Source organism: Microbacterium sp. KHB019 (assembly GCF_037285405.1).
Classification (GTDB): domain Bacteria; phylum Actinomycetota; class Actinomycetes; order Actinomycetales; family Microbacteriaceae; genus Microbacterium.
Genome location: NZ_JBBDHF010000002.1, coordinates 903,858 through 960,146, shown reverse-complemented (window position 1 = coordinate 960,146; position 56,289 = coordinate 903,858). Strand labels below are relative to the sequence as shown.

The window sequence follows — 56,289 nt, the reverse complement described above, 5'->3', positions numbered from 1 at the left end:
CGGACGCATCGACGCCGAGAAGCTCGGCGCGATCCTGGACGGGCTGATTCCTCCCGAAAGCGTGACCGAATGGTTCCTGTGCGGGCCGTTCGACCTCGTCGCCCTGTGCCGCGACACGCTCGAACGTCGGGGCGTTCCGGCCGGCAGCGTCCGCTTCGAACTCTTCACGAGCGACGCCGACGGACCGCGCGTCGATCGCGGCCGCCCCGTCGTGATCGACAAGGGCGACGAGGTGCGGACGATCGAGTTCACGCTCGACGGCCTGTCGTCGACGGCCCTGTCACCGGTCCCGGCGAACGAGGCGATCCTGGATGCCGCGCTCCGCGTCCGCGGCGACGTGCCGTTCGCGTGCGCCGGAGGCGTGTGCGGAACCTGTCGCGCGCGCCTGACTTCCGGCGAGGTTCGCATGACCCAGAACTTCGCGCTCGAGCCGGACGAGATCGAGAACGGCTATGTGCTGACCTGCCAGTCCCACCCGACCACTGAGAGAGTCGTCGTCGACTACGACGCCTGAGGAGTCACCGTGATCGACCTGACCATCACCGGCGACGTCGCGCACGTCGTGTTGAACGCACCCGAGAAGCGCAACGCGCTGGATGCCCGAGCACTCGACGATCTCGGAACGGCGTACGACGACGCCGAGACGGCCGGCGTGCGCGCCCTGGTTCTGCGCGGCGAAGGGCCAGGGTTCTGCGCCGGCCGCGATATCGCGGGCGTCGACCCCGCGACCGACGATGTGGTCGGATTCCTCGGCGACCGCGTCACCCCGCTGCTGCAGAAGATGTCGGCGTTCCCCGCTCCGACCTTCGCCGCCGCGCACGGCGCATGCCTCGGCATCGGGCTCGGTCTGCTGATCGCCACGGACGTCGTCTACGTCGCCGACACCGCGAAGATCGGCTCGCCGTTCGCCGCGCTCGGCGCGACGCTCGACTCCGGCGGCCATGCGCTGTTCTTCGAGCGCCTCGGTGCCCACAAGACCCTCGACCTCATCTACGCGGGCCGGCTCATGAGCGGTTCCGAGGCCGTGCAATCAGGACTGTTCTCGCAGGTGCTGCCGGCTTCTGAAGTTCAGCAAGCGACGGAGGATGCGGCATCCCGAGCCGCCGTCGGCGCGACGCAATCGTTCCTCGCGAGCAAGAGGCTCGTCGCCCGACTGCGCGACGAGCGCCTCGCACTGTGGGATGCCGTCGCCGTCGAGAACAAGAACCAGGCGGCCCTGCGCGACACCGCCGATTACCGCGAGGGGTTCGCGGCCTTCCAGCAGAAGCGGAAGCCGGAGTTCACCGGGCGGTAGGGGCCATCCGCGAGACATCATCATCCGCTCGAGAAACCACTGCAGGAGTGATGTCTCGCGCAGGAAGTGATGTCTCGCGCGCAGGGCGCCGTGACTACGCGGTCCGCGACTGCACGACGCCGGCGACGGCCGCCGCGAGCGTGGCGAGCCAGCCGACGAACGCGACCACGACCGCGGACGCGAACACGACAGACGACGCCTCGCTGCTCATCCAGCCCCACGTAGAGACCACGGACCCGAAGGGTGGTGCGTCCCCGCCGTCTTCGAGCGTGAACATCATCACCAGCAGCGCCGCCCAGGTGACCCAGCTCGCGATGTCGTAGAACAGCCGCGTGCTGCGACCTGCCCTCGCGTCGCGGTCGAAGACGACGATGATCGGCGGAACGTACATCGCGATGACGACCAGTGGGCCGATGAAGATGCCGATCGCCGTCATCCACCCCAGCGGGGCGCCGAAGAATCCTCGGCCGAAGACGATGAGGAAGACCGACAGCACCGGCGCGATCCAGTGGAACACGCGAACGAACCGCCAGCCGGAGAGTCTCATGGCCCCGAGCGTACCTGGACGCCCGCGGCCGGACGACTACAGCGCCCGCAGGATGTCGTCCACCCGCTCCTTCGCGTCGCCGAACAGCATCTGCGCATTCTCGCGGAAGAACAGCGGGTTCTGCACTCCGGCGTACCCCGAGGCCATCGAGCGCTTGAAGACGACGACGTTCTCGGCCTCCCAGACGCGCAGTACCGGCATCCCCGCGATGGGACTCGACGGGTCCTCCGCGGCGGCCGGGTTGACGGTGTCGTTCGCGCCGATCACGAGGACGACGGCGGTGGATGCCAGGTCATCGTTGATCTCGTCCATCTCGAGCACGATGTCGTACGGCACCTTCGCCTCGGCGAGCAGCACGTTCATGTGTCCGGGCAGGCGACCGGCGACAGGATGGATGCCGAACTTCACGTCCACGCCGCGATCCCGCAGCTTCTGCGTCAGCTCGGCGACCGGATACTGCGCCTGCGCGACCGCCATGCCGTAGCCCGGGGTGATGACGACCGAAGAGGCGTTCGCGAGCATGTCGGCGACGGTCTCGGCATCCACCTCGCGGTGCTCGCCGTGGTCGACGTCGTCCGATGTCGGAGCGGCGATCCCGAATCCGCCGGCGATCACCGAGATGAACGACCGGTTCATCGCCTTGCACATGATGTACGACAGATACGCACCGGAAGATCCGACCAGCGCACCGGTCACGATCAGCAGGTCGTTGTTCAGCAGGAATCCGGCAGCGGCCGCCGCCCAACCCGAGTAACTGTTGAGCATCGAGACGACCACGGGCATGTCGCCACCGCCGATGGATGCCACGAGGTGCCAACCCAGCGCGAGCGCGAGCAGCGTGACGACGATCAGCAGCACGAGCGACGGCATCACCACGTACCAGACGGTGAGTGCGATGAACACGACGATCGCGCCGAGGTTCAGCACGTTCTTGCCCGGCAGCATCAGCGGCTTCGACGAGATCCGGCCGGACAGCTTGAGGAACGCGACGATCGACCCGGTGAAGGTCACGCCACCGATGAAGATGCCGATGAAGACCTCGGCGTGGTGGATATCGGCGAGAGCGCCGGTGAGACCGGGAGCGTGCAGATGCCCGTTCCAGCCGACGAGGACGGCGGCGAGACCGACGAAGCTGTGCAGCAGGGCGATGAGCTCCGGCATCCCGGTCATCTCGACGCTGCGAGCGCGCCACAGCCCGATCACGGCGCCGACGAGCATCGCGACGAGCAGCAGCACGAGACCGACGATCGCCTGTGGCTGACCCCAGGCTCCCTGCAGGGTGACCCAGATGGTCGCGACGAGAGCGATGGCCATGCCGACCATGCCGTAGGTGACGCCGGCGCGCGAGGACTCGTGACGGCTGAGTCCGGCCAGGCTCATGATGAACAGCAGCGCGGCGACGATGTAGGCGGCGCCGGCGACGGACGCGGAGATCTCCAGGGCGCTCAACGCTCTGCTCCCTTCGAGAACATCTTCAGCATTCGGCGGGTGACCGCGAACCCTCCGAAGATGTTGATGGATGCCACGAGCACGGCGACTGCGGAGAGGATCTGCACCAGCAGGTTGGGCGTCGTTATCTGGACGATCGCGCCGACGATGATGATGCCCGAGATGGCGTTGGTGACGCTCATGAGCGGCGTGTGCAGCGCGTGGGAGACCTTGCCGATGACGTAGAAGCCGACCACGACCGACAGCATCAGCACCGTGAAGTGCTGCGGCAGCGGCGCCGGGGCGAACGCGTTCACCAGGAAGAGGGCGACGATGCCGGCCGCGATCAGGCCGACCTTCGCCCCGGCGGAGAGGGGCTTCTTCTTCGCCTCCACGGGCTCGGCGGTCGAAGAGGCAGCCTTCGCGACCGGCGCGGCCGACACCTGCACCGGTGGTGGTGGCCAGGTCTCCTCGCCGTCGCGAACGACCGTCACGGACCGCTGGACGACGTCATCGAAATCGAGGACGAGTCGTCCGTCCTTGCCCGGTGTCAGCAGCTTCAGCAGGTTGACGAGGTTGGTGCCGTACAGCTGCGACGCCTGCGTGGGCAGGCGGCCAGCGAGGTCGGTGTAGCCGAGGATGATCACGCCGTTCGCCGTGACGACCCGCTGCCCCGCCACCGAACCCTCGACGTTGCCGCCCTGGGCCGCGGCCATGTCGACGATGACGCTTCCCGGTTTCATGCTCGCGACATCCGCCGCCGTGATGAGGCGGGGAGCGGCGCGGCCCGGGATCAGCGCGGTGGTGATGATGATGTCGACGTCGGCCGCCTGCTCGGAGTACAGCTCGGCGGCGCGGCGGTCGTAGGCCTCGCTGGTCGCCTTGGCGTAGCCGTCGCTCGAGACCTCTTTCTGCTCTTCTGGCACGATGACGTCGAGGTAGGTGCCGCCGATGGACTTCACCTGGTCGGCGACCTCGGGCCGAGGGTCGGTCGCCCGCACGATCGCGCCGAGGCTCGATGCCGCGCCGATCGCCGCGAGACCGGCGACGCCGGCACCCGCGACGAGCACCTTGGCCGGCGGAACTTTGCCCGCCGCCGTGACCTGGCCGGTGAAGAATCGGCCGAACTCGTTGGCCGCCTCGACGACCGCGCGGTAGCCGGAGATGTTCGACATCGAGCTGAGCACGTCCATCGACTGCGCGCGCGAGATGCGCGGCACCGCATCGAGCGCGAGCGCCGTGATGCCGCGCGTTGCGAGCGCCTGCCGCAGTTCAGGGCGCAGGTTCGGGCTCAGCTGCGCGATGAGCGTGGCGCCATCAGCGATCCTGGTGATCTCGGCATCCGTGGGGGCGTTCACCTTCAGCAGGATCGGCGACGCCCAGGCATCCTCAGCTGCGACGATCTGCGCGCCGGCCTCGGCGTACGCGGCATCCGGATAAGCGGATGCGACGCCCGCCCCCGCTTCGACCACGATGTCGTAGCCGATCTTGCGCAGCGCGCCCACGGTCTGCGGCGTCGCGGCGACCCGCGTCTCACCGTCCTGCTCACGCACGATGCCGATCTGCGTCATCACAGCTCCCTGTCTCTCATCGGCGACAGAACGGTCCGTCGCCGACACACATGAGACGAGACTCTATCGACGGGCGCGTCGGCGCAAGGCCGTGTTTCACGGACTCAGGCGCGAAAGAACGGCTGTTCTTTACAGAACCCGAAGGCGCGACGATCAGTCGACCAGATGCACCCGACACTTGTCAGCACGGATCACACTTGTCAGACCCGAACCGCAACTGCGCGCATGCATCCGTGATCCGCACTGACATATGTGCAGGATGCCGGCGTCAGCCGGCGGTCAGCACCAGCCCCGTGCCGTCGGCCGCGACATCGACGCGCACGGTGTCGCCGTCGCGCACTCCGCCCGAGAGCAGCGCCGTCGCGAGCTTGTTCTGCACCTCGTTGGTGATGAGCCGGCGCAGCGGGCGGGCACCGTACACGGGGTCGTAGCCGCGCTGGGCGAGCCACGAGCGGGCATCGGGCGTGACGGCGAGGGTGAGCCGGCGATCGTGCAGCCGCTGTTGCAACTGGTCGACGGAGAGCTCGACGATCTGCGCCAGGTCGTCCTCCGACAGGGCCTGGAACATCACGACATCGTCGAGCCTGTTCAGGAACTCCGGCCGGAACGCCTGCCGCACGAGCGCCATGACCGCGTCGCGCTTGTCGTCGTCGGACATCACCGGGTCGATGAGGATCGGCGAGCCGATGTTCGAGGTGAGGATGAGGATGACGTTCGAGAAGTCGACCGTTCGGCCCTGTCCGTCGGTGAGACGGCCATCGTCGAGCACTTGCAGCAGCACGTCGAACACCTCGGCGTGCGCCTTCTCGACCTCGTCGAGCAGCACGACGCTGTACGGCCTGCGCCGCACGGCCTCCGTGAGCTGACCGCCCTGCTCGTATCCGACGTACCCGGGAGGGGCGCCGACGAGCCGCGAGACGGTGTGCTTCTCGCCGTACTCCGACATGTCGATGCGCACCATGGCGTGCTCGTCGTCGAAGAGGAACTCGGCGAGCGCCTTGGCGAGCTCGGTCTTGCCGACGCCGGTCGGGCCGAGGAACAGGAACGAACCCGTCGGGCGACCGGGGTCGCTGATGCCCGCGCGCGATCGGCGCACGGCATCCGACACGGCCTTCACGGCATCCTTCTGCCCGATCAGGCGCCGACCCAGCTCGCTCTCGAGGTGCAGCAGCTTCTCGCTCTCGCCCTGCAGGAGGCGCCCGACGGGGATGCCGGTCCACGCGGCGATGACGGCAGCGATGTCCTCGTCGGTCACCTGCTCGTTGACCATGCGACCCTCGCCCGACTCGGCGCGGGCGACCTCGGCCTGCTCCGCTTCGGCGATGTCGCGCTCGAGCCGCTTGATCGTCTCGTACTCGAGCTTGGATGCCTTGGTGTAGTCGCCCTCGCGGATGGCGAGGTCGCGCTGCGTGGCTGCGTCATCGAGCTGCTTCTTCAACTCGCCCACGCGGTTCAGGCCCGACCGCTCGCGCGCCCAGCGCTCCTCGAGACCGGCGAGTTCGCGCTCCAGCTCACTGAGTTGCTCGCGCAGCGCGACCAGGCGCTCCTTGGACGCGGCATCCTTCTCGCGCTTCAGGGCGAGCTCTTCGAGCTTCATCCGGTCGACCTGGCGCTTGAGCTGGTCGATCTCGACCGGCGACGAGTCGATCTCCATCTTCAGACGCGACATGGCCTCGTCGATCAGGTCGATGGCCTTGTCGGGCAACTGTCGCGCCGGCAGATAGCGATTGGACAGCGCGGCGGCAGCGACGAGCGCGCTGTCGGAGATGATCACGCCGTGGTGCGCTTCGTAGCGTCCCTTCAGCCCGCGGAGGATCGCGATGGTGTCCTCGACGGACGGCTCGCCGACGTACACCTGCTGGAAGCGCCGCTCGAGTGCGGCATCCTTCTCGATGTACTCGCGGTACTCGTTGAGCGTCGTCGCGCCGATCAGATGCAGCTCGCCGCGGGCGAGCATGGGCTTGAGCATGTTGGATGCCGCGACCGAACCCTCACCACCGCCGGCGCCCATGAGCGTGTGCAGCTCGTCGATGAAGGTGATGACCTTGCCGTCGGACTCGGTGATCTCCTTCAGCACGCTCTTCAGACGCTCCTCGAACTGCCCGCGGTACATCGCGCCGGCGACCAGGGCGGAGATGTCGAGCGAGACGAGCTCCTTGTCCTTGAGGGACTCGGCGACGTCGCCCGCGACGATGCGCTGTGCGAGGCCTTCGACGACGGCGGTCTTGCCGACGCCCGGTTCACCGATCAGTACGGGATTGTTCTTCGTGCGGCGGGTGAGCACCTGGCTGACGCGGCGGATCTCGCTGTCGCGTCCGATCACCGGGTCGAGCTTTCCCTGACGGGCGCGGTCGGTCAGGTTGATGCCGAACTGCTCGAGGGCGGACTGCTGGTCGTCTTGTGCGGGCGTGGTCATCTGCTTCCTCCTGGAGGACTCCTTACAAAGTTGAGCGTTATTGACTCAAGTTTACCACTGCGTCCCAGATCGCGCGAGCGACTTCCGGCTTCGAGCCGGCGGCGGACGCGACGACCACGCCGCGATCGCCGATCACCTCGACCGCGTTGTCCGCGTTCTCGAACCCGTGCTCGGCGTCGGCACGGTTCACCGCGAGCAGGTCGACGCCCTTGCGCTCCCTCTTGCGCGCGGCTCGCTCGCGGCGGGCCGCCGGGTCGGTCAGCGTCTCGGCCGCGAAGGCGACGATCACCTGCCCGTCGGGCCGAGATGCTGCGAGCCCGGCGACGATGTCGTCGTTCTCGACGAGATCGATGCGATCGAGGACGCCCTCCTCCTTAGTGAGCTTCTGATCCGATGCGCGCGCTGGCCGGTAGTCGGCGACCGCGGCGGCCATGACGACGACGGCGGCGGATGCCGCCGCATCCCTCATCGCATCGCCGAGCTCGGCGGCCGTGCCGACGAGGCGGACGTCGATCTGCGGATGCTTCGCCGCGGCGAGCACATCGCCCGAGATGTTCGCGGCGACCAAAATGACGCGAGCGCCGCGGGCTGCGGCTTCTGCAGCGAGTGCGACCCCCTGCCGCCCGCTCGAACGGTTGCCGAGGAAGCGCACCGGGTCGATGGGCTCGCGCGTGCCGCCGGCGGACACGGCGACAGTGCGGCCGGCGAGGTCCTGCGGCGCGAGCAGGGCGAGTGCTTCGTCGAAGAGCTCCTCGGGTTCCAGCATCCGCCCTGGTCCCGAATCGCCGCCGGTCAGCTCGCCATCACCGGGGCCGAGGATGTGCACGCCGCGTTCTCGGAGGATTTCGATGTTCGCCTGCGTGGACGGATGCCGCCACATCTCGGTATGCATCGCCGGGGCGATCGCCACAGGGGCGGTCGTTGCGAGCAGCGTGGTGCCGAGCAGGTCGTCGGCGAGACCGGCGGTCATCCTCGCGATCGTGTTCGCGGTGGCCGGGGCGACGATGACGAGATCGGCAGCCTGGCCCAGGGCGACGTGCCGAACGCGGGCGACGTCGTCGTGCACGCTGGTCGTGACGGTGTTGCGGCTGATGGCCTCCCAGGTCGGGAGCCCGACGAAGCGGAGCGCATCCTCCGTGGGGATGACCGTCACCTCGTGGCCGGCCTTGATCAGCAGCCGCACCAGCTGCACCGTCTTGTACGCGGCGATGCCGCCTGTGACTCCGACGACGATGTTCATGGTTCGATTCTGCCCCAGCGCCGTACGGACCGGGCTGGCGGGACCCCGATCCGCCGAACAGTTCACGATCAGCGGAGGAATGCGGCCGATCAGCCCGCGTATCGGGCAGGGATCCGCAGATCGTACGCCGACATAGACTCGAAGCGTGTGCACGGTCGTGATCGATGTCGCAGAGCAGGCGACCAATGGAACCATCGGCTCCCGGCTGCTCGCCGTGCGGGACGAAGACCCCGAACGCGCGTGGGATTCGCTCGGCCCATGGTGGCCAGAGCAGTACCCGGGCGTGATCGGCATCCGTGATCGCCGAGCCGGAGGCGCATGGCTCGCCGTCGACCGGACGACGCACCGCCTCGCTGTGCTGCTGAACCGCGCCGACGTGCTCGGTCTGCCGGAGGACCAGGTGCGCAGTCGCGGCAGCCTCGCCCTGGAATCGGTCGCCGGTCGCTCCCCCGCAGGCCCGCTGCCGATGCACGGCTTCAACCTGCTCGAGGTCAGCCCGGATGCCGCGCGCGTGCTGTCCTGGGACGGGCAGGAGCTCACCGAGACGCCGGTGCCGCACGGGGTGCACATGATCGCGCATGACGGGTTGGATGACCCGGCGACCGCTCGCATCGCCCGCTGGCTGCCGGAGTTTCGAGCACGCGCTGCGCGGGCGGACGACTGGGAGCAGCGGTGGATCGACCTGCTCGCGGCATCCGCAGAGCTGGATCCGACCGATGACGCCGCGATCATCCGCGACAACCGACCGCACGGGTATCCGACGCAGTCGCTGCTGTACTGCGTCGCCGACATCGGAGACCACGGCGTCGAGATCACCGAGTCCAACCTCACCGCGCCCGGCCACTGGGGCTGAGCACACTGGGCTGAGCGCACTGGGCTGAGCGCACTGGGCTGAGCGCACTGGGCTGGGACCGCGCGGTCAGGCCACCGCGCCCGCCGTCACGCACGAGAACGTCGCACGGTACGCCGTCGGTGTCGTGCCGAGCACGCGCGCGAAGTTCTGCCGCAGCACCGCCGCTGAGCCGAACCCGCACTCGACCGCGATCTCGTCCAGCGCGAGGTCGGTGCGCTCGAGCATCCGCTGCGCCTGGATGATCCGTTGGCGAGCGAGCCAGGCGGCCGGAGTCGCACCGTGCTCGGCCTTGAATCTGCGCGCGAACGTGCGCGGCGACATCAGCGCGCGCGATGCGAGGTGTTCGACGGTCAGGTCGTCGCGCAGGTTCTCCAGCGCCCAGGTGGTGACATCGGCGAGCGCATCGCCGTGGTCGATCGGGAGAGGACGGTCGATGAACTGCGCCTGACCGCCGTCGCGCTGCGGCGGGACGACCATGCGCCGTGCGATCCGGTTGGTGAGCTCGGCGCCGAGCTCCTGCCGCAGCAGATGCAGGCAGGCGTCGAGGCCCGCGGCGGTGCCGGCGCTCGTGATGATGCGCCCGTCCTGCACGTACAGCACGTCGGGGTCGATGGCGACCTGCGGGAACATCGCCGCCATGGCATCCGCGTACATCCAGTGCGTCGTCGCACGGCGTCCGTCGAGCACCCCGGCCTCGCCGAGGACGAAGGATCCGCTGCAGACGCTCAGCAACCACGCATCCCGGTCGGCGGCATCCCGCACGGCATCGAGCACGCGCGGATCGGTACTGCCCCACCACTCCCGCGGAATCGGGCACACGACGACGAGGTCGGCTTCGTACGCGAACGAGAGGTCGTGCTCGACATTGACGGAGAAGCCGCCGATCTTCGAGACGACGGGTCCGATCTCGGCCGCGACGACCCGGAAGTCGAAGTTCGGGACCCCGTCATCCGACCGGTCGAGACCGAACGCCTCGCAGGCGACGCCGAACTCGAACGGCGCGAATCCGTTCTGGATGATGCAGGCGACGGTCTTCATGGATGCTCCCTCGCAGTGCGGGAAATCGGATTGGCAGTTTTCCGCTCGTCATTGTCCATCCTGCCACTCGTGGCATGAATCAGACAAGCGTAGCTTTTCTGCCATGATCCTCATCATCCTTCTCGCAGCACTCGCCCTCATCGGACTCATCGCCACGTTCATCGAGGTTCACCGCGACGGCTTCCGTCCGGTCGCGACGGACTGGACCCGGGTCGCCGAGCACGACGTCGTAGGCGTCTCCGCCCAGCCGGGCTCTTACCGCTGAGCCCGCCTCTAGTGCGCTCAGCGCTGCCAGATCCAGCGGCGCCGTCGGCGCGGACGCACGAGCACCGGCTCCGGCTCCGGCGGCGGAGGAACAGCCGTCCGATCGCCGCTGACCCAGCGCAACCACAGCGCATCGGGGTTGCCCTCGAGGATCAGGGCTCGGGCCAGCAGGGTCAGCGGGATCGACAGGATCGCCCCGAGCGGCCCGATCACGAAGGTCCAGAAGATCACCGAGAAGAAGCTCAGCGTGAGGCTGAGATCCACGGCATCGCTCACGAACTTCGGCTGCACGAGCACCTGCAGCACGACGTTGACGACGCAGTAGACCGCGATCACGCCGAGCAGCAGCGGCCAGCCGCCGACGGCGTAGGCGAGGATCGCCGGCGGCACCAACCCCAGGATGAAGCCGATGTTCGGGATGAAATTCGTCACGAACGCGAGAATCGCCCAGACGATCGGCGCCGGAACACCCATCCACCACAGGGCGAGTCCGTCGATGATCGCCACGATCGCGCCGAAGGCTGCGTTGACGACGTAGTACCGGCGGATGCCGCGGTTGAGGAACGCGATGCGGCCGATGACGTGGCTGCGGGTCGCACCGAACACAGCGGGCGCGTGGCGGTAGCGGGCAGCATCCACCGTCATGAAGATGATGTATGCGAAGACGAAGAACAGTGCCGTGGCGACGGCGACGACCGTGCCGCCGACGTTCTGCACGAGCCGCATCAGGTTGGCGGGGGCGAGCAGGGCCGTGACGGCATCCGTCGCCTCCTGGCCGAACCCGACATCGTTCAGCCACGCGACGAACAGGTCGAGCTGGCGGGTCACCTGGCCGTCCGAGGTGAGACCGACGACGAGATGCGCGAACTGATTGCCGGCGAACCACAGCAGGGCGCCCATCGCCAGCAGGATCACGTAGGCCAGCGCGATCACGATCGTCGAGCCCAGCCACGACGGCAGCCCGCGGCGCATCAGCGGCATCCGCACCGGCTCGCAGATGATGACGATCACCATCGCCAGGGCGATGGGTCCGACCACTTCGCGGGCGAACGAGAGACCGGCGATCACGACCACGGTCGCTGCGAGCGCCAGCAGCACGCGCAGGCTCGGGGAGAGCATCCGGTCGGTGGAGGGCGCAGGGCTGCTCATCGGCCCAGCGTATCCTCCGAGCCTCAGCCGGCCGCGAGAACGCGCTCGTATATCTCGACCATCGCTGCGGTACGAGACGACTGGCGGAAGGCCTCGGCGACCTCGGGGTCGGGCGTCGGCGCTTCTCCGTTTCGGATCTCGGATGCCGCCGCCCTCAGCGTCGCGGCGAGCGCGCTGACGGAACCGTCCGGGACGGCCCACAGTCCACTTCGAAGCTCGGCGGCGATGTCGGGGTCGCTGACGATGGTCGGCGTGCCGAGGGCGGCCGCCTCGAATGGCGTCATGCCCTGCGTCTCGAATCCGATCGAGGTCTGCACGACGGCATCCGCTGCCGCGATCCGCGTAAGCGTCTCGGCATAGGGAAGGCGTCCGACGAATCGGATGCCGGCGTGCCCCTTGGCGATCCTCTCCGCCGCGCGCAGCTGCCCTCCACCGCCGATGACCTCGATGTCGGCATCCACCTGCGACATGACGACCGCCTCGAGGAACGTCAGGAGTCGCTTCTCGGGGCTCATGCGCCCGAGCCAGATGAATCGGGGGCGGCGCGCCGGCGAGACATCGCTTCCTGCACGAGACCCCATGTCTGGCGTGGTGTCTCGCTTCGATGATGGTTTCTCGGCGAGCACCGAAGCGAGGAGTTCGTCGTCGATGCCGTTCCAGACGACGTCGACGTTCGGGAACACGTCGTGCTGCTCGAGCCGACGAGCGAAGTGCCCTGACGGCGCCGTGACGGCGCTGGAGCCCTGAGCGATGCCGCGCAGGAACGCCCAGCCGTCGCTGCCCGAGACGGGTCGGCCGATGCCGCGCATCGACTGCCGCCGCCACAGATTGAGCACGGCGAGCACCTGCCGGTGCAGCGGTGTGACAGCGGCCATGCCGACGTCGACCCGGTTGTGCATCGTGTGGACGACGGGGATGCCGTGGCGGTGGGCGAACCGGTGGCCGATGAACGCCCCCCAGAAATCGGCCTGCACGTGCACGAGATCGACCGGCGGATGCAGCGCGAACGTCCGGTCGAGGAACCGGTCGGTGCGACGACCCGGCCACGACATCGAGTACTCGCGGTCGAGGGTTATCGGGATGGAGGGGAGGTCGAAGGGGTTCGGCCATCCGAAGACGCTGCCGTTGTGCATCTTCGGCGCGACCACCGTCACCGTGTGCCCTGCGCGCTCGAGGTACTGCTTCTGCAGCCGCATCGACACCTGCGCCCCGCCCAGGGACGCGAGGTGCTGATCGCCGAAGAAGACGATGTGCATCGGACCGCTCCGCTACTTCGGCAGCGGCTGGTCGCGGTACAGCGCCTCGAACGTGTCGAGCGTGCGGTTGATGTCGTGCACGATGACGCCGTCCAGGGATGCCTGCTGCATCCGCTCGTACTCCGTTGGCTCAGCCGTGAAGACGTCGGTCAGGCGCGCGGCGAGCTCGTTCGCGTTGCCCGGCTCGAAGAGGTACCCGTTCTCGCCGTCGTGCACGAGGTGCGGAAGGGCGACGGCATCGGCGGCGACGACCGGCAGGGCGGATGCCATCGCCTCCATCGTCGCGATGGACTGCAGTTCGGCGATCGAGGCGATGACGAACAGGCTCGCGCGCGACAGCACGGCGCGAAGCTCCTCATCGGTCGTTCGGCCGTGGAACGTGACGCGATCGGACAGGCCGAGCTCGCCGGTGAGTCGTTCGAGGCTCTTGCGCTGATCTCCGCCGCCCACGATGTCGAAGCTGACATCGAGCGCGGGGTCGAGCTTCGTCATGGCCTCGAGGATGACCTCGACCTGCTTCTCAGCGGTCAGGCGGCCGACGAAGACCATCCGGTTCTTCTCGCGCTGCCCCATCGTCGGGGTGTACTGCGTGCGGTCGATGCCGCAGCTCACCGGAATCACGCCGCTGACCTCGACCGTGCGCTCGAGGAAGTCGGCTGCGCGGCGGGTCGGGGTGGTGATCGCGCGGGTGAGGTCGAACGTGCGCTTGGCATCCGCCCACGCGAACTTCAGCACGATGTCGTCGACGAACTTCGGCATCGTGGTGTGGTCGAGGATGTTCTCGGCCATTACGTGGTTGGTCGCGATCACAGGGATTCCGCGTTGATGCGCGATGCGCGAGAGACCACGGCCGATCACGATGTGCGACTGGATGTGCACGACATCCGGCTTGACCCGGTCGAGCACCTTGCGCGCATAGTGCTTGGATCGCCACGGCCACACGAAGCGCAGCCAGTCGTGCGGCGCCCAGCGGACGGACGGCAGACGGTGCAGCGTCATCGGCTCGCCCTCGATGACCTCGGTGGCCGGGGCCGCTCTGCGGTACTTCCGGTTCGGGGCGACGACGTGCACGTCGTGCCCGCGCTGCACGAGCCCTGCGGCCAGGCGCTCAGCGAACCGTGCGGCCCCGTTGATGTCAGGGGCGAAGGTGTCGCAGCCGATGAGGATCTTCAGCGGAGCGTCAGGGGAGGTCACGAATATGCAGCCTTCGGGGTACGGAGGGACCGGGATCGGGCGCTGGCCACTCTACCTGAGCGACCTCCACGCGCCGGGCTCCCTCGCCGTGGCAGCACCCGGCGCTGAGCCGCCTCCGAGGAGCATCCTCTACCGTGTGATCATGCGCATCACCAGCTCCGCAGACCCGCAGCTCTGGATCCCTGTCACCGACTCGTTCGGCTGGAAGGGACGCCGGCATCGCAAAGCGGCGATCAGGATGCTGATGGGCCAGGCTCTGCAGCGAGGGCAGAACCCGCTCCCCCGAGCGGCGGGCGCCGGCGCGTGGATCGTCAGCCAGTTCGCCCCGGCGATGATGAAGCGTGCGGACGGCCGCGTGCTGGTGTGGACGTGGAAGGCCGACCCCGAGCTCGTCGTCGCGATGGCGAACACACAGGAACTGACCAACGACGTGCGCCGCGCTCGCGCGATGATGCCGATCGAGTACGACGACACCGAGACGTTCACCACGGTGCTCGGCGCCGGCGAGAAGCTCGTGATGTCCTTCCCCTCGCAGCCCGCTCAGCCGCCGTTCGCGACGTACACGTGGGACACCGGCTCACACCTGATCACGCTCACGGCGGTCGGGGGCGACCGAGAGCGGTTCGGCACCCTGATTCCCGCGCTCGACGACCTGGCCCGAAGCATCCGCATCGCCGACGACCTCACCGGCGGCGAATCGCCGGACGTGCTCCGCCTGCCGCCCGCCTGATCGGTCTGAAATCGATGCTGCAGCGCTACGGTCCATCGACCCACGTGCGCCGCACTCCGCACCCGACCGATCGCCGCGCGGTGCTCGTCGAGCTCACGGACTCCGCTCGCGAGACCATGGCGACAATGCAGCGCGAGCACGTCGAGCTCAACGAGACCCTGCTCTCGGCGATCACGCCGGACGACCGCCGGTGGCGCCGTTCGCACGCGCTCAGGCCCACTCCGTAGACTCGCCGGATGACGTTCCCGCGCGTCGGAGAGGAGCCCACGAGACGGTGAGGTCACGGATCACGTTCGGCGTGCTTCGCCTGGCCACGGCCGCCATCTGTCTGATCGCGCTCGTTCATCGCCTGTTCTGGGGGCTCAGCTCGCAGACGATCGCCGGGAACAACTTCTTCGCGTACCTCACGGTGGAGTCGAACATCGGGCTCGTCGTCGTGCTCGTGTTCGGTGGCATCCTGGCGCTCCGCCGAGCGACCGATCCTCGGTGGTTCAGCGTCGCCCTCGCACTCGTCCTCACCTGGACCATCACCGCCGGGCTCGCGTTCGCTCTGATCGTCTGGCAAGCGGGGCTCCGCGGCATCCGCGTCGATGTGCCGTGGTCGGATCAGGTCCTGCACTTCTGGTTGCCGGCTTTCACGGCGATCGCGTGGACCCTCACCCCCGGTCACCGTTCGGTGCCATGGTGGATCGTGCCCGGCTGCCTGGCGTTCCCTCTCGCATGGGGTGGCGTGACCATGTGGCGCGGCCCGCTGATCGGCTGGTACCCGTACTACTTCCTCGACCCGCGCCAAGTGACCGGATTCGGGGAGTTCGCACTCACGAGCGGCGTCGCACTGGCGATCTTCGCGCTCGTCGCGGCTGTTCTCGCGCTGATCAGCCGGATCAGTCCGGCGAAGGCGGATCGACCGAAGGTCCGCCGCGACCGGAAGAAGGTCAGTCGGTCTCCGGAGGCAGGAACGGCGCCAGCGACGTGAGAGCGGCGACGAGCGCCGCCTGCTCGTCGAGCTCCGCGAACTCCTCGGCCGCCGCACCGCCGACGACGCCGACCAGGATGCCGGCGCCGGTGCTGGGCTGGAGATTGATCCAGGTCCGCACCAGCTGGTCGGCTTCGCCGCCGATGGAGTGCCAGATCGTGGCATCCGTGTCCCAGAACGGCTCGTCGTAGCGCAGCCAGATCATCTCGATGTGGCCCATGCCGAGCGCGTTGATGGCGCCACGATGCGTGAAGGGCAGCGGTGGGGAGAAGTCGATCCGCTCGCTCTGGAGAACACCGAGCGGGACGGTGATGACGACGCGATCGAACGACGTGGACTCGCCGGTGCCGAGCCGCAGACTGACTCCGGCGTCGTCGTAGGCGACTCGGGTCACCGGCGTCGATAGCGTGAGCTGTGCGTTCGACAGCAGCTCTCTGATGTGCGCGTCGAAGTCGCCGACCACCGCCCTGAGCGCGGCTGAGGGCAGCGCAGGCGGGAACCAGGACGACAGGGACTCCGCATCGGCGCCGGCCGTGGTGGTGAGGTAGGCGAGCAGCCCGGCGAGGCTCGGATCTTCGAGGTCGGCGCCCGCGTCGGTGAGAGCCTCGGCGAGGGAGACATCGGTGGGGAGCTTGCCCGCAGCCGTGATCGCCGTGGCGAGCGGGGTCGTGGCGACCGCTTCGATGTCGCCGTCCGGCGCACGCCAGAGAGCGGATGCCAGCTCCACCGTCTCCGGCAGACCGAGCTCCTCGCGGCCGGCCTCCTCGCCTTCGGCGAGCGCAGGAAGCAGCCAGCCTCCGAGCTGGATCGGCGTCGCCCATTCGTCGTCGACGCGCGACGGCGTGCGTCCGCCGACGGTCTCCCTCGCTTCGAGCACGGTGACCTGGAGGTCGGCGTCCCTGAGGCTCGCGGCGACGGCGGCACCGGCCAGGCCGGCACCGATCACGGCGATCCGCTCGCCGGCCAGGGCCGACGCCCGCAGGCGCATCGCGGCGCTCTCGCCGGAGTGGATCGCCCCGCGGATCGTGCCGGGGTTGTCGGCATCCGTCGCCTCGCCCGCGAAGAACACCCGTCCTTCGACGGGCTCCGCAAGCCGCTCGCGCGCATCGCCCTGCACGCCGACCCGCGTGAAGCTCACTGCCCCGCGCGAGTAAGGGTCGCTTCCCCAGGTGCTGCGAACGCTGGATGCTGGGGCCGGAACGGCCGTCGTCGGCAGCGGTGAAGGGGTACCCGTGTTCGTCGCAGTAGGGGTGGGCTTCGGCTCCGGGGTGCACGAAACCAGCAGAACGCCGAGCGCGCCGGCTCCGGCGCCGATCAGCAGCTGGCGACGCGTCATCCTCACCCGCGCCAGACTACCCGCTCTCGCCGAACGCGCGTCCTATGCAGCATCCGCCGCGAGACGAGGCCTGCTGCCGGGGTAGCCCGCGAATGGGCGAGAAACCATTTCCGGCGCGAGAAACCACGTACCTGATGGTTTCTCGCGCCGGAAGTGATGTTTCAGTGCGTCAGACGTTCACGTCGCCGATCAGATTGACCTTGATGCCCATGCCGTCGAACATCGCGGCCTTGGCGATCAGGGCCTTGTCTGCGGTCTCGGCATCCGGAGCGTAGACGAGCTGCGCGTGGTTCGCCTTGTGGCGGGCCATGAACTGGTCGCGCGAGACGCCGTGCAGCACGACGTGCGCGATCGGCCACTCCGGGTTGGTCGCCTCGTGCCGACGAGCGGTCTCCGCCTCCGGCAGCTCGACGACCGACGCGCGGAAGATGTCGGCCTGCAGGATGCCGTCGGCGATGAACACCCGCGACAGCACGATCTCACCGGGCTTGGAGACGCCGTTGATCGTCGCGCCGCCGGCGGGGAAGAACACGTGCCCCTGGCGCCAGCCCTCTGCCTTGTCCCAGCCACCGAGGTGCGAGGCGGGCACGGAGCCCGAGATCTCGTACGCCCAGACGAACTGACCGTCGTAGTCCTCGCCCCAGCGCACGTCGTGCAGCGTGTTGTCCGGCACCAGACCCATGGCGCGCCAGACGCGGTCGGTGACGAGCGCATCAACGGCGACCCCCTCGTCCGCCTCGTTGAAGTGCGGGAACGCGCGACCCTCGTGCAGCACGCGCGAGCCGTCGCGCGAGGTCACCGGAGGACGCTCGGTCGAGTTCAGGATGCCTTCGGCGAGGTCGGATGCCGGGACGAGATCCTTCAGCCCCTGCTGGTACTGGATGCCCACGGCATCCAGACCGAAGTCATCGGCGATGCGGAGCGCCGCGATGTACATCTTCATCTGCCACTGCACCTGCTCGCGGGTGAGCTCGGTGGTGCCGTCCTCGCCGTACTTGAACGTCATGCCGTGATCGATCAGCCAGTCGTAGGCGGCGTCGGCCTCGTCCTCGGTGACGTTCAGCATCTCGGCGTACAGCGCCGACTGCGACAGGCGCTCCTTGTAGATGCCGGTGTGGTTGAGCAGCTCGTCGTCGAAGATCGCGTTGTACATGCCCATGCAGCCCTCGTCGAAGACGCCGATGATGGCCTTCTCGTCGCGCAGCTGGGCGGCAAGAGCCTCGCCGAGCTCCTTCTCGGGGCTGTCCGGCAGGGCGGGGAGTGCGCGGACGTGCGAGTAGTCGTGCGTGATGGTGCCGGTCTCCGTCCACTCCTTCAGCCCCTCGGTGAACCAGTCGTCCGTGAAGTCGACCGACCAGGTCGTCGAGTACGGCTTGTCCATCTTCGTGAGCCCGGCGTTCAAGCCGAGAAGGCCGACGAGGCCCGGCCAGTCGCCGGCGAAGTTCGCGACGGTGAGGATCGGGCCTTCGTGCGTGCGGAGACCCGCGAGCACGTGGTGCGAGTACTGCCAGTTCGCGATCGCGACGATGAGCGGAGCGTCCGCCGGAATGCTCTTGAAGACCTCGAGCCCCATGCGCTGGCTCGAGATGAAGCCGTGTCCGGTCTCGGGGTCGACGTCGAACGCTCGGACGACCGTCCAGCCGAGCCCTTCGAAGACCCTGGTGACACCGGCTTCGAGCGCCTGCTGGGTGGGCCAGCCGCCGATGTTCGCCGACTCGCGGAGGTCACCGGAGGTGATCAGATACGCGGTCTTCGGTGCGGATGCCGGGCGCGACGCCAGGGTGGGAAGGGTGTAGCTCATGATTCCTCCGGTGTTGAGTGGTTGTCTGTGAGCCGCGCGGCGTGTGATTCGCCGGCGCGGAGTCGGATGCCGCGAGCGATGACCGCTCCGCGGAAGTGCAGTTCGTCCAGTTCGAGCTCGCCGCCATCGAGGTGGAGCGTGAGCGTCTCGTCGTCGATCTCGACGCGCCCCCACCCTGCCCCGGCGGTGAACAGCGAACGGAGCCCTTCGACAGGCTCAGGGACCGCAGTGCTCGCCGGCGTGAACGCGAGAGTGCGCGACGGGGCATCCCACTGGGCGCCGCTCGCCGCAATCAGCAGTGCCCACGATGCGAGCGAGCGGGCGTAGTGGTTTCCGCACTCGATCTCGTTCCACGGGTTCCGGTGCGTGCCGTCATAGCGGGCACGCAGGGTGCGCTCGATGAGCAGGGCGTCGTCTGTACGGCCGGCGAAAAGCAGCGATGCGGCGACCTGGTGCTCGATGCCCGTCCACACCTCGTCGGAATACACGAACGGGATCGCCGGGCGCCCCCCACGCGGCCAGGATGCCAGCAGCAATCCGCCCTCGTCGTTCAACGCGTACACACGCTGGGTGCTCTCGTGGCGCGACAGGTCGGTGCGATGATTGTGCTCGACGATCGCCCCCAGCGCGGACTCTACGCGCTCGCGCGGCAGCAGCTCACCGAGCCCGCCGAGGAAGGCGTGGAACTGTCCGAGCAGTTGGTCCGAGAGCACGCCGTTGCCGTACTGGTAGCGGTGCTGGTCGGCGTCGTCGATCACCTGCCGGTAGTACTCGCCGTTCCAGAGGACGGCATCCATCGCCGCGGCCGCACGGGCGGCGTGCGCCGACCACTCACGCGCCCTGTCGGCCTCGCCGAGGTGCTCGGCCATCCTGGCGCCGGCGCGGAGCGCGGCGAGGAAGATGCCGTTCGCGAGCGGCTCCGTTCCGTGGAACTCGATGTCATAGGTGTTGTGCAGCTCGCCGTCGAGCAGCCCGTCGCCATCGCGGTCCCACTCCCGGATCGCATAGTCAAGAGAGCGGGATGCCGCCGGCCACAGTTCGGCGAGGAAAGCGTCGTCGCCACTGAATCGCCACTCGCGGTGCAGCCGGATCAGGGTGCCGAGTTGACCGTCGATGGCGGGGCCCATGAACCAGCTCGGTCCGCCGAAGATGCGGTTGCCGCGGAACTTCTGCGCGCCGTCGGCATCCGTCTCGAGCAGGAACTCGGCTCGACGGGCGCTGCGTTCGAGCGACGGGAAGAGCCATGCCGCCGTCTGGGCGTACGACCAGACGTGCGTGCAGGTGCCCTCGCAGGATCCGCCGTGATCGAACGATCCCTCCCACGCCGCGAAAACGGGTCCGTCGCCGAGCTCGGGATTCGGCGACTCGAGGACGAAGCATGTCGTCGAGCGGAGGGCTGCGACGTTCGCACCGGCGGCGTCGCTGATGACCGGGTCGAGGCTGCCCCCGTAGAGCGCGTCGACGAAAGCGTTCGTCGACGACTCGAGCTCCGGCAGATTGGCGTGCAGGTGCGCCGCCGCCGACCAGGCGTCAGGCCAGAGGGCCGCGTAGTGGTTGCGCACGACGCCACCCCCCGCATCTGAAGGATCAGGGTCGGCGAACACGATGTGCCCGTGCCATCCGCGACGGCGGTTGGGGAAGCTCCACGCGAGCACGAACTCGAAGTCGCGGCTCTCCCCCGGCTCGAGAGCGTGCACGATCCCGAGCGAACCGGTGCGGATGCGCGGCAGCTTCGCCATCATCTGCTCTTCGGTCAGCGCGGAATCCGCACCCTTCGACGGGCTCAGGGATCGGTCGGCATCCAACTCGGCGAACAGCCCGCGTGGGCGATCCTCCAGGGTGAGCCTGGGCTCCGGACCCAGCAGCCCGTCGTCCGTGAGATCGTTCCAGAACAGACGCGCACCGTCGGGCCAGTAACTCGTCACCCACTGCGGCTTCACCGTCGTGGCGGCATCCGTCGTGGTGAGACTCAGTGTGCCGAACCCCGGATCGTCCGCCGGCAGGTCGATGCCGAAGTCGAGGCCCCGCACGTCGCCGTCGTCGCGCCAGCGCACGGTCTGCGTCGCGCGCATGCCCCAGGGTGCGTCCGGTCCTGGCGTCCCGCGACCGGCGGTGTGCGAGACGCTGCCGACGACGGTGACGGCGACAGATGCCGCGCCCGGATTGGTGACCCGGTAGCGGAGCACGGCGGCGGGGATGCCGGATGCATCGGGGTCGAGCGGTACGAGCGGCGTGAACGCACGGAGGGAGACGTCGACGGGAAGGTCGTCGTCGGTGAAGTCGATGTCGACGACGGGGTATTCGCCGTGCAGGGTCGCTCCGGCAAGTCGCGGCAGCCCGGCGAGCTCGTCAAAGGGGTAACCCGCATCGCGATCGTGACGACCTGTGAGGCGCGCTTCGAGCACGCGGGTGACCGCTTCGCCATCCTCGGGCGCCGCGTGGATCGCGAAGAAGGAGTGCGGATTGCGGCGCCCTTTGTCAGGAAGGTTCTCCAGCTCCCAGTCGCGCAGTTCGCCGCGCGCGCCGAGTGAGACGTTGCCCGTGCCGATTCCGCCGAGCGGGAACGCGGTGGCCTGGGAGGTGTGCGGGATGCCGCGAGCGCGACGTTTCGTGCTCATGAAGCGCCGCCCCGTCCGCGCTGGTCGGCCGCCAACTCGTGCACGACGGCCTTCGACCCCTCGTACAGTCGCACGTACCGGTCGAACAGGGTGTCGTAGAAGCCGCGCAGGTCGTCGTTCGGGGTGATCGTCTGTGTGATCGGGTTCCAGTCGGTGATGACGGGCGCTGTTCCGGCGTCGGCGACGGCGGAGGCCGCGAGGAACGCCGCACCGTAGCTCGCCCCGATCGTCGTCTCCGGTACCTCCTGCACGAGCCCGGTGACGTCCGAGACGACCTGCAGCCACAGCTGCCCCTGCGTGCCCCCGCCGACGGCGACGATGCGGCGGATGTCTGCACCCGCAGCGCGCATGGTCTCGACGTTGTGTCGCACGCCGAGCGCCGTGGCCTCGAGCGCTGCCCGATACAGGTCGCCGCGGCTGTGCTCGAGTGTGAGGCCTGCGATGACGCCACGGGCGTCGGGGTCCTGGATCGGCGTCCGCTCCCCCGCGAAGTACGGCAGAACGAGGAGCCCGTTCGCGCCGGGGCCGGAAGTCTCGGCATCCGCCAACAGCGCCGGGTAATCGGATCCGGTGAGCTCCTTCAACCAAGCGGTGAGGGCACCGGATGTCGACAGGCCGCCGGCCAGGTTGCGCGTGCCGGGGAAGGCTCCGGCCGTCGTCCACATCGACGGGGTGCGCAGCGTCTGCTCGCCGGTCGCCACCAGGAACATCGTCGTCCCGTACATCAGCATGAGGTCGCCGACCTCGTGGGCGCCGACGCTCACCGCTTCGGTCCACGCGTCGATCGTGCCGGTGATCACGGGCGTGCCGGCCGGGATGCCGGTGAGCGCTGCGGCCGCGTCGGTCACCGCTCCCGCGATCTCGCCCGCCCAGGTGAGCTGCGGCCGTTCGATCCGGCCGGCGTAGCGATCCCACCACGGCTCATACCAGGTCTCGTTCTCGATGTCGTAGAGCGGCGAGGTCTGGCTGGCCGACTGGTGATCGAGTACGTAGGCGCCGGTGAGATGGCGGGCGAGCCAAGATGCCGGCATGAAGAAGCGCTCGGCCTTGGCGAAGGCATCCGGTTCCTCGTCGGCGACCCAGGCGATCTTCGCGCCGCCGGCCTGCGAGGTGAGGGTCGATCCACCGACACGGGCGATTTCGTCCTCGCCGAGTTCGTCGTTCATGCGGGATATCTGTGCGCCCGAGCGCGTGTCGACGCCGTACAGGATGGCCGGGCGCACCGGCTCGTCATCGGCATCGGCGAGGAGCACGCACGGGCCCATGCCGCTGACGCCGACAGCGACGATCTCGGCATCCGGCGTCGCCGAGATGAGTTCGTGCGCGATGGAGACGAACTCGTCCCACCAGACGCGAGCGTCCATCTCGACCCAACCGGTCTGCGGCCGGTCGACATCGTGAGCGCGAGTGGCGGATGCCGCGATCCGTCCGTCCGCAGACACCAGGACGCCCTTCGTGCTCGACGTACCGACGTCGACACCGAGAGTGCAGCGCATGCGGTCCTCCTTGGTCGCGGTGCTCTGTGCAACTGTACGCGAAATCGATTTCATGCCGCAAGCCGGGACTGACGCGTCGCGGAGGGGTCGCGAAACGTCGCCTGGCCGCGCCCGTGGCGACACGATGCGACCGCTGCCCAGCGGGGCGGGACGAGCGGCGAGAGGACGAGCGGCGACGCGGCCGCGGCAGATCAGCGCGGGATGCTGGCGGACTGCAGTTCGTTGCGCAGTACGACGGTGCGAGACGGCTGCACGTCGCCGCGGATGCGCTCGAGCAGCATGTTGGCCGCCGTGACACCCATGTGACGCGCCGGCAGACGCACCACCGTCACCGCGGCCGGCGAGAGCGTGGTGAACGGCAGCGAGCCGATGACGGCGACGCCGACCGCTGGAGGGGTGAGGCCGTGCTCGGTGAGCACCTGGATCGCGCCGACGCCGATGAGGTTGTTGCCGGCGACGACGGCATCCGGAGGCTCGGGGAGTGCCAGCAGCTCCTCCATGGCTGCGCGTCCGCCGTCGACGCGGAACGTCGAGAACCGCAGCAGATCCGCATCGATCTCGCGTCCGTCCGCGGCGACGGCCTGCTGCCACCCCGCCGCGCGCTCGGCGGCGGTGTCGATGTGCGACGGCCCGCCGATGTAGGCGATCCGCCGGTATCCGGAGCGGATGAGATCCTGCGTCGCCGATGTTCCCGCGGCACGGTTCGCCATGACGACGCCATCGACGTCATAGGCGGTGGTGCGGTCGACGGCGACGATCGGGCGTCCGGTGGCGAGGATCGGGTCGAGGTCGGAGTGCTCGGACGCCGTCGCGATGATGATGCCGGACATGTGCTCGGAGATCGCGATCTGCAGGTACGTCGACTCCTTCTCGACCTGCGCGTCGGTGTTGCACAGCACGACGGAATAGCCGGCCTCGGATGCCACGTCCTCGACGCCGCGCGCCATCTCGGTGAAGTACGGATTCTCGATGTCCGGGATGATGAGGCCGATGACCTCTGAGCTCTGTCGCCGCAGCGTGCGCGCCGCGCGGTTGGGTGTGAAGCTCAGCTGCTTGGCGGCACTGCGCACTGCCGCGACCTTCTCGTCGGAGACGCTGGTGCCGTTGAACACGCGGGAGACGGTCGCCGGAGAGACCCCCGCCAACTCCGCCACGTCGTAGATCGTTGCCATGCGCACCTCACTGAAACTTCCGGTCACCCGGCCGTGATGAAACAGTACCGCGCCGCGGTGCGCTCTGGTCTTCCGATCTGAAATCGATTACATTTGCGGCATGACTTCTGGAATCTCTGATCTCTCATCGATCGCGGCGCTGCGATCCGTGCAGACCCGCTCGATCTCGCCGGAGAACTTCGACGGCTCCGTCGGAGGCGGTGGCCGTGCCACGGAGGGAACCGGCGCCGCCTCCGCACGCGATCTCGGCCCGGGATGGAAGATCTCTCCCAGCGTCGATATCAAGGCGGGCGAGACGTTCGAGCTGGCATCCATCGAGGGTGCAGGCAAGATCACGCACATCTGGATCACCACTCACACCGATAACTGGCGCACCCTGCTGCTGCGCGCCTACTGGGACGGCTCGGACGAGCCCGCCGTCGAGGTGCCGTACGGCGACTTCTTCTGCAACGGCTGGGGGGTGTTCGCGCAGGTCGACTCGCAGGCGATCGCTGCGAACCCGCACGGCGGGTTCAATTCCTACTGGCCGATGCCGTTCCGTGACGGAGCACGGTTGACGATCGAGAACACGTCGGTCGTCGATGTGCGCGTCTACTACCAGGTCACGTACGAGATCGGTGGGGACTACTCGAACGACGCCTACTTCCACGCGCAGTGGCGCCGCTCGAACCCGCTGGAAGAGCTCACCCCTCATGTGATCCTCGAAGGCATCGAGGGCCAGGGACAGTACGTCGGCACCTACATCGCCTGGGGTGTGAACTCCAACGGCTGGTGGGGCGAGGGCGAGATCAAGTTCTACCTCGACGACGACACCGACTACCCGACGATCGCCGGCACCGGCACCGAGGACTACTTCGGCGGCGCGTGGAACTTCGACATCCCCGGTCGCGGGTACACGGAGTTCTCGACGCCGTACCTCGGCATGCCGCAGGTCATCAAGCCGGACGGTCTCTACGTCAGTCAGCAGCGGTTCGGTATGTACCGCTGGCACCTGCTCGACCCGATCCACTTCAGCTCCGGCATCCCGAAGGTCGACATCCAGGCCCTCGGCTGGCGGAGCGGATGGCGCTACCTGCCGCTGCGCGACGACATCGCCTCGACCGCGATCTTCTACCTCGATCGACCGACGGCGCGGCGACCGAAGACGCCCAGCGCCGACGACATGGAGGTGCACTTGGGAACCGCTCCGGTTCCTGACATCGGTGCGACCCCGGCTCGGGCCCCGCAGGACTGACGATGGCGAACGCAGCGTATCCGGATCTGCGAGGCAAACTCGTCGTGGTCACGGGAGGCGGGCGCGGCATAGGTCTCGCGACCGTGCGCCGCTTCCTCGAGCAGGGCTCACGAGTGGTCGTGCTCGATCTCGCGAGCGATGAGCTCGACGCCGAGACGGAGTTCGTCGAGGTGGACGTGACGGATGCCGCGGCCGTGGCATCCACGGCGGACGAGCTGACGGCCCGCCTCGGCGCACCCGATGTCGTGCTGAACGCCGCCGGCATCGTGCGCTCGGCGAGCGCCGAGGACATGTCGGCGGACGATTGGTCGCGCGTGATCGACGTGAATCTGTCCGGCACGTTCCACGTGTGTCAGGCGTTCGGGCGGCACATGCTCTCCGCCGGGCGCGGGGCGATCGTCAACATCGCGTCGATGAGCGGATCGGTGAGCAACTTCCCGCAGAAGCAGGTGAGCTACAACGCTTCCAAGGCCGGGGTCATGCATCTGACGAAGACGCTCGCCGGCGAGTGGGCCGACCGCGGCGTGCGCGTGAACTCGGTCTCACCCGGCTACATCGCCACGGATCTGACGGCCGCGCTTCTCGAGCGGGAGCCCGAGCTCGGCTCCGTGTGGCGTGACCGGACACCCACCGGACGCCTGGGCACGCCGGATGAAGTCGCGTCGATCATCCTCTTCCTCGCCTCCGAGGCGTCGAGTCTGATGACCGGGTCGGACGTCATCGCCGACGGCGGCTACACCGTCTGGTGATCGCACAGGTGCCCCGTACGATCGAGGCATGACCGACTCTGCGCTCGTCCTGGTCGCCAACGCGGGCGACGGCTCCATCAGCACCTTCCGACTCTCCGGCGGACGCCTCGAACGGCTGGCGGTCAACGAGGGAATCACCGGATCCTCGACATTCGCCATCGACGCCGACCGCGACCTCGTCTATGCCGGCGTCAAGGGTGACCCGGCCGGCATCCTGACACTCGCCCTCGACCGCACGAGCGGGCGGCTCGCTCCGCAGTCGCGCCTCGACCTCCCGCGCGGCGGCATGAACTATCTCGCCCTGGCGCACGGCGGCACCGTCTTGCTCGGTGCGTCGTACGGCGGCGGCTACGGCATCAGCTGCACGGTCTCGGACGGCATCGTGAGCGCGCCGGTGTCGACGATCGAGTTCCCGAACCTGCACTCCGTGCTGCCGAGCGCGGACTCGCGCTTCGCCTACTTCGTCTCGCTGCGTGCCGATCTCATCGCCCAGTACGCCCTCGGTCAAGATGCGTTGCTCGCGCCCCTCACACCGGAGACGGTCGCGGCTCCGGCGGGCAGCGGGCCCCGGCATCTCGTGCTGAACGAAGCGCAGGATGCCGTCTACGTGCTCACCGAGTTCTCCGGCGAGGTGGTGCACTACGGCCGCGACGCCCGGACCGGCGAACTCGAACCGCGGGGCGCGACCACCGCCTACGACACCGCCAAGGGCCTCGCACCCAGCGAGTTCGGCGCCGACCCATTGGCGAACCATTTCATCTGGGGCGCCGACCTGCACTTCGGCGCCGGTGGCCGCACCCTGTGGGCGTCGGAACGCACCGAGAGCACACTCGGCGCCGTGGCGGTCGGCGCGGACGGCTCACTGTCGGCCCCGGAACGCTTCACCGTCACCGAGACGCAGCCGCGCGGCTTCGCGCTCAGCCCCGACGGCGCCCACCTCATCGCGGCCGGCGAGAAGTCGACGACCGTGTCGCTGTACGCCGTCCACGGTGATGAGCTCGAGCTCCTGCAGCAGGTCGAGACCGGCCGCGGCGCGAACTGGGTCCGCTTCGTCTGACTGACCTGGCTGACCGCCGCGGTCAGACGAAGCATCGCTACTTGAGCCCGGCCATCTTGATGTTGCCGATGATCTGACGCTGGAAGATGAGGAACAGGATGATCACGGGCGCCGCGGCGAGCACGGAACCCGCCATGAGCAGCCCCAGCTCGGTCGAGCGCTCCGAGCGGAATGTCGCAAGGTACTGCTGCACTACGAAACGCTCCGGGCTGGTGATTGTCAGGATCGGCCACACGTAGGAGTTCCAGTACGCGAGGAACGCGGTGATGCCCATCACGACGAACGGCGGCTTCGACAGCGGCAGGAAGATGCGGATGAAGATCGCGAAGCGCCCGCAGCCGTCCAGCATCGCCGCCTCTTCGAGACTTGCGGGGATGTTCAGGTAGAACTGCCGGATGAAGAACACCGTCGCGGCACTCGCAGCGCCAGGCAGAACCAGCACGGCGAGGGTGTCGAGCATGCTGAGCTTCGTGACGACGATGAAGCTGGTGAGCAGAATCGTCATGGCCGGGATGAACATCGTGGTGATCACGATCGTCCAGATCGTCCTCTTGAATCGGAACTCCAACCGCGCGAACGCGTAGGCGGCCAGCGAGTTGACCGTGAGGCTGAGGAGCGTGAAGAGGACGGCACCCATGAACGTCCACCCCATGGTGAGCGTGAACGTGGGATCCGACAGGATCTGAACGTAGTTCTCCCACTTCCACACCTCTGGGAAGAACTGGAACGGAGTCTGAATGACCTCGGTCTTCGCCTTGAAGCCGGCGATCACCATCCACGCCAGCGGGAAAAGCGCGGCGACGAGGAAGAGCAGACCGGCGATCACCTTGCCGATCAGGACCAGCCACGATCCTGGTGTGCGTGGCAGCGGCTTGCGCTTCGGCTCTTTGCCGGCCAGGACGATGCGGGTCGTCTCCTGCATGATGGCCATCTCAGTCCACCAGCCTTTCCGAGTTGACGAATCTGAAGACCACGGCCGAGACCGTGCCCAGCACCACGAACATCAGGAGCGCTGCGGCGATCGAGTAGCCGACGTTGATGTCGTTGCGGAAGTGATTGAAGATGAACAGGTTCGGCAGCATGGTCGAATCCAGCGGTCCGCCATTGGTCATGACCAGAGGGAGTTCGAACTGCTGGATCGCCGCCACGAACCCCGTGATCAACAGGTAGAGGAGGATGTTCTTCATCTGCGGGAGCGTGATGAAGGCGGTCTTCTGCCACCAGTTCGCGCCTTCCATCGCAGCCGCTTCATAGAATTCCTGCGGAATATCGACCATCGCCGCCACCATGATCAGTGACGTGAGGCCCATGCCCAGCCAGATCGCCGGGACGGCGATCGCGAGCAACGCCCACGCGGGGTCGCCGATCCACGCGATCGGGTCGATGCCGAGGAAGGCGAGGAACCAGTTGAGCAGGCCCCCGGAGTAGTCGTAGATGAGCACGAAGATGATCGACGTGATCACGGCGGAGATGATCGTCGGAATGTAGATGCTGACCTTCAGGATGCCGGCGAATCTCTTGCCGACACTGACGACCAGACTGGCGAAGAGGAACGCCAGGATCAGCATGGGCGGGACCGTCAGCGCCACGAAGCCGAACCCTCGACCGACCGATGCCCAGAACAGCGGGTCGGACATCACATCGGTGAAGTTCTTCCAGCCGACGAACTCCGGGTCCTTGTAGAAGCTCCAGTTCTGGAACGACAGGTAGCCCGCGTAGACCGCTGGCCAGATCACGAAGATCCCCAGCAGCACCACCACCGGCACCAGGAACCAATAGGCGATCTTGTCGTCGCGGAATCGGTGCCGATTCTGCCGTTGCCGGGCCATCCGGCGCTCTTGCACAGCTTGACTGGCCATGTCCACCTCGTCGTTCGGGTGCGTCACTGTTCGGGGGCCGGGATCATCCCGGCCCCCGACGTGAGCATTGTCAGTTCTTCGGTGCCTTCTCGGCCAGTCCGTCACGGTCGATCACGGTCTGGATCGCCTTGTTCGCGGTGTTGATCGCGTCATCGGCGGATGCTGCACCCTTCATCACCGACTCGAAAGCCGTACCGACTGCGAGCGAGACGTCCCAGGGGTAGGTCGGCTCGGGGATGGCGGTCGGCGCGATGTCGTTGACGATGACACCCGACCACGGAGCGTCGGCTGCCGCCTCGTCATCGGCCACGGCATCCTGAACCGACTGGCGCACCGGCACCTTCGTGAACTGGGTGTTCACGAAGAACGGCACGACGTTCTCCGGGTCACCGGCGATCGCCCAGCTCAGGAACTCGCCTGCGGCCTCGGCGTTCTTGGTCTTGGCATCGACGACCCACTTGAAGTTGCCGAGCGTCGTCGCCGTGCGGTCGTCGGATCCATCCGCGTTCGGGAACGCGCCGATGCCGGTCGAGCCGAGCAGGTCGGGGTAGTCCGATCCGATCTCCGACATCATCCAGGAACCGGAGACCTTGAAGGCCACCTTCTGCTCGCCGAAGTCCTTGCCCTCGACGTAGGCCGCGAGCGGCTGCTTCGGCATGTAGCCCTTGTCCCACAGCTCCTTGTACTGCTCCATCATCGCGCGGTAGCCGTCGTCGTCGATGTTCGGCGCCGTCCAGTCGTCGGTGAGTGCCGTGTGACCGGCGAAGTTGTACTGCTGTCCGACCGACGACCACGCGAAGGTCGCGGCATCCTGCGCCGGCGAGATGCAGTACTGGCCGCCGGCCAGGGTCGGCTGGATCTTGGCGCACGCCGCCATCAGGTCGTCCCAGGTCTCCGGGCCGTTGTCGGAATCCACGCCGGCGGCGTCGAGCAGGTCCTTGTTCCAGAACAGCACGGCCTGGGGCTCGAGCAGCAGCGGGTAGGCGTAGTAGGTGCCGTCGATCTCGGAGACCGGCTTGGCCGCGTCGATGATCTCGGCGAGGGCGTCCTTCGGCACGATGGAGTCGAGTTCGTGCAGCTGCCCGGCGTTCACCGCATCCTGGATGCTCCCAGGATGGGTGTAGACATCGGGCGCCTTGCCTGCGGCCTGGGCCGCCTTCATCTTCTGGTCCCATGCGTCGGCCGGCACCTCGGTGTCGACGACCTTGATCTTGTCCTGCGAGTCGTTGAACTTCTTGACGATGTTCTCGTACCACTCGTTCTCGACCGGGGTGAAGGTGCGGTGCCAGAACTGGATGGTGGTGACGCCGGCTTCGCCTCCGCCGCCGTCGGCCGATTCTCCTGGCGTGCTCGATCCGCAGCCGGACAGTGCGAGTGTGCCGACCGCCACTGCGCCAACGGCAGCGATCACGGCACGGCGCGTGCGTGTGATTCTCATGGTTCCTCCTCAGGAACACGACTCGACGTCGAGTCGGGGCTGTGTACGGCGACAGTGCCGTAGCGTCAGGCTAGGCGAAATCGATTTCATGCGCAAGCGGCATCCGCACGCGGGTCGCGACTCGACCATCACCGCGCGCGATCGAGCTCGGCTGAGAACCAGAAGACGTTGTACGGGCCCCAGAGCGACAGGGTGAAGTACACGGTCCTGCCGTCGTCCGAGACGTATCGGGGATTCAGGTACGGCGAGTACAAACCCGGATAGTCCGTCACCGATACCAGTTCGATCGGATCACCCCAGGGACCCCACGGTGTGACGCCCTCGCGGATGTACGCGTTGCCGGCATCCGAGTAGGTCATCAACCAGCGCTCCAGGTACGGCGACCACATCACGGACAGTTCGCCGATAGTGCCGTCGACGACGGTGGCGGCATCCGTCATCTCCGAGCTCCACTGCGGCGATTCGCCGTCGAGTCCGGCGAAGTACGAGTACGCGCCCTGATCTTCGACGGATGCCTCGTCCGCAGGCACGCGCATCAGCTGCACCCCGCCGAACCGACCGGCCGGTATCGCCCAGACGTAGATGTAGTCCTGGCCGTCTTCCGCGACCTGAGCGGTCGCGAACTGGATGAAGTTCGAGTCGCCCGGCCATTCCACTCCCTCGACGCGATCCCAGGAATCGCCGCCGTCGCGGGAGACGATGAGCCCCGCATAGTTGGCGTCCCATGCGCCTGGTTCACCCCAGTGGCGAACCGACATGTACGCCACGTAGATCGTCTCGCCGATCGCGAATCCGTAGGTCGGGATCTTGGTGACCTCGCCCTCCGCCCCGTTCTCGTCATGATCGCCCTCGATCAGCGCCGTGGCGAGACCGAGGTCGTCGTCGATCCAGTCATCGAACGTGATGCCGTCGGATGGATCGTCGTCCGTCGTCCACGCGGCGACGTTCGAGCGCCAGAAGCCACCCTGCCCGCCGATCGAGTCCGGGTCGCGCTCGCCGAACGTGTCTCCGAACAGGAACAGCGTCCGATCGCCGACGTTCACCATCGACCCGAGATCGGTGCCGGCGACCGAGACCGATGCCGTGTCGTTGATCGCACCCGGGCCGGTCAGCTGCGCGATCTCGGTGACGTTCGTCACCCCCTCGAGGACGAACGGCTTGTCCGGGTCGGGATCCACCGTCACGCCGGCGCCGTTCGCGCAGGCGCCGAGAGATAGTCCCACGCACAGGGATGCCAGAGCCGCGCTCCAGCGGATGATCGTTCGGCGTTCACGGGGCATGATCCTCCTTGATCGGCCACAGCGAGGGCGCTGTTTCGCCCCACTCTAGCGAAATCGATTTCATATGGACTACCGTGATCTTCCATGTCGATTCGACCTCCATCCCCTGCCGAAAGGACGATCCGTTGAGCACCGATCAGGCCGAGAGATTCGCCGATGCGACCCCCGCGGAAGCGCATGGCCGCTGGCTTCGCCCCGCTCCGGATGCTCCGGCCGAGCCGCGATGGGGCCACGCAGACGGCCTGCAGCTCGGCATCCATCCGATCCCCGGCCCGCGCGGTCTGCTGCGGATCTTCACCGCTTACCTGGACCACCCGCGCGAGCGGCTCGTGAACTTCATCGCGGTCGAGCCGATCCCCGAAGGCTCGACGAGCCGGGGCTATTCAGAACTCGAACCCAGCACGCTCGACGAGGGCGAGAACGGCAAGCGGTTCTGGTCGATGGATTCACCCGATGACACCGAGCCGCGCGACCCGCTCTCGCCGGCGCGGGGAGTGATCGAGGAGATCGACGGAGTCGAATGCCTGACCGTGTGGATCGGAGCCGAGCGCTTCGACAACGGCGCGGATGTGCGGGTTCGGGTGCGCTTCCGCGCCGATCTGCCGCACGAGGTCGAAGTCGCCGGGTTCGCTAACGAGGGCTCGATGCCGCTGTCGAGCCTCGTGCTCACCGCCACCATGGGCAACTGGGCGCGGCTGCGCCAGGTGCAGCTGGCCGACCGGGTCGTCCATCCCTCGGACCTGTGGCGGGATCATTCCAGCACGGGTTTCACGGAGCACGGACGCTTCACGCTCGCAGACCTCACCCGCGATGGCGACGCCGCGATCGTCAGCGCGACCGGCGACGAGGACGATCCGACCGCGGTCACGTACTCGGACGACACGGCACAGCACTGGCACTTCCTCGGGCGTCGCGCCGTGCAGACGTGGCGCGTCGACGACCCGCACCCCGATCTCGAGGTGCTGGTGAACGGGCGCTGGTCGTACTGGGCGAGCGCTTCGCCGATCCCGGGCGGAGTGGCCTACGAGAACTTCGAGATCGTCGAGCCGTTCCGTCAGGGCGCGGCATTCCGGTTCTCGGTGGAGCCGCTGGACTAGACAGCATCCGGAACCACGAGACGGGGTTTGCTGCACGAGACCCGGGCGCACAGCCCTCGTTTCGTGCGGCAAACCCCGTCTCGCGAGGAAGGCCCGACCTCAGCGGTGCTTGGCCACGACCTGCGCGACAGCCTCGCGCTCGGCATCCGTCGGCTCGGCGATCGCCATGCGGCAGTGCGCGTCGGTGACGCCGAGAACGCGGTACGCCTCCTTCATCCGGGCCATGTCGCCCCCGATGAGCGAGACGACCTCGTCGACACCGGCCTGCGCCGCGGCGATCGCATCGGCATCGCCCGAACGCCCGGCATCCGCCAGTGCGCGGAACGGCTTCGGGGTCACGGACGAGACGCCGGACACCACACCCTGAGCGCCGACCTCGACGGCGGCGATGAGGTCGCGGTCGGCCCCTGTGTAGAGGTCGAAGTCCGCCGGGACGACCGCACGGTACGCGGCGATCTCTTCGAGCGACAGCTCGCTGATCTTCGCCCCGACGATGTTCGGCAGCTGCGCGAGGCGCACGAGCAGCTCGGGCGAGACCGGGTTGCCGCTGCGCGCGGGATAGATGTACACGTACAGGCGCCCGTCGCCGACGGCATCCGACACGGAGTGGAAGTAGTCGAAGATCGCGTCGTCGCCCGAAGGCAGGTAGTACGGGGTGAGCGCTGCGAACTCGGTCGCACCGAGCCGCTTCGCGATGCCGACGAGGCGCACGGCCTCGAAGGCGCTCGGCTGGCCGACGTGCACGATGACCCGCATCCTGTCGGCGAGCTCGTCCATCGCCGCCCCGACGAGGGCGGTGAACTCCGCGACATCCACCGAGGGGAACTCCCCCGTCGTGCCCAGCACGAAGGCGCCCTCGTTGCCCGACTCCCCCACGAACCGGAAGATCGCACGCGACCCGTCCACGTCGAGGCTCCCGTCGCTGTGGAACGCGGTGGGAATCGCGGTGAGGATGTCGTAACGGGTCACTTCTTCTCCTTGGAGTTCTTCTTCTTGTCGGCGTTCTTCTTGCCGAGGTTGCGCACGGTGGACGTGAGCAGGTCGGGGTTCGCGGCGAGCTCGTCGTGCGCATTCGAGATCTGCGTGATGCTCTCGGTGTCGAGCACGGAATCGGCGAAGGACGCCCGCTCGGCGCGCGGCTTACGGGCGGCACGGATCGCCGGCATCACGATCGACAGGACGGCGAGCACGAGCAGGATGATCGCGATCGGGCTGACGACCTCGAAGAACGGGCGCGTCGGCAGGATCGCCAGGGTCCGCGCCAGATTCTCCTCGGCGAGCGGACCCAGCAGCAGGCCGAGCACCACAGGACCGGCCGGCACCTGCATCCGCTTGAGCAGCACCCCGACGACACCGAAGACGAGCATGGTGATCACGGTCGACAGGCTGTTGGACGTCGCGTACGTGCCGATGATGCAGAAGATCAGGATGCCGCTCCACAGGTACGGCTGCGGCACGTCGAGCAACTTCACCATGCCCTTCATGCGCACGAGGCTGAGTCCGAGCGAGAGCAGGGTGGCGACGAGCATGATGCCGACGATCGAGACGACGAGATCCGGTCGCTCGGTGAAGAGGGTCGGGCCAGGGGTGATGCCCCAGATGATCATCGAGCCGATCATCACGGCCATGACCGAGTCGCCGGGGATGCCGAGCGCCATGGTCGTCGTCAGCGAGCCGCCGAGCGTGGCGCTGGATGCCGTGTCGGATGCCGCCACGCCCTCGATCGAGCCCTTGCCGAACGCCTCGGGGTTCTTCGACGCCTTGCGAGCACGCTCCCAGCCGATGAGCCCGGCGATGTCCCCGCCGGCGGCAGGGATGAGCCCGACGCCGAGGCCGACCGTGCCGGCAACCGCTGTTGCGCGACCGCTCTGCTTGAACTCGGACTTGTTCGGCCACCAGCGTCCGAGGCTCGAGATGGGGCGGACATGGCTCTTACGATGCGTGAGCAGCTGGTCGAACAGTTCGGCGATGCCGAACAGGCCGATGATCACGGCGATGAAGTTCACGCCCTCGACGAGCTCGAGGATGCCGAACGTGAAGCGCTGGTCTGCGGTAGCGGCGTACGTGCCGACCGTGCCGAGCATGAGCCCGAAGAGCCCGGCGATGATGCCCTTGAGCATCGACTTCGACGAGATGCCGATCATGATGGCGATGCCGAAGACGACGAGGGCGAACAGCTCCGGCGACTTGAAGTAGTCGCGGGCGAAGCTCGCGATCGGCACGGCCGCGACGGCGAACAGGACCAGGGATGCGAGGATGCCGACCGCGGAGACGATCGCGGACATCGTGAGGGCGAGGCCGGCGCGTCCCTGTTTGGCCATCGGATAGCCGTCGAGGGTGGTTGCGATGGATGCCGGGGTGCCCGGGGTGTTGATGAGGATCGAGGGGACCCGGTCGCCGAAGTTCGCGGCCACGTAGATGGTGAGCAGCACGGCGAGACCCTGCACCGGTTCGAGAGTCATCGTGAATCCGGCGGCCAGCGCGACGGCCATCGTCGCGGTGATGCCGGGGAAGGCTCCGACCATGAAGCCGAGCACGAGCCCGACTCCCATGTAGAGGAGCATGGAGACGTCGAGGAGCGCGGACAGCCCCTCCATGATCGGGGTCATAGCGGGATCCTCAGGAGCATGCCGAAGACGACGTAGATGAACGCTGTCACCGAGACCGTGTAGATGATGAGGCTCAACCAGCGGCGGTGCCCGTAGACGAGCATGAGCGCTGCCATGAGCAGTGCTGCGGCCACCGGGAAGATCTCGATCCGGTAGCCGAACAGGATGACGCTCCCCAGCGACCACAGGGCGATGAAGGCGGTCGCGATCACGAGCGTGACGATCACCCGGAGCACGCCTCCGGACTGGATCCGCTCGATCTCCTCGCGGCCGGGCGCCGGCCGCGTGATGGCGATCACGAGAATGGCGATCGCCACGACGACGCCGGCCACTCCGAGCACCATCGGCCAGAACCGCGCGTCGATCTGGCCGGGCGCGGCCTCTCGACGCAGGTGGATCTGCGTGGACAGTGCCAGGTATCCGGCGGTGAACGCGAGTGCGGCGACGCCGAACGCGATCTCGAGCGCACGCGAGGACGCCGCGCCCTGGTACTCGTCGCTGTCAGCGACCTCGGTAGACGACATGATCTTCCTTCGACGGCGCGGAGGCCGGGCTCCCCGGCCTCCGCGCTCGGTGTCAGCCCAGCAGGTCCTGGAACAGGGTGAACTGGTCGCCGACGAACTTCGTGAAGTCCGCGGAGTCCCGGTAGACGACGAGGTTTCCGGCGTCCTCCTGGAACTTCGTGTAGGTGTCGGATTCGACGGCTTCCTTGATCGCAGCCTCGAGCGTCGCGTGGACGTCGTCCGGCAGCCCGGCGGGCGCGTAGATGCCGCCCCAGCCGCCGAAGACGACATCCTCGCCGATGGCCTCCTCGACGGTGGGTACGTCGGGGGCATCGGGGTGACGCTCGTCGTTCATGACCGCGAGGATGCGGACAGCCGTGCCCTGCGAGAGCGCCTCGCCGAGTCCGGAGACGGCGGCGACGGTCTCGCCGGATGCTGCGGCGGCGACGGCCGGTGCTCCGCCGTCGTAAGGAACGGGAGTCACCTCTCCGCCGGTCTCCGCTCCGAGGGCGATGCTCGCGGCTTCCCAGATCGAACCGGCGCCGGAGTTGGCGACGGTGATCGGCGCGGACTTCGACTTCGCGACGAGGTCTTCGAGGGTCTTGATGTCACTGGCCGCGGAGACGGTGATGACACCGGGAGCAAGCATGATCTGCCCGAGCAGGTCGTAGTTCTCGGGGAGGACGTTCGCTCCCTGCGTCGTGTTGAGCATCGCGATCTCGACGGGGCCGAATCCGATGACGTAGCCGTCGGGGTCCTGCTCGGCGACGTACTCCATCGCCAGCGCGCCGGCGGCGCCGGGCATGTTCTCGGGGATGACGCTGACGTCGAGGATGCCCTCGAGCTCGGTGGCGAGCGCGCGGGACGACAGGTCGGAGCCTCCGCCCGGGTTGGCCTGGATGATCAGGCGGATGTCCTTCTCGGGGAAGGACGACTCGGACGCGCCGGTCTCGTCGACCTTCGTGCATCCGGACATCACGAGTGCTGCGGTCGTGAAGACCGCAGCGGCGGTCAGCACACGGGTCATGCGCTTGGTGGTCATCTTCGCTCCTCTTTGAGTGCAGGTGGTGTGGTGCAGGCAGGGGACCTGAACGACGCCGTCAGCGTAGCAGTGTTCACTGTTAACAGTCAACACTGCGACATTCAAGCGCCGACGCGTGCGCACGCCGCCGCCGCGCTCGACCCTCGCCCGACCTCGATCGGAGCCAGAGCCGGAGCATGCGCCGGAGCCGGCCGAGCTCAGGCCCGGCGCTGCTCGAGCTCGCTCAGCATCCGATCGCGGGCACCGTCGAGATGCGCGACGAGGACGTCGGCGGCGACGTCCTCAGCACCGCCGCGCATGACATCCATCAGCTTCACGTGGTCGCCCGCGGACTCGTGCAGATCCTCATCGTGATTGATCGTGACCTCGAGCAGCGCGGAGAAGGTCGGGAGGTACTGATTCCACGCTCCCTCCAGTCTCGGGTGGTCGGCGAGGGCGTAGATCTGCGAATGGAACTCGAGGTCAGCGGCGACGAAAGCGGCGTGGTCACCGGCATCCGCCGCCGCGCCCATGCGGCCAACGGCCGCTGCCATCGCCGTCCATCTGGCCGGGTCCTCGACCCGCATCGCGCGAGAGAGGGCGAGCTGTTCCAGCGCTCCGCGGAGGCTGTAGAGCTGATCGACGTCGTCGACGGTGAGGCCGACGATGTACACCCCGCGAGGTCGCTGCACCTCGACGAGCTTCTCGAAACTGAGCTGGGTGAGGGCGTCCCTGACCGGGCCCCGACTGACGGAGAACTCCTCGGCGAGCGCCTCCTCCGTGATGCGCGACCCCGGGGCCAGTTCGCCGCGGACGATCCGGTGCCGCAGCACGCGCGCGATCTGGGCGCCGAGCGACTCGCCGCGCTGCACCGTCTGCGTCATCTGTGACCTCCCGTCGACTGTCAACAGAATACACACCCCTTCGATCATGGAGAATCGCGGGCTCATCGCTCCGTTAGCACAAACGCGTCCGACGCGCCTCCCCCTCGGCCCCGACGACCGCTCCTGGCAGGGTGGCGACATGCGATCTCGAACCATTCCCATCACCGTGAAGAATGCGCTCCACGACGACGCCCCCTCCCTCCTGACGCGTGGCTACGGCTTCGGCGACCGCATCTGGCGACGGGTGCGCGAAGGCGCACGATCAGCGCCCATGCGGCTCCTCGGCAGCCAGGCGGTGTTCGTGCGCGGAGCCGCCGGAGTCGAGCTGTTCTACGACAGCACCCGCATCGCTCGGCACGGCGCGATGCCCGCGATCGTGCAGGAGACGCTCTTCGGCCACCGCTCCGTGCACAGTCTCGACGGCGCAGAGCATCGTCACCGCAAGGCCACCTTCGTCGACGTCGCCTACGAGGACGCTCAGGTCGCACGTCTCTCGCCGCTGCTCGAACGCGAGTGGCGGATCGAACTCGACGCGTGGGTCGGTGGAGGCAACCGCTCCGCGTACGATGCCGCGGTCGGCGCGTTCGGACGATCCGTCATGAGGTGGGCAGGTCTGCCGGGGACCCCTGGCGCACAGACACGCTGGGCGGCGAGACTCGCCCAGATCGTGGACGGGTTCGGAGCACCCTACTCGCCGGCCCTTCTTCTCGCGCTCGTCAACCGAGCCTGGTCGGATCGTCACGCGCAACGGCTGATAGAGGCCGTGCGGATCGGCTCCCTGACGGCGCCGGAGGGCACGGCGCTTCGCGCATGGGCGGCGCACCTCGACGAGCACGGTCAAGTGCTGCCCGCCCGCCTCGCCGGTGTCGAGCTGCAGAACAGCCTGCGGCCGATGATCGCCGTCGCGCGCTTCGTGGCCTTCGCCGCCAAGGCGTTGCACGAGCACCCGTCGTGGCGTTCGCGCATCGCCGACGAGACCTCCGAGCGCGGCAGCCTGGTCGGCGGGCCGCTCGCCACGGCCTTCGCGCAGGAGATCCGACGCACGGCGCCGTTCGTGCCGATGCTGCCCGGCTGGGCCCTCACAGACGTGGAACTCGATGGCGTGAGCGTTCCCGCCGGCGGCCGAGTCGTACTCGACATCCTCGGCACGAACACCGATGCGCACTCCTGGCACCGGCACGCAGAGTTCAACCCCGACCGGTTCATCGGCGTCGAGGACTACGAGGCTATCGAGGAGTTCATCCCGCACGGCGGTGCGGGGGTGGCAACCGGCCACCGCTGCCCTGGGGAGAAACTCGCCATCGCCGGTCTCGCGACCGCGATCGCGGCGCTGAGCGATCCGCGCGTCAGGATCCTGCCGACCGGACTCGGCGTGAACCGGCGGCGCCTCCCCACCAAACCGGCATCCGGCGGGATCGTCCGCGCATCGGGAGCACCGTCCCGCTGCCCGTTCCACTGACCTCGGCTCGGGTGCCGATCGAGTGGCTAGCCCTCATCGCCGCGCACCGGTCGCCAGAGCACCACTTCTGTCGAACGGCGGATGCGACGGCCACCGGTAACAGGGACGACGCCGGTCGCGCCGGCGGCGAAGACGCGGACGCCTGGGCGGTTCTGCCGCTCGGCGCGCAGCGCGCCCTCGAGGTCGAGGACTCTGCGGCGCAGCATCCGCACCTCGTCTTCGAGATCGAGCAGCCGCGCGATCGCCGGCAGGCTCATGCCGTCGCCGGAGAGCCGTGCCACTTCGCGGAGCTGCTCGATGTTGCGAGCCGAGTACCGACGGGATCCGCCGCGTGTGCGGCCCGGGACGACGAGTCCGATCCGGTCGTACTGCCGGAGCGTCTGCGGATGCATGCCGGCGAGCTCGGCCGCGACGGCGATCGCGAAGACCGGAGCGTCCTCGTCCTCAACCATGGTCAGGCCCGCGCCTTCGCCATCATGTCGGCGCGCGGGTTCTCCTTCGGCTCCAGCTCCTGGAACCGCTGAAGCGCCTCGCGCGAGGCATCATCGAGATGAGTCGGCACCGCGACCTGGAGCTCGGCGAGCAGGTCGCCTGTTCCCTTCGAACTGGTGACGCCTCGACCCTTGACGCGCAGGACGCGCCCGGACGGCGTTCCCGGCGCGACGCGGAGCTTGACGACATCACCGCTCAGGGTCGGCACCTCGATCGTGGCGCCCAGGGTCGCCTCGGTGAAGGTGACCGGCACCGTCAGGCGGAGATTGAGCCCATCGCGGGTGAACACCGGATGCGGACGCACGGTGATCGACACGACGATGTCACCCCTCTCGCCGCCGTCCGGCGACGGGCGACCCCGGCCACGCAGGCGGATCTTCTGACCGTCGGCGACGCCGGCGGGGATCTTCACCTTGAACGGCTTGCCGTCCTCGCCCTGCAGGGTGATGGTCTCACCCTGCACGGCGGTGACGAAATCCAGGGTCGTTCGAGCCGTGACATCCGCACCCTTCTGCGGACCGCCGAACCCGCGGAACCCGCCGGTCGTCTGCCCGAAGCGTCCGGAGCCGAAGCTGCCGCCCTGCCCCTGGTTGAACATCGCGAAGATGTCCTCGAAGTCGGCGCTCTGCTGGCCGCGGCCGCCCTGACCGAATCGGCTGAAGACGTCCTCGAAGCCGCCCGCCCCCGAGCCGCCGGCAGTGAAACGCGCGCCGGAGCCCATGGCCCGGATCTCGTCGTACTCCTTGCGCTGCTCCGGGTCGGAGAGCACCGAGTACGCCTCGCTGATCTCCTTGAACGTCGCCTCGGCCTTGGCATCCCCCTGGTTGGAGTCGGGGTGATACTTGCGAGCCAGCTTGCGGTACGTCTTCTTCAGATCCGCGTCACTGACGTCCTTGGTGACGCCGAGCGTCTTGTAGAAGTCCTTGTCGAACCAATCCTGGCTGGCCATGAATCACCCGGCCTATTCCGCAGGAACGGCGACGACGACCTTCGCAGGACGAAGCTCGACATCGCCGAGGCGATATCCGACCTCGACGACCTCGAGGATCGTCGACTTCTCGGCGCCGGGCGTCGGCTGCTGGAAGATCGCCTCGTGGTGCTGCGGATCGAACTCCTCGCCCGCCTCGCCGTACGAGACGACGCCCAGGCGCTCCACGACCGCTCGCACCTTCTCGCCGATCACGAAGAACGGCGTGCCCTCGACGAGATCACCGTGCTGCGTGGCGCGATCGAGATCGTCGAGCACGGGGAGCAGGCCCTTGGCCGCCTCGCCCTTGGCGCGCGCGATCTCGATGTGACGCTGCTCCTCGGTGCGGCGGCGGTAGTTGGCGTACTCCGCCTGCAGGCGCTTGAGGTCGTTCAGCAGCGCCGACTCGGCGTCGGCGATCGCGGCGTCTCCCGCGGCGGCGTCGTCGGTCTGCGCTGCGTTCAGGATGTCGTCGACCGTGAACCCTTCGGCAGGATCAGGGAGCGAGTCCGCTCCGTCGGCCGGCGACTCATCGGATCCCTCCGCGGCCTTGGCCTCGGCGGAATCGGCGTTCTCCTGCGGCGCGGGGCCGGATGCCGCAGCATCCGACCCCTCGTCCTCAGGAACTTCTTCGAAGTTCTTGTCCGTCATGGTTACTTCTTCTCGTCCTCGTCGTCGATGACCTCGGCGTCGACGACATCCTCTTCGGATGCCTCGTCTGCCGGGGCCTCACCCTCAGCGGAGCCGGCCGATGCTCCGGCCGCGGCGTCCGCCTGCGACTGAGCGTAGATGGCCTCGCCGAGCTTGCTCTGCGACTGATTCAGCTTGTCGAGCGCGGTCTTGACGGCGTCGTCGTCATCGCCGGCCAGAGCCGTCTTCAGAGCGTCGACGTCGGCCTGAACCTCGTCCTTGACCTCGGTGGGGAGCTTGTCCTCGTTCTCCTTGATCAGCTTCTCGATCGAGTACGAGAGCGTCTCGGCCTGATTGCGCTGCTCGAGAGCCTCGGCGCGCTTCTTGTCCTCGGCGGCGTTCTCCTCGGCCTCGCGGACCATGCGCTCGATGTCATCCTTCGACAGCGACGAGCCGCCGGTGATGGTCATCGACTGCTCCTTGCCTGTGCCCTTGTCCTTGGCGGACACGTGCACGATGCCGTTCGCGTCGATGTCGAACGTGACCTCGATCTGCGGCAGGCCGCGGGGAGCCGGAGCGATGCCGGTGAGCTCGAAGGTGCCGAGCGGCTTGTTGTCGCGGGTGAACTCGCGCTCGCCCTGGAAGACCTGGATCGCGACGGACGGCTGGTTGTCGTCTGCCGTGGTGAAGGTCTCGCTGCGCTTGGTCGGGATCGCGGTGTTGCGGTCGATGAGCTTCGTCATGCGGCCGCCCTTGGTCTCGATGCCGAGGCTCAGCGGGGTGACGTCGATGAGCAGGACGTCCTTGCGCTCGCCCTTGAGGACACCGGCCTGAAGTGCGGCGCCGACGGCGACGACCTCATCGGGGTTGACACCCTTGTTGGCGTCCTTGCCGGTCTCGCGCTTGACGAGATCGGCGACGGCGGGCATACGGGTCGAGCCACCGACGAGCACGATGTGATCGATGTCGGAGACCTTGACGTTCGCCTCGCGGATGACGTCCTCGAACGGCTTCTTCGTGCGGTCGAGGAGGTCCTTGGTCAGGTCCTCGAACTTCGCTCGGGTGATCGTCTCGGAGAGCGAGACGGGGCCGGACTCGGTCAGCGACAGGTACGGCAGGTTGATCGAGGTGCTGGTCGAGGAGGAGAGTTCCTTCTTCGCCTGCTCGGCAGCCTCCTTCAGACGCTGCAGGGCGATCTTGTCGCCCGACACGTCGACGCCGCTGGTCTCCTTGAACTGCTTGATGAGGTGATCGACCAGGCGCTGGTCCCAATCGTCACCGCCGAGGCGGTTGTCACCGGCGGTGGCGCGCACCTGGATGGTCGAGAAGTCGTCGTCCTTGCCCACTTCGAGCAGCGAGACGTCGAAGGTTCCGCCACCGAGGTCGAAGACGAGGATGAGCTCGTCCTCCTTGCCGCGGTCCAGGCCGTACGCCAGGGCGGCGGCGGTCGGCTCGTTGATGATGCGCAGGACGTTCAGTCCAGCGACCTCACCGGCCTCCTTGGTGGCCTGGCGCTCGGCGTCGTTGAAGTACGCGGGAACGGTGATGACGGCGTCCGTCACTGTGTCGCCGAGGTAGGACTCGGCGTCGCGCTTGAGCTTCTGGAGGATGCGCGCGGAGATCTCCTGCGGCGTCCACTTCTTGCCGTCGACGTCGAAGCTCCAGTCTGTGCCCATGTGGCGCTTGACGGATGCGACGGTGCGGTCGACGTTGGTGACGGCCTGGCGCTTGGCGGTCTCGCCGACGAGCACCTCGCCGTCCTTGGTGTAGGCGACCACGGACGGGGTCGTGCGGAAGCCCTCGGCGTTGGCGATGACCTTCGGCTCGCCACCCTCGAGGACGCTGACGACGGAGTTCGTCGTTCCGAGGTCGATTCCAACAGCACGTGCCATGTGATTCTCCTTCTGGTTGAAGTACGAGTGAAGAGTGAGGGCGAATCAGAAACCTGAGTCGCGATGGCTCAACCGTACTCCGAGGCACGTTCGGCTGTCAAATGAACTTGATATGAATTGGCTCAACTTTGAACGCGAGGGCTCCAGCGCTCATTTCCCGCCGGGCGGACCGACGATCAGGAGCATCACGTAAAGTGCGACCACGGCCACGGCGATGAGCGCCACGAGAACCCATGGTCGGCGGAGGAACCAGCGCATCACCCGGTCGTACCAGGCGCGGTCCTGCGGATGATCGCTTTCCTCGAGGCGCCACTCGCCGGCTAGGCGGTCGGTGCGGTGCAGCCAGATCTCCATCGGGATGGTCGCATAGGGGACGACCGCGCTGACGACCGCGAGCATGCCGACGCCGATCACCCAGCGCTGGTTGAAAGCGACGAGGATCGCCGTGGCGCCGTAGGCGAGGAAGACGAATCCGTGGATGCCGCCGCCGATGGTCACCACGATCCCCGGGGCTCCCAGGGCTCTGGCGATGAGAGCGGCGATCAGGATGGTCCAGGTGATCGCCTCGGCGATCGCGAGGGCGCGGTACAGACGCGCAGGGGTGCGGAACATCGCGCTCCTTGTTCGGGGTGTACCTCCACGGTACGTGATGCCGCCGTCACCGCCACCGCGCGACGGCATCCAGGAGTTCGGTGAGCGGACGCGGCATCCGCTCGAGAGGAACCAGGTCGATCACGTCGGCCGCGAATCGGGCCTTGCGCCCTGCGGCGGTGCCGGCGAAGCGGTGCAGCTGGTGCTCGATACGACGTTCGCGCTGCGCCGGCTGGCCCTGGAAAACGCGGAAGCGCGTGAGCTCGTCGCGCGCCGCGAGCGTCTCGAGGACCATGTCCGGCCCCGCGGCCCGGATCACCTCGTCCTCGAGATCACGCTCGCACCCGAAGAATCCGACCGAGCGGAGATCCTCCACGCCGTCTCCGATCATTCCGGCGCCACGCAGCACCCCGCTCACGTAGCGCCCCTCTGCCGCATCGTAGAGGCCGAATACGCGCGCTACTCCTCCGTCCTGCAGGGCCAGCAGTTGCCGGCGCAGGTTGGTGATTCCGCCGAGTTCGATCAGCTCGAGATCGTCCACCGGCGCGGAACGGCGGCGCGCGAGGGCCCGGAACGCGAGGCTGTCGCTTCTGCCCTCGAACAGCACGACAGCCCGCGGCGCCACACGGCCGGAAACCATGGGTCGACCCTAGCGTCCGGTACGTGGACCCTCGAGAAGCGCGAGCGCCGCTGCATCCGCCCCGGCCCTGAGCAGCCGGTCGCGCATGGCCATTGCCGCGATGGCGTAGGGGCGCTCGTCGCCGTAGAGCAGCGACCGTGCGTTCGACTGCTCGTACAGCGCGGGCAGCTCGAACGCGAGCACCTCGATGCCCTCCGCGTCGAGGTCGAGCTCGCCGGCGTCGACTGCATGGCGCACCTGAGCTTCGACGTATCCGTACCAATCCGACATGGCCACGCGCACGGCGTCGCGGACCGGACCCGGCTTCGAATCGACGTCGGCGCTGACAGCGGCGAAGAAGCAGCCCCCCGCGAACACGCGAGTGCGGGAGTACTCGATCAGGTGGTCCATCAGAGCGACGAGACGCGGCAGCCCACGCGGATGCTCTCGCGCCGGTTCCACGACGACGGCCATGAACACCGCGCGCCCGGCGTCGACCGTCGCGAGCTGGAGTCCTGCCTTGTTCTGGAACAGGCCGGCGATGCTGCTCTTGCTGTGGCCCGATGCCTCGGCGAGCCGCCCGATGCTCAGTCCGTCGAGCCCTTCGACCGAGACGAGGTCCGTCGCGTACGTCAGCACGGAACGCCGCGACGCGTCCCCCCGAGCACGACGGCCGTCGAGCCCTGGCACTGCCTCCGCGGTGATGGATGCCGACATGTCCCTAGTCTACGAACGATCGTTCATATAGTCTATGCACGATCGTTCGTATAGATAGGAGCAACTCGTGTCGACAACGACCAAGCTCGCGGTCGGCGGCATCCGCCTCGCCGCCGCAGCATCCGCCGCCATCGGCGGTCGTCTCGCCGTTCCCCTGTTCTTCTCGACGCATCCGCGCACGCGGGTGCGCGCTGAGGATGACATCACGCACTTCGCCGCTCGACGCGACGTGGTCGAGGTGCGAGGCAATGAGCTGCAGACCTACCGATGGGGCACGGGCACGCGCGCCGCGCTGCTCATGCACGGCTGGCACGGACGCGCATCGCAGTTCGCGACGCTGGTGCGTGATCTCGTCTCGGAGGGGTTCCGCGTGCACGCCTTCGACGCCCCTGCACACGGCGGCTCGTCCGGGAGGCGAACCGACGCCCGCGACTGGATCGCCGCCGCCCAGCTGCTCACCCGCCAGGAAGGCCCGTTCGATCTCGTCGTCGGGCATTCGTTCGGAGCGTTCGCCGCTCTCGCCGCCGTCCGCGACGGCGTCGACGCCCCGCGAGTGGTGTCCATCGCCGGGGCCGGTCGGGTGGATGCCTTCCACACCGAGTTCGCACGGACGATGGGGCTGTCGCCAGCCGCGCGAAGCGCCTTCGAATCCGCGTTCTACAGCCGCCTCGGTTTGCAGCGGGCCGAGGCCGACGCGCTGTTCGACTCGCTCGCGCATCCGCTGCCTGCCGACACCGAACTGCTCGTCGTCCACGACACCGGCGACCGCGCACTCGACGCCTCGAACGCGCTCGCGCTGCACGACGCGCACGGCGCGAGTTCGCGGCTGCTGCTCACGCGCGGCCAGGGGCACAACCGCATCCTCGCCTCCGATGAAGCACTCGACGCCGTTCTGGCCTTCGCATCGGGCGGCGTGCGGGCGGTGGATGCGGCATTCATCGGCGACGCCCGTCCCGCTCGAACCGCGTCCGAGATGCGCCCCTGAGGCGGCTCCTGGAATACCCGGGGCCGGCCTCAGGTTTCCTGAACCATGAGCCTCGTCGCGATGCCAGCACCCGTCGCCGCTCGGCAGGACGCCCTGGAGCGGCTGCTGGGCGATCTCACCATCCGCATCCGCTCGCAGATACGCGTTCTCGCCTCCGCCGACGAGGTCATCGCGCTCGAACCCGATGCGCTCTCGGTGATCTACGTGATCGCGGGCGACGTGCACCTGCCGACCGGTGCCGCCCATCCCGATGCCCTCTCCTCGGGCGACGTGCTTCTCGTCTCTGGGCAGAGCCCGCTCACTCTTCGCGTGCCGACCGGGGCAGGGGTTCTGGTCTCGCGCCTGGCACTGGCCGACGAAGCAGCGCACCTGCGCGCTCTGCTCCCCGACATCGCATGGATCCGTCGCTTCGATGAGCTCGAGCCGGCTGCGGCCGCACTCGCGCAGCACATCGGCGTGGAGGGAGCGATCCATTCGCCTGAGCGCGACGGCGACCTGGTGATCTGCCGCATGATGGCGACGACCCTGCTGCAGTCCGTGATCCGCGCGTGGTCGACGATCGGGTGCGCCCCGGAGGGCTGGCCCTCGCGGACTGGCGACGCCTTCCTCGACCGCGTCGTCGAGGCCATCCACCAGGAGCCCGGTCGCGAGTGGACGGTCGAGATGCTCGCCGGCATCGGCGCCATGTCGCGATCGGTGTTCGCGTCGCGCTTCCACACGACCCTCGGCCGCTCGCCCGCGAGCTACGTCACCGAGGTGCGCATGGAGTCGGCGAAGAGGATGCTGGAGGCCGGCAGCTCCGTCTCGGACACCTCGCGTCGCCTCGGCTACAACTCCGACGAGGGATTCAGCCGTGCGTTCCGGAAGGCGACGGGCGTCGCTCCGTCGCGCTGGAGACAGCGCGGGCGCACGCCGGTCTCGGCCTAGGCGACGCCGGCACCGCGCGCCCGATTGGACGCGCCGAACAGCACGGCTCCCACCACCAGCGCTGCGGCTCCGAGCCCGTACGACGGCTCCACCCCGATGCTGTCGACCAGGATTCCTCCGACCCCGGCCGCGATCATGATCGCCGCCTGGAATCCGACGACGACCAGGCTCCCGCCGGCCTCGAGGCGGTCCGGCATCCGGTGCCCCACCCAGGTGTTCACGACGATCAGCCACGAGGCGAAGAAGAACCCCCACACGAACACTGCGATGCCGACGCCGAACACCGAGCCCGACAGCAGGATCGTCGCAGCGACGGTGACGGCGATCACGGCGGGCGCGAGCACGGCGAAGAGCCGGAACGTCCGGTCCACGATCAGGCCGATCGTGAGGTTGCCGACCAGACCGCCGATGCCGAACAGTGCCAGCAGCAGCACGATCGTGCCGCCATCGACATCCGGCATCCGCTCGAGTGCGAGACGGATGTACGTGTACGCGAGGAAATGTCCGAGCACGACCAGCACGTGACCGGCGAGGCCGAGTCCGACACCAGGACGGCGGATCGTGTCGAGCAGCAGTCCGAAGCTCGACACCTGAGCGGCCGGCACGGGCGGCAGCATCGTCCGCAGCGCGATCGCGAGGAGCCCCGTGACGATGCCGGCGAGGGCGAACACCGCGCGCCAGTCCATCAGCTCGCTCAGCATCACGCCCACCGGTACTCCGGCGACGGTGGCGAGCGAGGTTCCCGCCGAGGTGAACATCACCGCGCGGCCGAGCCGCTCGGGCCCTGCGATGCGCACGGCGACGGTGATCGACATCGACCAGAAGGTGCTGAGCGCCGCACCCAGGAGGAACCGGGCGAGCAGCACGAGGATCAGGTTCGGCGCGATCGCGACGATGAGGTTGGATGCCGCGGCGGCGAGCGCCATCCAGACCAGCAGTGAGCGACGGTCCAGACGAGGGAACACCATCCCGACCGTCGGGGCGACGATGAGTCCGACCAGCGCGGTGACCGTCACGGTCTGCCCCGCCTGCCCCGGCGTGACGCCGAGGCCGTCGGCCATCCCGGTGAGCATGCCGTTGGGAAGGAACTCCGCCGTGACGAGGAGGAAGCTCAGCATCATCACGACGATGAGCGCGCCGTAGCGGATGCGCTCGGCAGTGCTCGGCGTGGTGACGGGGATGGGCGCGGTCGTTGTCATGGTTCCACGTTCGCAGGTGCGGGGATGCCGCGCCCGACCGAGCGTCCGCCGCAACCGACCGATCGTCCGGAGCGCGAACCTTTACAGGCGCGACGGGTCGGCCTAAGCTCTCTCGTGCGCCGGGACGCCCGGAAGAAAGTCCGCGAGAGAGGAGCCGTGACATGAGCACTGTCGTTGTCGCGCCCCTCGCCGACATCCTTCCCCTCGAGGCCGCCCGCTCCTGATCCGCGCGTGGCCTCCCTTTCGGAGCAGACCACCGTGACTGAACCCTTCGCGTCCTTCGACGCTTCTGTCCCTTTCGACACCTCGCACTCCTTCGACCCGTCGCTCGAGTTCGATGAATCCATCACCTTCGCCGATGTCGAACCCGGCGAAGACCAGCGCTGGACCACCTGGCCGGCGATCACCCCGTCTGAGCGGGGTCCGCTGCCCTGGCCCGAGTGGGTCGTGACTTCCGCCGGCGCGATCGACACCGAGCTCGGCGTCCTCAAGACCGGCAAGGAGGCGGACGTCTTCCTCATCGAACGAGCCGTCCCTGGCGACGCGACCGCGCGCACCCTGCTCGCGGCGAAGCGCTATCGCAGCTCTGAGCACCGGTCCTTCCATCGGTCCGGCATCTACACCGAGGGCAGGGGCGTGCAGAAGTCTCGCGACGCCCGAGCCCTGGCGAAGAAGACGGCGTTCGGTCGTGAGGTGGCTGCGGCCGAGTGGTCGTTCGCCGAGTTCGGCGCCCTGAGCCGCATGTGGGAGCTCGGGGCCCCCGTCCCCTACCCCGTGCAGGTCAACGGTTCCGAGGTGCTGATGGAGTTCATCGGCGCAGACGGCGCGGCCGCGCCCCGCCTCGCGCAGATCCGCGGTGGCAAGACCGAACTCGCCGACTGCTTCGCACAGGTCGTCGAGCTCATGCACATCTTCGCCGGCGCCGGCTTCGCGCACGGAGACCTGTCGCCCTACAACCTCCTCGTGCACGAGGGGCGCGTGCGGGTGATCGATCTGCCGCAGATCGTCGACATCATCGCGAACCCTCAAGGGCTGGATCTGCTGCACCGCGATTGCGTCAACGTGTGCGATTGGTTCGCCAGGCACCGCGTGGAGTGCGACGCGGAAGAGCTGTTCGCGGAGCTCATGGCCGCGTCCTACGCGTAGAGCTCGCGGGCGCTGTCGGCGCGCCGCTACCCACCGTTCACCGGACGCGGCCAGACTTCGAGCATGAGCGATGAGCACGCTGGGCCTGCGGCAGAGACGCCGATCAGCACGGCCGCGATGACGGCCTTCGGGCGCGAGCACGAGGGTGCGCCGAGCGCCACGCGGAAGCAGGTCGTGTCCTGGGCGATGTGGGACTGGGCGCTGCAGCCGTTCAACACCGTCATCCTGACCTTCGTCTGGATCGCGCTGTACCTGACGTCGCGAATGTTCCTCGACGATGACGTGCGCGCGTCGGGGCTGCTCGCCGACGGCAGCTACATGAACTGCAACCAGGCCGAGTACATCGGATCGGACTACTGCCGCGGTCTGACCGATCTGTCGGCATGGTGGGGATGGGCGAACTTCGCCGCCGGCATCGTGATCCTCGTGCTGGCGCCGGTGCTTGGCCAGCAGGCCGATGCCCGCGGCAACAAGAAGAAGTGGGTGATCGGTGCGACGATCGGCGTCGCCCTGCTGCAGTTCGCGCTCTTCTTCATCGATGCCGACCCGAGTTACTTCTGGTTCGGCGCGTTCGCCGTCGCGATCGCGGCGGTGGTCAGCGAGATCGGCAACGTCAGCTACTACGCGATGCTCTCCGAGGTGTCGACGCCGAAGAACGTCGGGCGCATCTCAGGGCTCGGCTGGGGCCTGGGGTACATCGGCGGCGTCGTCGCCCTGATCGTGTGCATCCCGGTGCTGTTCCTCGTCGGCCAGAGCGAGCCGCTCGCCTTCAAGCTCGTCGCGATCATCTGCGCTGTGTGGACGATCGTCTTCTCGATCCCGATGTTCCGCAACGTGCCGGAGTCGCCCGCGTACGGCAGCTCGCAGAAGGTGGGCTTCTTCCGCTCGTACGTCGTGCTGGCGCAGAACATCGCCAAGCTGTTCCGTACCAATCGCTCGACCTTCTGGTTCATGCTGTCGGCGGCGGTCTACCGCGATGGGCTGGCCGGAGTGTTCGCGTTCGGCGCCGTTCTCGCGGCCCAGGGATTCGGGTTCTCCTTCCTCGAGGTCATCATCTTCGGCCTCGCCGCGAACCTCGTCGCCGGCATCTCGACGCTGCTCGCCGGACGCCTCGACGACAGGATCGGACCACGCCGCCTGATCGTGATCGCCCTCAGCGGCCTGGTCGCGATGGCCTTCGTCGTCTACGCGCTCAAGGACCTCGGGACGATCGTGTTCTGGATCTGCGGCCTGCTGCTGTGCGCGTTCGTCGGACCGACACAGGCCGCCAGCCGCAGCCTGCTCACGCGGTTGACGCCGCCGAGTCAGCAGGGCGAGATCTTCGGCCTGTACGCGACGACGGGACGCGTGGCCTCGTTCCTGTCGCCGCTGGCCTGGTCGCTGTTCCTGATGTGGTTCGGCGGGATCGTATACGGCGTGCTCGGAATCGGGCTGATCCTGCTCCTCGGCCTGATCCTGCTGCTGTTCGTGAGGTTCCCGAAGGACGTCGGGGTCTGATCAGGCCCGGTCTCTGATCAGGCGCAGTCTCTGATCAGGTCCAGTTGTCGGCGAGCTTGGCGAGCAGCCTGGCGAGCTCGTTCTTCTCTTCGTCCGTGAACGACTCGAGTGCCTTAGAGAGCACCTCACGCCGTTCGCCGCGCATGCCCCGCGCGATGCGGCGCCCCTCATCGGTGAGCGCGATGCGTGTGCGGCGGCCGTCCTCCGGGTCGGCCTCGCGCTGCACGAGTCCGCGCTGAACGCCCTGCTGCACGAGTCGTGATGCCCGCGGCTGGTCGACGCCGATCGCCTCGCCGAGCGCGCTGACGCTCAGCGGTTCGGATGCCGCGGCGAGAGCGTCCAGCATCCGGATCCACGCCGGGCCCCCCAGGCGACCTCCTGGGCCGCCGGTCACGCCAGCCCACGGCGGCGCGCCGATTCCCGGACCGAATCCTGGCGCACCGCGGAATCCCCGGTCGTGCTCATGGGTCCCGTGCTCATGCGGGCCATGCTCGCCGTGCGGACCGCCGTGCCCGTGCCCATGCCCATGCGCGCGCGGGCCGAAGGAGCGCCGCCCGCGCAGGCGCGAAAGGGCGTGCGCGATGGCTTCTGCCGGGTCGGGATTCTCGTTGCTCACGAACTCAACTTTACATGCGACTTGACATGGATCCACATTGCATGTCACACTACATATACATGCACAGTTACAAGCAAAGGACTTCTCTCATGAACACCACTGAGAACAACGAACAGAACCCCCGCCCCTTCGGATACTGGCTCAAGGCCGTCGACCGCCTCATGGCGGCCGAGTTCGCCACAGCCTTCGAATCCTTCGGGGTCACGCGTCGCGACTGGCGGATGCTGAACCGCGTCGCCAGCACCGTCGAGCCCGACGCCCGCCCGCTGCCGGTGCACAAGTTGAGCCGACTCATCGAGCTCGGCTGGGTGACGGATGCCGATGGCAGTTGGGCCCTCACCGACGAAGGCCGTGACGCCAAGGAGCGCCTGGGCGGCATCGTCGAGGGCATCCGTGCGAAGGTCGCCGACGCGGTTCCCGCCGAGGATCTCGCCACCACGATCGCGACGCTCGAGCAGCTCGCCCGCGCATTCGGCTGGGACGAGAACACGCCACTGCCCCGCGGCGGCGGGCATCGTCACGGTTTCGGCCGTCACGGTTTCGGCCGTCACGGATTCGGCCCGCGCGGATTCGAGCACGAACACGCCGGGCACGGCGCGCCCGACTTCGAAGGACGTGGCTTCGACGAGCGCGGTGAGTGCCGTCACGACAGGCACCCATTCGCTCACGGCGAGGGTCGCGGCCACCACGGTCACACCCCGCACGGCAGTTACGGACACGCCGGTCATTGCCACAACGGTCACGGTCACAACGGTCGCGACCACGGCGGAGCGCGGTTCGCGCGGTTCGCGCGGGGCGCCTATGAGCGCGGCTTCGAGGCCGGGCTCAGCCGCGGTCGCGACGACCGCTGACCCGCCATTCTGGCGAGAAGGAAAACGTCGGTTGTGAATACTCGCAACCGACGTTCTTCGCCTGCGTCGGCACGCTCGGACCCACGCCGCGTCAGGGCGCTACCGATAGGAGAGGGTTTTCTCGGGTGGCACGCTCTCGCGAGACGGGAAACCCTTCTGCCATCGCCGTCTCGGGCGGCGATCGGTCGGATGCTCGCGGCTTCAGCCGCCGGAGCCCGGGATACCCAGGGCGACCATGAACCCGATGGCGCCGAAGAACAGCACCGCGAGCCCGAGGTAGATCGCCACGGTCCAGCCGCGATAGCTGGCGCCATCGGTCCCGCCTGCGGCGGGGCTGACGTAGTTCCGAGTCGCTTCGTCGCGAGCCGTCGCGGCGCGTGACGCAGCCGCGCGCATCTCAGCCTTCTGCGCAGCGGTCGGCGGCACGGCCTCCTGCTTGTGGGACGACGCGGAGGTCCACGTGTCGTTCGGTGCCCAGGTGCGGCGCTTGCGCAGCGCAGGCGCGCCATCCGCATCCGATCCTGCGTCCTCGGACGATGACGGCGGGATGACGGGCTCCGGGATCGGAGGCGGCGATGCCGACTCGAACGCCGGCGGCGGCGGCACTTCGAATTCCTCGATGGCCGCTTCGGCGTCGGGGACCGCGACCGTCTCCGGCTCCGGGACGGCGTAGGGATCCACCGCAGAGGGAACAGGTGGCGCAGGCGGTGCCTTCGCCGTCAGGTCTGCTTCCGGCGCGGGCGCAGCTGCCGCGGCATCCGTCGTCGGTTCGGGAACGTTCTCGGTTTCATCGCCGGTCACGCCTCGATCCTACGGGCGACCGTCGCGTTCGTCACCCACTGGACGTCGACTCCATGCGGGCCCCCACCGCGAGGCGGGGGCCCGCACAGGTTCAGCAGCAGGGAATTCCGCCGCAGCATTCGTTCTCCTCCGTGGACATGGCGCACCTCCCGTCTTCATCGATGAACATCGATCTAAGGGTGAGGCAATACATCGACGTTTGTCAATGCGTGTGAGACGATGGCCTGGTGACCTTGGCTGACCTCCTTCCCGTGCGCGACGTGGCGGCGTGCTGTTCGCCGCTCACCACCTCGCCGATCACCGTCGAGAACGCCACGCGCCTATCGGGCGCGATCAAGGCACTGGCCGATCCGGCCCGGCTGCGACTGCTGTCGATGGTCGCCGCACACGCCGACGCCGAGGCCTGCGTTTGCGACCTCACTGAACCTCTCGGGCTCCAGCAGTCGACCGTGTCTCACCACCTGCGCATCCTGGTGGATGCCGGCTACCTCACTCGTGAGAAGCGCGGTACCTGGGCGTACTACCGCCTGGTGCCGGGCGCGCTCGACAGCGTTGCCGGGCTGCTGCGATCGGTCTGACCCAGCAGTCTGCTCATCAGCCGCCGAGCGACCCGGCGTCGATCGTGCCGACGTCGGTGCGGTGGAAGTTCTGGAACGATCGGGATGCCGTCGGCCCGCGCTGCCCCTGGTACCGGTTGCCGTACGGACCGGAGCCGTACGGGTTCTCCGCAGCCGACGTCAGGCGGAAGAAGCAGAGCTGCCCGATCTTCATCCCCGGCCACAGCTTGATCGGCAGCGTCGCGACGTTCGCGAGCTCGAGGGTGACGTGTCCGGTGAATCCGGGGTCGATGAAGCCCGCGGTCGAATGGGTGATCAGACCGAGGCGTCCGAGTGACGACTTGCCCTCGAGGCGAGCGGCGATGTCGTCGGCGAGACTGACCTGCTCGAACGTGGCGCCGAGCGCGAACTCTCCGGGGTGCAGGATGAAGGGCTCGTCGGGTTTGACCTCGATCAGCCGAGTCAGCTCCGGCTGATCCTCTGCCGGGTCGATGAACGGGTACTTGTGGTTGTCGAACAGGCGGAAGTAGCGGTCCAGGCGCACGTCGATGCTCGACGGCTGGATCATCTCCGGCTCATGCGGGTTCAGACCGATCCGGCCGGATGCGAGTTCTGCCTTGATGTCGCGATCGCTGAGAAGCACGCGTTCAGCCTACTGGGGCGCGAGGGGAGCATCCGGATCGACCAAGCCGAGACGGTGCGCGAGGATCACGACGTGGATGCGGTCGCGTGCGTCGAGTTTCGCGAGCACACGGCCGACATGCGTCTTCACCGTCGATTCGCTGAGGAACAGCCGCTCCGCGATCTCGCTGTTCGTGAGCCCCTGGGCGATGGCGACGAAGACGTCGTGCTCGCGTTCGGTGAGCACTGCGGTCGGATCGCCGGTGGGCGCGGGAGAATGCGCGGCCGACTCGTCCGCAGAATTCTGAGAGTTCAGAGGCTTCTGAGAGTTCAGCCGATCCAGCAGCGCACGCGTGACCCGCGGCGCCAGCACAGCGTCGCCACGATGCACGGCGCGCACCGCGGCGACGAGCTCCTGACGCTGCGCGTCCTTCAACAGGAACCCGCCCGCTCCGGCGCGGATCGCGGCGAATGCGTACTCGTCGAGATCGAACGTGGTGAGCACGAGCACGCGGCTGCCAGGGTGGTGCCGCACGATCTCCGCGGTGGCGGCGATCCCGTCGAGGTTCGGCATCCGCACGTCCATGAGAACGACATCCGGCTCCAAGTCAGCGGCGAGCGCGATCGCCGCGGCGCCGTCGGCTGCTTCGCCGACGACGGACAGATCGGGCTCCGCTTCAAGCACCATCCGGAAACCGACGCGGATGAGGGCTTGGTCATCGACCAGCAGCAGGCGGATCATGAGTGCCCCCCGCCCGCAGGCGGCGACGTCGGCAGTTCGGCGCGCAGCATCCATCGTCCGTTCCCGGCAGGCGCGGACACGACCATCCCGCCGAGGAGAGCGGCCCGCTCCGCCAGCCCGCGCAGCCCGAACCCGCCCTCGGATGCCGCCCGGTGGACTCCATCGTTCACGATCTCGATGACGATCGGCTCCGCGTCGTGGGCGATGCGCACATCGATCCTGCTGGCCCCAGCGGAGTGACGCATGGCGTTCGTGACTCCCTCCTGGACGATTCGGCTGACGGCGAACCGCAGCGCCGGCGGCATCTCCGGGTCGCCGCGCACCGTGAGAGACGCGGCGAATCCCGCCCGCTGCGCCGTGGCCACGGTCTCGGCCGGACTCGTCGGTTCGAGCGGCGCGAGTGGAGCATCCGCACCGCCCTCACGCAGCACACCGAGCATGGAACGCATCTCAGTTAGGGCAGTTCTGGCGGTCGCGGCGGCAGCGGTCGACGCCGCCTGCGCACGCGAGGCGTCGGCGGTCGCGGCGGCGCCTTCGGAAAGCGCGACCACCACGGTCAGCGAATGGGAGACGATGTCGTGCATCTCGCGGGCGATGCGGTCGCGTTCTGCCGCAGCGGCGAGCTGAGCGTGCTGGTCGCGTTCGACGAGCAGCTGCCGGGAGCGATCGATGATCGCCTCGACGTAGCGCTTGCGGCCTCCGACATTGATGCCGATGAGTCCGCCGATCAGGCCCATCACCAGTTCACCGATAACGGCGTTCAACGCGATGTTGAGCGTGATGACTCCGAGGCTCGACAGGGTGAAGGAAAGGAGAGCGAGGGATGACAGGCCGATCGCCAAGCCCGTCCAGCACGCCTTGGTGGAGCGG

The 56,289-nt window shown here is 68.0% G+C and carries 54 protein-coding genes (2 of these 54 running past the window's edge); 18 read left to right on the top strand and 36 right to left on the bottom strand.

The genetic code is table 11. From position 1 onward, the window contains the following. Both paaE and KHB019_RS11085 read left to right on the top strand, forming a co-directional pair. Nucleotides 1–514, top strand: the end of a protein-coding gene (paaE, locus tag KHB019_RS11090) for a 1,2-phenylacetyl-CoA epoxidase subunit PaaE (RefSeq protein ID WP_337458977.1). The gene continues 593 nt to the left of window position 1, outside the view; only the last 514 of its 1,107 coding nucleotides appear in the window; the start codon falls outside the window, past its left edge; its stop codon occupies nucleotides 512–514. A 9-nt stretch (nucleotides 515–523) separates the two neighbouring features. Beyond that, nucleotides 524–1,294, top strand: coding sequence for an enoyl-CoA hydratase/isomerase family protein (locus KHB019_RS11085; protein ID WP_337458976.1), 771 nt, complete (start codon nucleotides 524–526; stop codon nucleotides 1,292–1,294). Between the two features lie 94 nt (nucleotides 1,295–1,388). Here the strand turns inward: KHB019_RS11085 and KHB019_RS11080 are convergent, their stop codons facing one another. The 5 genes from KHB019_RS11080 to coaBC form a co-directional block, all read right to left on the bottom strand. After that, entirely contained in the window at nucleotides 1,389–1,841 is a 453-nt protein-coding gene (locus KHB019_RS11080; protein ID WP_337458975.1) for a hypothetical protein, read from the bottom strand. Nucleotides 1,842–1,877: 36 nt separating this feature from the next. Further along, a complete protein-coding gene (gene pntB / locus KHB019_RS11075; protein ID WP_290368248.1) occupies nucleotides 1,878–3,290 on the bottom strand; it encodes a Re/Si-specific NAD(P)(+) transhydrogenase subunit beta in 1,413 nt (470 codons plus the stop codon). Then, nucleotides 3,287–4,840: a Re/Si-specific NAD(P)(+) transhydrogenase subunit alpha gene (locus KHB019_RS11070; RefSeq protein WP_337458974.1), complete on the bottom strand. Its 1,554-nt coding sequence runs from the start codon at nucleotides 4,838–4,840 to the stop codon at nucleotides 3,287–3,289. The genes pntB and KHB019_RS11070 overlap by 4 nt, the downstream gene beginning before the upstream one ends. 268 nt (nucleotides 4,841–5,108) lie before the next feature. Then, on the bottom strand, nucleotides 5,109–7,256 hold the full coding sequence (locus KHB019_RS11065) for an ATP-dependent Clp protease ATP-binding subunit (RefSeq protein ID WP_337458973.1): 2,148 nt from the start codon (nucleotides 7,254–7,256) through the stop codon (nucleotides 5,109–5,111). Nucleotides 7,257–7,293: 37 nt separating this feature from the next. Continuing rightward, nucleotides 7,294–8,496 carry a bifunctional phosphopantothenoylcysteine decarboxylase/phosphopantothenate--cysteine ligase CoaBC gene (gene coaBC, locus KHB019_RS11060; RefSeq protein ID WP_337458972.1) on the bottom strand — a complete coding sequence of 401 codons (1,203 nt, stop codon included), beginning with the start codon at nucleotides 8,494–8,496 and terminating at the stop codon, nucleotides 7,294–7,296. Nucleotides 8,497–8,641: 145 nt separating this feature from the next. Here coaBC and KHB019_RS11055 point away from each other — a divergent pair, with 145 nt between their 5' ends. After that, complete coding sequence (locus KHB019_RS11055; protein WP_337458971.1) at nucleotides 8,642–9,349, top strand: NRDE family protein; 708 nt, start codon at nucleotides 8,642–8,644, stop codon at nucleotides 9,347–9,349. Nucleotides 9,350–9,415: 66 nt separating this feature from the next. Here KHB019_RS11055 and KHB019_RS11050 read toward each other — a convergent pair whose 3' ends face one another. After that, on the bottom strand, nucleotides 9,416–10,387 hold the full coding sequence (locus KHB019_RS11050; protein ID WP_230102567.1) for a GlxA family transcriptional regulator: 972 nt from the start codon (nucleotides 10,385–10,387) through the stop codon (nucleotides 9,416–9,418). Nucleotides 10,388–10,490: 103 nt separating this feature from the next. Between KHB019_RS11050 and KHB019_RS11045 the strand changes: the two genes are divergently transcribed. Beyond that, a complete protein-coding gene (locus KHB019_RS11045) occupies nucleotides 10,491–10,652 on the top strand; it encodes a hypothetical protein (RefSeq protein WP_230102566.1) in 162 nt (53 codons plus the stop codon). A gap of 17 nt (nucleotides 10,653–10,669) precedes the next feature. Here the strand turns inward: KHB019_RS11045 and KHB019_RS11040 are convergent, their stop codons facing one another. Genes KHB019_RS11040 through KHB019_RS11030 form a run of 3 tightly spaced genes read right to left on the bottom strand, consistent with a single transcriptional unit; the run spans nucleotide 10,670 to nucleotide 14,250 of the window. Beyond that, nucleotides 10,670–11,800, bottom strand: coding sequence for an AI-2E family transporter (locus KHB019_RS11040; RefSeq protein ID WP_337458970.1), 1,131 nt, complete (start codon nucleotides 11,798–11,800; stop codon nucleotides 10,670–10,672). A 23-nt stretch (nucleotides 11,801–11,823) separates the two neighbouring features. Continuing rightward, on the bottom strand, nucleotides 11,824–13,056 hold the full coding sequence (locus KHB019_RS11035) for a glycosyltransferase family 4 protein (RefSeq protein WP_337458969.1): 1,233 nt from the start codon (nucleotides 13,054–13,056) through the stop codon (nucleotides 11,824–11,826). Between the two features lie 12 nt (nucleotides 13,057–13,068). After that, on the bottom strand, nucleotides 13,069–14,250 hold the full coding sequence (locus KHB019_RS11030) for a glycosyltransferase (RefSeq protein WP_230102563.1): 1,182 nt from the start codon (nucleotides 14,248–14,250) through the stop codon (nucleotides 13,069–13,071). A 142-nt stretch (nucleotides 14,251–14,392) separates the two neighbouring features. On the opposite strand from KHB019_RS11030, the gene KHB019_RS11025 reads away from it, so the two are divergent. The 3 genes from KHB019_RS11025 to KHB019_RS11015 are packed head-to-tail and all read left to right on the top strand — an operon-like array spanning nucleotide 14,393 to nucleotide 15,956. After that, a complete protein-coding gene (locus KHB019_RS11025; protein WP_325471127.1) occupies nucleotides 14,393–14,980 on the top strand; it encodes a hypothetical protein in 588 nt (195 codons plus the stop codon). Between the two features lie 14 nt (nucleotides 14,981–14,994). After that, on the top strand, nucleotides 14,995–15,207 hold the full coding sequence (locus KHB019_RS11020) for a hypothetical protein (RefSeq protein ID WP_337458968.1): 213 nt from the start codon (nucleotides 14,995–14,997) through the stop codon (nucleotides 15,205–15,207). Between the two features lie 47 nt (nucleotides 15,208–15,254). Beyond that, complete coding sequence (locus KHB019_RS11015; protein ID WP_230102560.1) at nucleotides 15,255–15,956, top strand: Pr6Pr family membrane protein; 702 nt, start codon at nucleotides 15,255–15,257, stop codon at nucleotides 15,954–15,956. On the opposite strand, the gene KHB019_RS11010 is transcribed toward KHB019_RS11015, so the two are convergent. The 5 genes from KHB019_RS11010 to KHB019_RS10990 form a co-directional block, all read right to left on the bottom strand. Then, nucleotides 15,916–17,292: a flavin monoamine oxidase family protein gene (locus KHB019_RS11010; RefSeq protein WP_337458999.1), complete on the bottom strand. Its 1,377-nt coding sequence runs from the start codon at nucleotides 17,290–17,292 to the stop codon at nucleotides 15,916–15,918. The two genes, KHB019_RS11015 and KHB019_RS11010, sit on opposite strands and share 41 nt — an antisense overlap. Before the next feature lie 169 nt (nucleotides 17,293–17,461). After that, nucleotides 17,462–19,093 carry a fucose isomerase gene (locus KHB019_RS11005; protein WP_337458967.1) on the bottom strand — a complete coding sequence of 544 codons (1,632 nt, stop codon included), beginning with the start codon at nucleotides 19,091–19,093 and terminating at the stop codon, nucleotides 17,462–17,464. Next, nucleotides 19,090–21,711: a GH116 family glycosyl-hydrolase gene (locus KHB019_RS11000; RefSeq protein ID WP_337458966.1), complete on the bottom strand. Its 2,622-nt coding sequence runs from the start codon at nucleotides 21,709–21,711 to the stop codon at nucleotides 19,090–19,092. The genes KHB019_RS11005 and KHB019_RS11000 overlap by 4 nt, the downstream gene beginning before the upstream one ends. Then, nucleotides 21,708–23,207, bottom strand: a complete 1,500-nt coding sequence (locus KHB019_RS10995; protein WP_337458965.1) for an FGGY-family carbohydrate kinase — start codon at nucleotides 23,205–23,207, stop codon at nucleotides 21,708–21,710. The genes KHB019_RS11000 and KHB019_RS10995 overlap by 4 nt, the downstream gene beginning before the upstream one ends. A gap of 191 nt (nucleotides 23,208–23,398) precedes the next feature. Continuing rightward, entirely contained in the window at nucleotides 23,399–24,379 is a 981-nt protein-coding gene (locus KHB019_RS10990; RefSeq protein ID WP_337458964.1) for a LacI family DNA-binding transcriptional regulator, read from the bottom strand. Between the two features lie 100 nt (nucleotides 24,380–24,479). Between KHB019_RS10990 and KHB019_RS10985 the strand changes: the two genes are divergently transcribed. From KHB019_RS10985 to KHB019_RS10975, 3 genes are read left to right on the top strand one after another with little or no spacing between them, the layout of a single operon-like run. Continuing rightward, a complete protein-coding gene (locus KHB019_RS10985) occupies nucleotides 24,480–25,613 on the top strand; it encodes a glycoside hydrolase family 172 protein (RefSeq protein WP_337458963.1) in 1,134 nt (377 codons plus the stop codon). Between the two features lie 2 nt (nucleotides 25,614–25,615). Continuing rightward, the gene (locus KHB019_RS10980) at nucleotides 25,616–26,362 is read left to right on the top strand and encodes an SDR family NAD(P)-dependent oxidoreductase (RefSeq protein ID WP_337458962.1); all 747 of its coding nucleotides are present in this window, start codon (nucleotides 25,616–25,618) and stop codon (nucleotides 26,360–26,362) included. A 28-nt stretch (nucleotides 26,363–26,390) separates the two neighbouring features. Continuing rightward, nucleotides 26,391–27,419, top strand: a complete 1,029-nt coding sequence (locus KHB019_RS10975; RefSeq protein WP_337458961.1) for a lactonase family protein — start codon at nucleotides 26,391–26,393, stop codon at nucleotides 27,417–27,419. A gap of 37 nt (nucleotides 27,420–27,456) precedes the next feature. Here the strand turns inward: KHB019_RS10975 and KHB019_RS10970 are convergent, their stop codons facing one another. The 4 genes from KHB019_RS10970 to KHB019_RS10955 all read right to left on the bottom strand — a co-directional run bounded on the left by KHB019_RS10970 (nucleotide 27,457) and on the right by KHB019_RS10955 (nucleotide 31,996). Further along, the gene (locus KHB019_RS10970; protein WP_337458960.1) at nucleotides 27,457–28,350 is read right to left on the bottom strand and encodes a carbohydrate ABC transporter permease; all 894 of its coding nucleotides are present in this window, start codon (nucleotides 28,348–28,350) and stop codon (nucleotides 27,457–27,459) included. 1 nt (nucleotide 28,351) lies between these two features. Continuing rightward, nucleotides 28,352–29,278, bottom strand: coding sequence for a carbohydrate ABC transporter permease (locus KHB019_RS10965; protein ID WP_337458959.1), 927 nt, complete (start codon nucleotides 29,276–29,278; stop codon nucleotides 28,352–28,354). Between the two features lie 70 nt (nucleotides 29,279–29,348). Next, nucleotides 29,349–30,716, bottom strand: coding sequence for an ABC transporter substrate-binding protein (locus KHB019_RS10960; protein WP_337458958.1), 1,368 nt, complete (start codon nucleotides 30,714–30,716; stop codon nucleotides 29,349–29,351). 128 nt (nucleotides 30,717–30,844) lie between these two features. Further along, nucleotides 30,845–31,996 (bottom strand): DUF4185 domain-containing protein, encoded by a 1,152-nt coding sequence (locus KHB019_RS10955; RefSeq protein WP_337458957.1) that lies wholly within the window; start codon nucleotides 31,994–31,996, stop codon nucleotides 30,845–30,847. Nucleotides 31,997–32,121: 125 nt separating this feature from the next. Between KHB019_RS10955 and KHB019_RS10950 the strand changes: the two genes are divergently transcribed. After that, nucleotides 32,122–33,093, top strand: coding sequence for a hypothetical protein (locus KHB019_RS10950; RefSeq protein WP_337458956.1), 972 nt, complete (start codon nucleotides 32,122–32,124; stop codon nucleotides 33,091–33,093). 99 nt (nucleotides 33,094–33,192) lie between these two features. Here the strand turns inward: KHB019_RS10950 and KHB019_RS10945 are convergent, their stop codons facing one another. The 5 genes from KHB019_RS10945 to KHB019_RS10925 all read right to left on the bottom strand — a co-directional run bounded on the left by KHB019_RS10945 (nucleotide 33,193) and on the right by KHB019_RS10925 (nucleotide 38,110). Then, entirely contained in the window at nucleotides 33,193–34,062 is an 870-nt protein-coding gene (locus KHB019_RS10945; protein WP_337458955.1) for a dihydrodipicolinate synthase family protein, read from the bottom strand. Beyond that, nucleotides 34,059–35,702 (bottom strand): tripartite tricarboxylate transporter permease, encoded by a 1,644-nt coding sequence (locus KHB019_RS10940; RefSeq protein ID WP_337458954.1) that lies wholly within the window; start codon nucleotides 35,700–35,702, stop codon nucleotides 34,059–34,061. Before KHB019_RS10940 ends, KHB019_RS10945 begins: the two co-directional genes overlap by 4 nt. Next, nucleotides 35,699–36,226, bottom strand: a complete 528-nt coding sequence (locus tag KHB019_RS10935; protein WP_230102534.1) for a tripartite tricarboxylate transporter TctB family protein — start codon at nucleotides 36,224–36,226, stop codon at nucleotides 35,699–35,701. The genes KHB019_RS10940 and KHB019_RS10935 overlap by 4 nt, the downstream gene beginning before the upstream one ends. A gap of 52 nt (nucleotides 36,227–36,278) precedes the next feature. Continuing rightward, nucleotides 36,279–37,247, bottom strand: coding sequence for a tripartite tricarboxylate transporter substrate binding protein (locus tag KHB019_RS10930; protein ID WP_230102533.1), 969 nt, complete (start codon nucleotides 37,245–37,247; stop codon nucleotides 36,279–36,281). A 197-nt stretch (nucleotides 37,248–37,444) separates the two neighbouring features. Next, complete coding sequence (locus KHB019_RS10925) at nucleotides 37,445–38,110, bottom strand: GntR family transcriptional regulator (protein ID WP_337458953.1); 666 nt, start codon at nucleotides 38,108–38,110, stop codon at nucleotides 37,445–37,447. A gap of 139 nt (nucleotides 38,111–38,249) precedes the next feature. Here KHB019_RS10925 and KHB019_RS10920 point away from each other — a divergent pair, with 139 nt between their 5' ends. Beyond that, nucleotides 38,250–39,569: a cytochrome P450 gene (locus tag KHB019_RS10920; protein ID WP_325471110.1), complete on the top strand. Its 1,320-nt coding sequence runs from the start codon at nucleotides 38,250–38,252 to the stop codon at nucleotides 39,567–39,569. Between the two features lie 26 nt (nucleotides 39,570–39,595). Here the strand turns inward: KHB019_RS10920 and KHB019_RS10915 are convergent, their stop codons facing one another. The 7 genes from KHB019_RS10915 to KHB019_RS10885 form a co-directional block, all read right to left on the bottom strand. Further along, entirely contained in the window at nucleotides 39,596–40,021 is a 426-nt protein-coding gene (locus KHB019_RS10915) for a heat shock protein transcriptional repressor HspR (protein WP_230102530.1), read from the bottom strand. A 2-nt stretch (nucleotides 40,022–40,023) separates the two neighbouring features. Further along, a complete protein-coding gene (locus tag KHB019_RS10910; RefSeq protein WP_230102529.1) occupies nucleotides 40,024–41,010 on the bottom strand; it encodes a DnaJ C-terminal domain-containing protein in 987 nt (328 codons plus the stop codon). A gap of 12 nt (nucleotides 41,011–41,022) precedes the next feature. Beyond that, nucleotides 41,023–41,679, bottom strand: a complete 657-nt coding sequence (locus KHB019_RS10905; RefSeq protein WP_230102528.1) for a nucleotide exchange factor GrpE — start codon at nucleotides 41,677–41,679, stop codon at nucleotides 41,023–41,025. Nucleotides 41,680–41,681: 2 nt separating this feature from the next. Continuing rightward, the gene (gene dnaK / locus KHB019_RS10900) at nucleotides 41,682–43,550 is read right to left on the bottom strand and encodes a molecular chaperone DnaK (RefSeq protein WP_230102527.1); all 1,869 of its coding nucleotides are present in this window, start codon (nucleotides 43,548–43,550) and stop codon (nucleotides 41,682–41,684) included. A gap of 150 nt (nucleotides 43,551–43,700) precedes the next feature. Continuing rightward, a complete protein-coding gene (locus KHB019_RS10895) occupies nucleotides 43,701–44,162 on the bottom strand; it encodes a DUF3817 domain-containing protein (protein ID WP_230102526.1) in 462 nt (153 codons plus the stop codon). Between the two features lie 46 nt (nucleotides 44,163–44,208). Continuing rightward, nucleotides 44,209–44,781, bottom strand: coding sequence for an ATP-dependent endonuclease (locus KHB019_RS10890; protein WP_230102525.1), 573 nt, complete (start codon nucleotides 44,779–44,781; stop codon nucleotides 44,209–44,211). A gap of 9 nt (nucleotides 44,782–44,790) precedes the next feature. After that, a complete protein-coding gene (locus KHB019_RS10885) occupies nucleotides 44,791–45,477 on the bottom strand; it encodes a TetR family transcriptional regulator C-terminal domain-containing protein (RefSeq protein ID WP_337458952.1) in 687 nt (228 codons plus the stop codon). 67 nt (nucleotides 45,478–45,544) lie between these two features. Here KHB019_RS10885 and KHB019_RS10880 point away from each other — a divergent pair, with 67 nt between their 5' ends. Both KHB019_RS10880 and KHB019_RS10875 read left to right on the top strand, forming a co-directional pair. Then, nucleotides 45,545–46,462 (top strand): alpha/beta hydrolase, encoded by a 918-nt coding sequence (locus KHB019_RS10880; RefSeq protein ID WP_230102523.1) that lies wholly within the window; start codon nucleotides 45,545–45,547, stop codon nucleotides 46,460–46,462. Nucleotides 46,463–46,522: 60 nt separating this feature from the next. Continuing rightward, nucleotides 46,523–47,389 carry a helix-turn-helix transcriptional regulator gene (locus tag KHB019_RS10875; protein ID WP_337458951.1) on the top strand — a complete coding sequence of 289 codons (867 nt, stop codon included), beginning with the start codon at nucleotides 46,523–46,525 and terminating at the stop codon, nucleotides 47,387–47,389. Here the strand turns inward: KHB019_RS10875 and KHB019_RS10870 are convergent. Next, nucleotides 47,386–48,588, bottom strand: coding sequence for an MFS transporter (locus KHB019_RS10870; RefSeq protein ID WP_337458950.1), 1,203 nt, complete (start codon nucleotides 48,586–48,588; stop codon nucleotides 47,386–47,388). The two genes, KHB019_RS10875 and KHB019_RS10870, sit on opposite strands and share 4 nt — an antisense overlap. A gap of 258 nt (nucleotides 48,589–48,846) precedes the next feature. Between KHB019_RS10870 and KHB019_RS10865 the strand changes: the two genes are divergently transcribed. Together KHB019_RS10865 and KHB019_RS10860 are read left to right on the top strand one after the other, a co-directional pair. Beyond that, entirely contained in the window at nucleotides 48,847–49,734 is an 888-nt protein-coding gene (locus tag KHB019_RS10865) for a serine protein kinase RIO (RefSeq protein ID WP_337458949.1), read from the top strand. Nucleotides 49,735–49,797: 63 nt separating this feature from the next. Then, entirely contained in the window at nucleotides 49,798–51,231 is a 1,434-nt protein-coding gene (locus tag KHB019_RS10860) for an MFS transporter (protein WP_337458948.1), read from the top strand. A 34-nt stretch (nucleotides 51,232–51,265) separates the two neighbouring features. On the opposite strand, the gene KHB019_RS10855 is transcribed toward KHB019_RS10860, so the two are convergent. Then, nucleotides 51,266–51,847 (bottom strand): MarR family winged helix-turn-helix transcriptional regulator, encoded by a 582-nt coding sequence (locus KHB019_RS10855; RefSeq protein ID WP_230102518.1) that lies wholly within the window; start codon nucleotides 51,845–51,847, stop codon nucleotides 51,266–51,268. Nucleotides 51,848–51,936: 89 nt separating this feature from the next. Between KHB019_RS10855 and KHB019_RS10850 the strand changes: the two genes are divergently transcribed. Continuing rightward, nucleotides 51,937–52,698, top strand: coding sequence for a MarR family winged helix-turn-helix transcriptional regulator (locus KHB019_RS10850; RefSeq protein WP_337458947.1), 762 nt, complete (start codon nucleotides 51,937–51,939; stop codon nucleotides 52,696–52,698). A gap of 201 nt (nucleotides 52,699–52,899) precedes the next feature. Here KHB019_RS10850 and KHB019_RS10845 read toward each other — a convergent pair whose 3' ends face one another. After that, the gene (locus KHB019_RS10845; protein ID WP_230102516.1) at nucleotides 52,900–53,499 is read right to left on the bottom strand and encodes a hypothetical protein; all 600 of its coding nucleotides are present in this window, start codon (nucleotides 53,497–53,499) and stop codon (nucleotides 52,900–52,902) included. A gap of 227 nt (nucleotides 53,500–53,726) precedes the next feature. Between KHB019_RS10845 and KHB019_RS10840 the strand changes: the two genes are divergently transcribed. Further along, on the top strand, nucleotides 53,727–54,077 hold the full coding sequence (locus KHB019_RS10840) for an ArsR/SmtB family transcription factor (protein ID WP_230102515.1): 351 nt from the start codon (nucleotides 53,727–53,729) through the stop codon (nucleotides 54,075–54,077). A gap of 16 nt (nucleotides 54,078–54,093) precedes the next feature. Here KHB019_RS10840 and dcd read toward each other — a convergent pair whose 3' ends face one another. The 3 genes in view from dcd to KHB019_RS10825 are tightly spaced (at most 9 nt apart) and all read right to left on the bottom strand, a layout consistent with a single transcriptional unit that may run on beyond the window. Beyond that, nucleotides 54,094–54,699 carry a dCTP deaminase gene (dcd, locus tag KHB019_RS10835; protein WP_230102514.1) on the bottom strand — a complete coding sequence of 202 codons (606 nt, stop codon included), beginning with the start codon at nucleotides 54,697–54,699 and terminating at the stop codon, nucleotides 54,094–54,096. 9 nt (nucleotides 54,700–54,708) lie between these two features. Beyond that, nucleotides 54,709–55,419 (bottom strand): response regulator transcription factor, encoded by a 711-nt coding sequence (locus KHB019_RS10830; RefSeq protein WP_337458946.1) that lies wholly within the window; start codon nucleotides 55,417–55,419, stop codon nucleotides 54,709–54,711. Beyond that, nucleotides 55,416–56,289: the 3' portion of a sensor histidine kinase gene (locus KHB019_RS10825; RefSeq protein WP_337458945.1), read on the bottom strand. 338 nt of this gene lie beyond the right edge of the window; 874 of the gene's 1,212 nt are visible here — the last part of the coding sequence; the start codon falls outside the window, past its right edge — the gene reads right to left on this strand; the stop codon is at nucleotides 55,416–55,418. The genes KHB019_RS10830 and KHB019_RS10825 overlap by 4 nt, the downstream gene beginning before the upstream one ends.

Coding starts and splice junctions, on each gene's coding strand:
- KHB019_RS10970 (WP_337458960.1), bottom strand. CDS start 28,350: ATGGCCATCATGCAGGAGACGACCCGCATCGTCCTGGCCGGCAAAGAG.
- KHB019_RS11050 (WP_230102567.1), bottom strand. CDS start 10,387: ATGAAGACCGTCGCCTGCATCATCCAGAACGGATTCGCGCCGTTCGAG.
- KHB019_RS10910 (WP_230102529.1), bottom strand. CDS start 41,010: ATGGCCAGCCAGGATTGGTTCGACAAGGACTTCTACAAGACGCTCGGC.
- KHB019_RS10930 (WP_230102533.1), bottom strand. CDS start 37,247: ATGACCACCAAGCGCATGACCCGTGTGCTGACCGCCGCTGCGGTCTTC.
- KHB019_RS10850 (WP_337458947.1), top strand. CDS start 51,937: ATGAACACCACTGAGAACAACGAACAGAACCCCCGCCCCTTCGGATAC.
- KHB019_RS10860 (WP_337458948.1), top strand. CDS start 49,798: ATGAGCGATGAGCACGCTGGGCCTGCGGCAGAGACGCCGATCAGCACG.
- KHB019_RS10885 (WP_337458952.1), bottom strand. CDS start 45,477: ATGTCGGCATCCATCACCGCGGAGGCAGTGCCAGGGCTCGACGGCCGT.
- KHB019_RS10995 (WP_337458965.1), bottom strand. CDS start 23,207: ATGCGCTGCACTCTCGGTGTCGACGTCGGTACGTCGAGCACGAAGGGC.
- KHB019_RS10920 (WP_325471110.1), top strand. CDS start 38,250: ATGCGATCTCGAACCATTCCCATCACCGTGAAGAATGCGCTCCACGAC.
- KHB019_RS11080 (WP_337458975.1), bottom strand. CDS start 1,841: ATGAGACTCTCCGGCTGGCGGTTCGTTCGCGTGTTCCACTGGATCGCG.
- KHB019_RS10980 (WP_337458962.1), top strand. CDS start 25,616: ATGGCGAACGCAGCGTATCCGGATCTGCGAGGCAAACTCGTCGTGGTC.
- KHB019_RS11005 (WP_337458967.1), bottom strand. CDS start 19,093: ATGAGCTACACCCTTCCCACCCTGGCGTCGCGCCCGGCATCCGCACCG.
- KHB019_RS11035 (WP_337458969.1), bottom strand. CDS start 13,056: ATGCACATCGTCTTCTTCGGCGATCAGCACCTCGCGTCCCTGGGCGGG.
- KHB019_RS10960 (WP_337458958.1), bottom strand. CDS start 30,716: ATGAGAATCACACGCACGCGCCGTGCCGTGATCGCTGCCGTTGGCGCA.
- KHB019_RS10990 (WP_337458964.1), bottom strand. CDS start 24,379: ATGGCAACGATCTACGACGTGGCGGAGTTGGCGGGGGTCTCTCCGGCG.
- KHB019_RS11045 (WP_230102566.1), top strand. CDS start 10,491: ATGATCCTCATCATCCTTCTCGCAGCACTCGCCCTCATCGGACTCATC.
- KHB019_RS11065 (WP_337458973.1), bottom strand. CDS start 7,256: ATGACCACGCCCGCACAAGACGACCAGCAGTCCGCCCTCGAGCAGTTC.
- KHB019_RS11010 (WP_337458999.1), bottom strand. CDS start 17,292: ATGACGCGTCGCCAGCTGCTGATCGGCGCCGGAGCCGGCGCGCTCGGC.
- KHB019_RS10935 (WP_230102534.1), bottom strand. CDS start 36,226: ATGTCGTCTACCGAGGTCGCTGACAGCGACGAGTACCAGGGCGCGGCG.
- KHB019_RS10985 (WP_337458963.1), top strand. CDS start 24,480: ATGACTTCTGGAATCTCTGATCTCTCATCGATCGCGGCGCTGCGATCC.
- KHB019_RS10905 (WP_230102528.1), bottom strand. CDS start 41,679: ATGACGGACAAGAACTTCGAAGAAGTTCCTGAGGACGAGGGGTCGGAT.
- KHB019_RS10940 (WP_337458954.1), bottom strand. CDS start 35,702: ATGACCCCGATCATGGAGGGGCTGTCCGCGCTCCTCGACGTCTCCATG.
- KHB019_RS11070 (WP_337458974.1), bottom strand. CDS start 4,840: ATGACGCAGATCGGCATCGTGCGTGAGCAGGACGGTGAGACGCGGGTC.
- KHB019_RS11020 (WP_337458968.1), top strand. CDS start 14,995: ATGCTGCAGCGCTACGGTCCATCGACCCACGTGCGCCGCACTCCGCAC.
- dnaK (WP_230102527.1), bottom strand. CDS start 43,550: ATGGCACGTGCTGTTGGAATCGACCTCGGAACGACGAACTCCGTCGTC.
- KHB019_RS11000 (WP_337458966.1), bottom strand. CDS start 21,711: ATGAGCACGAAACGTCGCGCTCGCGGCATCCCGCACACCTCCCAGGCC.
- KHB019_RS10890 (WP_230102525.1), bottom strand. CDS start 44,781: ATGGTTTCCGGCCGTGTGGCGCCGCGGGCTGTCGTGCTGTTCGAGGGC.
- KHB019_RS10975 (WP_337458961.1), top strand. CDS start 26,391: ATGACCGACTCTGCGCTCGTCCTGGTCGCCAACGCGGGCGACGGCTCC.
- KHB019_RS11040 (WP_337458970.1), bottom strand. CDS start 11,800: ATGAGCAGCCCTGCGCCCTCCACCGACCGGATGCTCTCCCCGAGCCTG.
- KHB019_RS10955 (WP_337458957.1), bottom strand. CDS start 31,996: ATGCCCCGTGAACGCCGAACGATCATCCGCTGGAGCGCGGCTCTGGCA.
- KHB019_RS10875 (WP_337458951.1), top strand. CDS start 46,523: ATGCCAGCACCCGTCGCCGCTCGGCAGGACGCCCTGGAGCGGCTGCTG.
- KHB019_RS10870 (WP_337458950.1), bottom strand. CDS start 48,588: ATGACAACGACCGCGCCCATCCCCGTCACCACGCCGAGCACTGCCGAG.
- KHB019_RS10830 (WP_337458946.1), bottom strand. CDS start 55,419: ATGATCCGCCTGCTGCTGGTCGATGACCAAGCCCTCATCCGCGTCGGT.
- KHB019_RS10965 (WP_337458959.1), bottom strand. CDS start 29,278: ATGGCCAGTCAAGCTGTGCAAGAGCGCCGGATGGCCCGGCAACGGCAG.
- KHB019_RS11025 (WP_325471127.1), top strand. CDS start 14,393: ATGCGCATCACCAGCTCCGCAGACCCGCAGCTCTGGATCCCTGTCACC.
- KHB019_RS10915 (WP_230102530.1), bottom strand. CDS start 40,021: ATGGTTGAGGACGAGGACGCTCCGGTCTTCGCGATCGCCGTCGCGGCC.
- KHB019_RS10895 (WP_230102526.1), bottom strand. CDS start 44,162: ATGTTCCGCACCCCTGCGCGTCTGTACCGCGCCCTCGCGATCGCCGAG.
- KHB019_RS10925 (WP_337458953.1), bottom strand. CDS start 38,110: ATGACGCAGACGGTGCAGCGCGGCGAGTCGCTCGGCGCCCAGATCGCG.
- coaBC (WP_337458972.1), bottom strand. CDS start 8,496: ATGAACATCGTCGTCGGAGTCACAGGCGGCATCGCCGCGTACAAGACG.